Raw genomic sequence first — 57671 nt, 5'->3', positions numbered from 1 at the left:
TGCGGTTGGCGTGATCCATGATGGGAAAATTGTTTTTGCAAAAGGCTATGGCCGCAAGGCTGACGATGAAAAAAGCGGAAAGGTGGATGCTACCACCCTGTTTGCCATAGGCTCCAACAGCAAGGAATTTACCGCAACCGCCCTTGCCACCCTTGTGGATGAAGGCAAACTGAAATGGACCGATCGCGTCAGTGATGTGATGCCGGAATTTCGCGTGGCTGATCCATGGATCACGCGGGAATTTCGGGTGAGTGATCTGTTAACCCACCACAGCGGCATGGGGCTGGGTGCCGGAGATCTGATGCTGTTCTCTCACAGCACCTTCACGCGCAAGGATGTTCTGGCGGCTCTTCCCTACATGCCGTTTACGGGCCGCTTCCGTGCGGATTATGCCTACAACAACCTGCTGTATGTGGTGGCCGGTGCGCTGGTGGAAAAAATCTCCGGCCAGACGTGGGAGCAGTATGTGCAAACCCACCTGATTGATGCCGCCGCTCTTCCTGCATGCCAGAGCACGTTTCCCGTTAAAGGCCAGACAGATGTTGCGGCAGGGCAGGGGAGTGATGGTGTGCTGCCTGATCGCGCAGCCCGCAAATCGGTCGCCATGGCCCCTGCGGGCGGCGTGTGGTGCAGCGTGAACGGCATGAACCGCTGGGTGCAAACCCTGATGAATGGCGGCCAGACAGTGGATGGCCGGAAAATCATCAGTCTTGCTCAGCGGGATGCGCTATGGGCTCCTCATGCGCTGCTGCCTCTTCCTGATAGTGCGGCCAAAACACAAAGCCACTTCCGCGCTTATGGCTATGGCTGGTTCATGGAGGATTTTTTCGGCCTGAAGCGTGTCTGGCATACCGGCACAGTCAGCGGCATGGTCAGTTATGTTTCCATGTTGCCGGAAAAGAATACGGGCCTGGTCGTGCTCACCAATCATGATGATCACCACGCAACCTATTCCATCGCCCTGACCATGAGCTCCCTTATTGCCACCGGCAAAACTGAGGATTGGGTTTCTTACTGGCAGGATGACGCCAAAAAGGCGGAGGAGAAAGCCGCGAAAGAGGCATCCACAACCGGACCAGGCTCACCCGCGCGGCCCTTCATTTCCCTGCCGGTGTCAGACCTGAAAGACTATGTTGGCCTTTATCATGATGCCTGGCGGGGGGATATCCGTCTTTCCCTGAAAGACAACGCCCTTGTGATGAGTTTTAGTAAGGCCAATGGCCTGTCCGGCACATTGTCCGCTCTGCCTCATGATCTGTTCGTGGCCAAGTGGCAGGACCGCGCAAATGACGCGAGTGATGACAGCTACGTGCAGTTTGAGCGCGATACATCCGGCAAGGTCACAGGGTTCCACATGCAGGTGGTTGGGTCTGACTTCAGTTTTGATGCGCAGGATCTGCATCCCCTCAAGGTTTCCGATCAATGAAGGCCCATTGTCCCGCTCTTTCTCGCAGAAGGCTGCTGCAAGGGGCATCGCTCCTGTTGGCACAGGCGGGGCTTTCCGCTTGCCAGACGCCACGGGAAGCTGACCGATTTGCAAAGGCTGATGCGCTGCTTCAGCAGGCCATTAGCAAAGGGGAATGCCCCGGCGCAGTGTGGGGCGTGGGTCAGCACGGGCAACTCATTCATCGCGGTGTCTTCGGCGCGCGCAGTCTTGAGCCACAGCGCGAGGTCATGACGTGGGACACCGTGTTTGACATGGCGTCCCTCACCAAACCCATGATCACCGCGTTGGCTGTTATGCAGCTTGTGGAAAGGGGGCTGGTGAATGTTGATAGCCCGGTCGCCCTTTATCTTCCGCAGTTTGCGGCAGGCGGCAAGGCGCAGATCACGGTGCGTTTGCTGCTCACGCATTTTTCCGGCCTGCAACCGGATCTGCCCCGCATACCAGACTGGTGGGGCAAGGCGGCCGCTACGGATCGCATCATGCAGGCAGTTCCCAAAATACCGCCGGGTAGCGGCTTTATTTATAGTGATCTCAATTTCATTGCCCTTGGGCTGCTGGTTGAAAAAGTAACGTCTCAAACGCTTGATGTTTACGCACAGCAGAACATTCTGGCCCCCTTGGGCATGACGCAGTCGGGCTTTTTACCGCCCGCAGCCCAGCAGGCACGTATTGCGCCAACCCAGTATGATGAGCACGGCGCCATGCTGCGGGGTGTAGTGCATGATCCTACGGCCCGGCGCATGAACGGCGTGGCCGGGAATGCGGGCCTGTTCTCCACTGCCGAGGATGTGGCGCGTTATGCGCAGGCTCTGCTGGATAAACGTGCGGGCAGACCCAGCCTCTTTCCTCTCAGCCGTGCAACGCTGCTGCGCATGACAACACCGCAACAGCCAGCAGGCCAGAAAAGCCTACGCGGTTTTGGGTGGGATATTGCGTCTCCCTATGCGTCACCAAGGGGCGACCGTCTCTCCCACGCGTCCTTCGGGCACACTGGTTTTACCGGTACGTCCTTATGGATAGACCCTGATAATGACTGTTATGTTTTTATCCTGACCAACCGTGTTCACCCCAATGGGGGGCATAGCGTGGTGCATCTGCGGCATGATGTTGCAACAGCGGTAGGGGAGGCGCTGGGGCTGCCTCTTGCTGTGCCGTAAGGATGAGGTGTGCCGCCAGGGTTAACCTCAAGTTATGGGGGGGCGGCATTTTTTAAATGGTGTGGAGAAGAGTCTCTTTTTAGATTTTTCACTCAGGAACATCGGTGAACGTGTTGTTGTGTACATGGTTTGCCGGTGGGCACCATTTTAAAGGGGTTGGCGGTTTTTATGCCTGCAAAGCGGACAATTACGGTTGTAGGGGGTGGCGTTATTGGCCTGACAACCGCTTACGCCCTCATTCAGGCCGGACACGGCGTAACATTGGTGGAGCGGGACGACCACGTTGGCGAACAGGCCAGTTTTGGCAATGGTGGCCAGCTCAGCTATCGCTATGTGCGGCCTCTGGCAGATGCCGGAGTACCGCTGGAGGCGCTTTCATGGATGTTGCGGGCAGATTCTCCCATTTCCCTGAAATTACGGCTGGATTGGCATCAATGGCGCTGGCTGACAGATTTTCTGCGGGCCTGCAATGCCAGAACAAATCGTAACAATACGGCCCGGCTTCTGAAACTTGCCTTGCGTGGGCAACAGGCATTGCACCAGTGGCGGCAGGAAGGGCTGGACGATTTTCTGTGGCGGCGGCCGGGCAAACTGGTTGTGTATCGAAACGCACACAAATTTTCCAAATCGGCCAAGGCTGTCAGCAATCCGCAGCAGGAGCAGGTGCTGACCCCGGCAGAATGCGCACGGGTGGAACCGGCCTTTGCAGGGCTTGCGCCCGCGCTGGCGGGAGGCATCTTCTCCCCGGATGATGAAGTGGCAGATTGCTATCTGTTCTGTCAGGCGCTTCTGAAATCCTTGCAGAAGAGTGAGAATTTTCATCTTGTCAAAGGCGCGGCAACGCTTGAGGACGATGGGGCAGGGCAGTGCCGTGTGCGTATCAACGGCACACCGCAGCAGACAGATGTGATTGTGCTGGCCGCAGGGCTGGCCTCCCGCGCCATGGCGCAACCGCTTGGCCTTAACCTGCCTCTTTATGGGTTGAAGGGTTATAGCCTGACGGTGGAGGCCGATCCGGCCGTGCTGCCGGATGTCAGCGTCACGGATTATGATAACCGCGTGGTGTATGCGCGGTTGGGCCAGCGGCTGCGTATTGCCGCCATGGTGGATATCGGTGCGCTTGATGCCTCACTTGATCCGCGCCGTATTACCTCCCTGAAGCGTCTGGCAGAGGAAACCCTTCCGGCAGCCGGGCCCTACAGTTCTGCCGCTACGTGGGCAGGTATGCGGCCAGCAACCCCAACGGGGGTTCCCCTTGTGGGGCGAACACAATGGCGTAATCTGCTTCTGAATGTTGGCCACGGTGCGCTCGGGTTTACGCTCTCTGGTGGCTCCGCCCTGACCATTCAGGATCTTGTTGAAGGGATGCAATCGTAACATGACACACCGCGCCACCGCTCTTTCTCGTCGCCATGTGCTGCTGGGCGGTGTCGCCGCCAGCTTGGTAGGGGTCGGAACCCGGGCTCTGGCCCGTAAGGCTGCGTCTCCCCGCCTGCTGGGGCTGGAGGGGCTGGCGGCCCCGGTGGAGGTGTTTGAAGATCAGTGGGGTGTGCCACATGTGCGCGCCGCGTCCGTGCCGGATGCTTTTTTTGCCAACGGCTACCTGATCGCGCGGGACAGGCTGTGGCAGCTTGATTTTGACTATCGGCGGTCTACAGGCAGGCTGGCGGAAGTGTTCGGGCCTGATTTTGTGCCGTCTGATACCGCAAACAGGCTTTTTCTGTTCAGGGGGGATGCGCAGGCGGAATTTGCAGCACTTCCGCCCACGGTGCAGGCGTGTGCCCGCGCCTATGTGGCGGGTATCAACGCCTATCTTGAACAGGCCCGTGCCACTGACGAAAAACTGCCCCCGGAATTCACGATTTTTTCCTACCAGCCGTTGCAGTGGGATGTGCTTGATCTGGTGCGGATACGGGCAGAGGCCACTGGCAACACCAAGGCTGAAATTCGCCGCGCCCGTTTGGCGGCACAGGGTGCGCTGGATTACGATGCATTGATCATGCCTCTGCGCCCGGCCCATACGCTCCGGGTACCAGACGGGTTGGATGTCCATGCCGTAACAGAACAGGACCTTGGCCTGTTTGGCGTTTTGCAGGCCAGCCTGCCGCTTTCGGGCCTGCATGCGCCCCCGTCTGCTAGTGAGGATGATCACCGGCGCGCTAACGAGGGCAGCAATGCATGGGTGATTGCCCCCACCCGCACGGCAACAGGCCGCCCCATTCTGGCAAATGATCCACATCTCAGTTTCGGCTCACCAGGGCCTAGGCACGTTATTCACCTTACGGCACCGGGGCTGGATGTTATCGGGGGTGGGTCCGCAGGTATGCCGGGTGTCATGCAGGGGCATAACGCGCATTTTGCTTTTGGGCGCACCAACTTTCATATTGATCAGGAAGATCTGTTCATCCTGCGCACGCATCCTGCTCACCCTGACCGCTATTTCCATAATGGGCGCTGGGTGGAGATGGAACGGACGGAAACAACCATTGCCGTCCGGGGTGAAGCGGCACGCACGGTTACGCTCCGCTATGCGGCACAGGGGCCGGTTGTGTCCACAAATGCAGCGCGGAACAGGGCTGTGGCGGTTTCTGCAACATGGCTGTATCCGGGTGCCAATGGCATGCTGGCCAATATCGGCATCAATCTGGCGCAGGACTGGACCAGTTTCCGCGAAGCTTTGAAACTCCATACCAGCCCGACCAATTTCACCTATGCAGATACCGCGGGCAACATTGGCTGGCAGGCCGCCGGTGGCCTGCCAGAGCGCACAGGCGGTTATGATGGGCTGATGCCCGCCCCGGGTGATGGGCGGTATGACTGGAAAGGCCTTCAGCCGCTGGATGCGCTGCCGAACAGCTTCAACCCGGCACGCGGCTGGTTTGGAACATCCAATGAACTCAACCTGCCAGCGGATTATCCGTACGAGCAACGCTGCGTCAGCTACGAATGGAAAGACCCTTATCGGTACAACCGCGTTGCAGAGGTTCTTGCTGCGTCACCCCATGCCACGCTGGCGCAGAGTGTGGCTTTGCAACATGACACGCTTTCCCACCTTGCGCTTTCCGTTGTGAAGCTGCTGCCGGATGTGCCTGCTGATATCCGTGCAGAAGCGGATCTGCTGCGGCGGTGGGATGGCCGCGTAGAGGCCACAAGTGCCGCAGCGGCCTTGTATGAAGTGTGGTGGACACGGCTGAACACCCTGTTCTATCAGGCGCTGGTGCCGGAAAATCTGCGCGCACTTCTGCCACAACCGCTCAATGCGTCCGTGCTTCTGGCTTTCCTTCAGAAACCAGACGGCAGAGTTGGTGACAAACCGGAAGCCGCACGGGATGCGCTGCTGGTCAAGGCTTTTCAACAGGCTGTGGAAGAAGTGCGTGACCGTATGGGGCCAGTCACCGCCGCATGGCAATGGGGCACATTGCATACGCTGCAACTGCGGCACCCGCTTCATGCTGTGGAGGCTGTGGCAAAGGCGTTTCTGCCCATAGGCGGAGAAACAACCCATAGCGGGGGCGACCCCTACACCGTTATGGCCCGCTGGTATAATCCTGATCTTTCACAAAAAGCGCTGGCGCATGGGCAGAATCCGTATGCCGTAACAGGTGGGGCCAGTTATCTGATGGTGTGTGATGTCGGGGCGTGGGACCATTCCCTGTTCCTCAATTTTCCGGGCCAGTCTGCCTTGCCGGATAGCGGACATTATGAAGATTTCCTGCAACCATGGCTGAAGGGGGCCATGCAGCCTCTGGTGTTTTCTGCAAGTGCCGTGCAGGCAGCAGCCAGACACCATGCCGTGTTGTATCCAAAAGGAAAACACCATGAAATACGCTGTCTGTTCCGCTCTGGTGCTCGCACTTTCCACAACAGCAGCACTGGCGGAAAGCCTGACAGACAAAGCCATGGATGCCGTGCTGACACAGGCCGAAGCCCGGCCTCTGGCGGGGCTGGCGGCGGTCAGATTGCACAATGGTCAGCCTGTTTATCAGTATTATGGCGGGTTTGCGCGGCGTGATGGTGAACAGACTGTTCCGGTTGAGCAAGAAACCCTGTTCCGTATCGCGTCCATCTCCAAGGTGGTGACCACCATCGGGCTTATGGAACTGGTGGAGCAGGGCAAGATCAATCTGGATCATGATGCATCGGAGTATCTTGGTTTTCCCCTACGCAATCCGGATTTTCCCAATACGCCCATTACCGTGCGGATGCTGCTGAACCATACGTCATCCATTCGGGATGCAGATGTCTATGTTCTGCCACCCGATAAACCGGTAAGCAGTTTTTTTGATACAACGCACAAACCGGGCAGTCAGGACTATCATTTTTCCTACCATGACGGGCATGCGCCCGGCACGTATTTTACCTATTGCAACCTCTGCTACGGGCTTGTGGGCACTATTATGGAGCGGGCCAGCGGAGAACGGTTTGACCAGTATCAGAAACACCATGTGCTGGAACCGCTGAAAATTGATGGCGGCTACAACGTGGTGGAACTGGAACACCCGGAGCGTCTGGCCACAATTTATCAGCATTTGCCAACAGGCTATAAAGCCAAAGTGGACAGCCAGCCGCTCAAGGGTTGGAGTGCAGAGTCTCTTCAGGCTTACAAAATTGGAAGCAACGGCAGCATATTTTCTCCGCAGGGTGGCTTGCGTATTTCCGTGCAGGGCTTGACCCGTTTGGCGCAATTCATGATCCAGCGGGGCACGTTGGATGGTGTCAGGCTGCTTGCCCCGCAGAGCATTGAGGCCATGGAAACACCCACATGGCAGTTTGACGGCAAAAATGGCGAGTGCCCATATCCGTTAAGTGCCTACGGTTTGAGCCTGTTTCTGCTCACAGGTGCCAAAGACACCAACGGAAAGCCTGATAGCCCCTATCCCGGTTATAAGGGCGGATTACGTGGGCATCTGGGGGATGCATACGGACTGCATTCCGGTTTCTGGTATAACCCGCAAAATGGTGATGCCTATCTGTTCGCAGCTGATGGCTTTCCGGATTATGATCAGGTGCGCCCCGGCCAGTATTCGTCTTTTTCCAGAGTGGAAGAGAAAATTTTCACAGCATTGGTAGGAGTGCAGCCATGATGCGTCGTTTCCCTCTGGCTGTTGCCCTGCTTGCAGGCGCGCTTTGCAGCACCCACCCGGTGCAGGCTCGCCCTTTTGATGAAGCCGGAGCCCGCCAGCAGATCAAGGCACTTCTGGCGCTACCGTTTGCAACGGATCTGGTGGGGGCCAGCAAGGCTGATCGGTTTGCATGGGTCGAAAAACGCAACGGTGTGCGCAACATTCTGGCCGCAGATGCCACTGGCGCACCCAAGGCGCTGACCCATTTTACGCAGGATGATGGAACAGATTTATGGGGCCTGGCTCTTTCTCCTAACGGCAAAACGTTGGCCTATGTGGAAGGCGGAGACCCGGAATATCCGGATGATCCCTCTCCCAACCCCAATCTTTCCGCTTTTGGTACCCATCAAACCGTGCATCTGGTGTTGGACGGCGGCAAAGAAGTACAGGTGGGCGAGGGCTGGAACCCTACCTTCTCGCCAGATGGACAGATGCTGGCCTTCACACAGAAAGGGTCTCTCTTTCTGGCGCCTGTTGGTGGTGCGGCAAAGGAAGTCATGACTGTGCGCGGCAGTCTGACCTCTTTGCAATGGGCACCGGATGGTACGGCGCTGGCGTTCACACTTGACCGTGGCACACATGCGCTGGTGGGCGTGTGGCGTCTTAAACCCGCGACCATGGCGTTCCTTGCTCCCGCACTGGCGCAGGATAGCCTGCCAACGTTCTCTCCAGATGGCCGGTTTGTGGCGTTTGTGCGCGAGCACACGCCGCTTACATACCAGAGCCCGCCAAAAGCAGCCTTTTGGAACCTGCATGTTTATGATCTGGCCACCAATACAGATCATGTGGTGTGGACACCGCCTGCCGGGCATGGCGGACGGTTCTTTGCACCAGAAGGCAGTGGCCTGCTGTGGTCTGATAACACGCATCTGCTCTTCCCGTGGGAAGGCAGCGGATGGATGCGTGTCTGTCGTGTGGAAACAGCCACGGCGGCCGCACCACAGTGTCTGACGCCAGACAAAGCTGAAGTCTCATCCTATCGTTTGTCTTCTAATGGAAAAACGCTTTTCTATACCAGTAATGCGGGCAATGTTGATGCCTGGCATGCATGGCGGCAAACGCTGGATGGCGCCGCACCCCAGCGCCTGACGCAGGGTGAGGCGATGGAGACAGACCTCGCCCTTGCAGGCGGCAGCGTGGGCGTGATGGCAGCCAGTGCTACGCAAACCGCACATCCGGTTCTGTTGGCGCAGGGTCATACGGAGCATACGCCCGTTGTGCCAGAACTGCCTGCCAATACGCATTTTGTGACACCCCGCACCGTTATTTTCCGAAGCACGGATGGCGGAGAGGTGCACGGACAGTTGTTTGTGCCAGAGGGTGATGCCAAAACGCCCCGTGCTGCGTTGGTGTTTGTTCATGGTGGCCCGCACCGGCAGATGCTGCCTGCGTTCAATAGCATGGGCTATTATTCCAACGCCTATGCCATGAACCAGACATTGGCTGCGCAGGGCTATGTGGTGCTTTCCGTCAATTATCGCAGTGGCACCGGGTATGGAGAGGCATTTCGCAATGCACCAGGCATTGGCCGTCAGGGAGCCAGTGAATACAGGGATGTGCTTGCCGCCGCCACCTATCTCAAAACCCGGCCAGATGTTGATCCTGCCCGTATTGGCATATGGGGTGGAAGCTGGGGCGGTTATCTGACTGCGCTGGCGCTTGCCCGTAATAGTGATGTCTTTGCGGCCGGGGCGGATTTTCATGGCGTGCATGACATGACACGCCCCGATAAGTTCGGTCTTTCTCCCGCCCAGAACAAGGCGGCGCATGATCTTGAATGGCAGTCCTCCCCCGTGGCGGATATCGCCCATTGGCATGCGCCTGTCCTGCTGGTGCACGGCGATGATGATTACAACGTGGATTTTAAGGAATCCACCATGCTGGCAAACTTGTTGTCCGAACAGGGAGTTCCTTATGAGGAACATTCCTTTCCCAATGAACGCCACGCTTTTCTCCGCATGCAGGACTGGCTTGCGGCCTATGTGTGGATGGATACGTTCTTTGCGCGCACGCTCGGTCCGCACACACATTGAGAGCGCCCGGCGTGTTGAGGGTGAAGACGGAATAGAACGTACCACTAAGCCATAAGGCGCAGGGGTTGTGTGCATAACGCAGAAAGGCGGACCTATGTTTATGAAGAGCCTGAAAACATATGCTGTTCTGGCTGGCACTTTTCTTGCGGGGTCGTTTTTCCCGTTTGTATCCGCCCATGCCGCATCTGCTCCGGCTGAGGAGCCACTGGCGCAGAGCATCTCCAAAACCGTGAAGGCGCAACCCGGGCATTTTGCTGTTTATGCTGCCCTGAGTGGTCACTCTCCGGCAGTATGCCTGAACTGTGATGATCTGATCAACGCGGCCAGCACCATCAAATTGTTTGTGCTGGATGCAGCGTATGATGCCTTTACAAAGGGTACCCTGCATCCGCAGGATACCGTTACGATCCATAACCGCTTTCATTCTCTGGTGGGCACAGGAACCTTTGCGTTAGATCAGAAGGAGGATTCCTATGATCCTCTTTACGCGCAGGCAGGCAAGCCCGTGCCGGTTTCAGAACTGTTGCGGGTCATGATCCAGTACAGCAGCAATCTGGCCACCAATCTGATGGTAGAAAAACTGGGTGTAATGCCTATCCGTTCAGTTGTGAAAGCCCAAGGGCTGGACGGTATTGTTTTCGGCCGCATGATTGAAGATTTTGACGCGAACGATAAAGGCATCCGCAATCAGGTATCGGCACGAGGCTTGGGCGCGTTTTTGCAGAAGCTGGATAACGGGCAGATTGTGGGGAAGGCACAAAGTCAGAGCATGGTGCAGATCATGCTGGGTCAGAAGTTTAACGATATCATCCCACCCGGATTGCCCGCAGGAACACCCGTGGCCCATAAAACAGGGTGGGTCCATGGTGTGCGGAATGATGCAGCGATTGTCACCTTGCCCAATGGCAAACACTATATTCTGGTGGTGCTGACGTCTGACCTGCCGGATGAACAGGCAGGCATCAAGGTGCTCAACACTCTATCCCATCAGACCTATACATATTTTCAAAAACAAACAGCTTCTTCCCTCTGAGTGCAGTGAATTACATGATTTTTCACTGTCACTGTCACTGTCACTGTCACTGTCACTGTCACTGTCACTGTCAGGGAGGGGAGAGCCTTTTCTGAAGCCTCTCAGAAAATGGCACTGAAAGGATTTCGGCCGCTGGAAAGCGGGTTCCGAAGTCCTGTCTGGGAAGAGTAGGGGGCATCCCACTTTTTCCGGCGAGAGAGATGATTTTCCTATTTTGAAAGATAGTGAAGAAACAACATCTTATCTGGGATAAAAATAGCTGGAGGGTTCGGAAAACTCTCTTTGACTGGCCAAGTGACGATCGTAACGCATTCACATTTCAACAAGTGGAAAAATCTGAAAGAGGATTTTTCGAACGCTCCACCTGTTTCTCGTTGAAGCAATTGTGCAGGCAGGCAACTGTTGCTGTTGCTGTTGCTGTTGCTGTTGCTGTTGCTGTTGCTGTTGCTAGATCCTTGTGCTCCGTGTGAGCAACGAGCAACGAGCAACGAGCAACGAGCAACGAGCAACGAGCAACGAGCAACGAGCAACGAGCAACGAGCCACGAAATAAGGGGGCGGCGGCGCTGCTTTTACTGGGCCAGATAACCGCCATCTACCGGCAACACCGCGCCGGTGATGAAGGAGGCTTCATCTGATGCTAAAAACAGAATGGCGTTGGCGACTTCTTCCGGTTTTCCCATACGGCCCAGCGGGTGCATGCTGACAACCTTTTCAATACCATCCTTCCCCAATCCGGCTACGGCTGGGGTGTCAATCGTGCCGGGGGCTACGGCATTTACGCGCACACCGTGGCTGGCAAGGTCAATGGCCAGATGTTTCGTAAGGCCAGACGCTACAAATTTGGCAGGGCCATAAACAGCCTGCCCCTTCTGGCCCGCAAAGGCAGAAATGGAAGACAGGCAGACAATGGAACCTTTGCCCGCTTTGACCATTTCAGCAGCTGCGTATTTGCAGCTTAAAAACATACCCCGGCCATCAACCGCCATGGTGTGGTCCCACAAATCAACCGTGGCGGAGGCAAGATCAGCTTCCGGGATAATCCCTGCATTGGCCACAAGAATATCAATGCCGCCAAATGTGCTGACAGCTTCTTCCATAAGCCGTTTGATATCGGCCTCACTGGAGACATCGCCAGCCACCCCAATGGCTTGTGCGCCGATATTTTCAAGCTGCTGCACCAGATCATCCAGCGGGCCCTGGTCCTGATCGTTCAGAACCAGTTTTGCCCCTTCACGCGCAAAGCGTTCTGCAGTGGCACGGCCCATACCACGGGCTGCTCCGGTAATAACGGCAACCTTGCCCTGAACCCGGCCTTCTGTTGCGTTTGTCGGCATAATAATCAACTCATTCCTGATAATAAAATGGAGAATGCAAGACGCAGTTTGCACAATCTGGCAGGTTTGTTTCGGGGTGTCTTGTTAAGGCTGGTTGCGCGGGGCTTGTCTTGCAATAATCCATCATTGCACGAGCAAGTCCCTCTTTCCAGTCTCAAAAATTTACTGCCGTCTTCAACTGCGTATTTTACAAACCAGGGTTTGAAAATGTCGTCCTGTTATTCTTTCAGAAACGGGCGACCTTCGTGCGCAACCAACAGATCATGCATGTCTGTCGCATGCTCTTCTTCTTCGGCCAGAATCCGTTCCAGCATGATGCGGGTTGTGGGGTCCTTGTCACCAAAATAGCGGATCAGTTCACGGTAGTGCTCAATCACAAGGCGCTCGGCTACCAGATTCTGGCGCACCATTTCCACCAGATTGCCCCCTTTGCCGTATTCACTGGCGGAGCGTGTGGCCAGACCTTCCGGGTCAAAGTTCGGCGTGCCGCCAAGCTGGTCAATGCGGTTGGCTGCTGCCAGCATATGAGCCCGTTCTTCCTTGGCGTGCGTTGCGAATTCTGCGGCAACGCTTTCGCTGGTCAGCCCTTCAACAGAAATGGAATGCATGGTGTAGCGCAGCACGCACACAAGTTCGGTTGCCACTACGGTTTGCAAAAGATCAATGGCAGTCTGTACATCGCCTTCATAAGTGGGGGTGACGGCGCCTTTCTCAATGGATTTCTGGGCCCGTTCGCGCAGGGTCTGTACGTCTGTCAGAAACGTATTTTCTGTTGTTTGCGCCATGGAGCACTCTCCTGTCTAAAATAGATTTTAATCCCGCATTGCAGGACATTTCGCTTTTAACAACAGGCTCAAGCCGGAATGGTTGCAGAGTTTTTTTAACGCCCTTGTGACTAGCGCCTCAGGAACTCTCATGGCAGGGGCGTGCTCGGTGCTCGGTGCTCGGTGCTCGGTGCTCGGTGCTCGGTGCTCGGTGCTCGGTGCTGTGGCGTTGGCCGCCGTTTCTAAGGCACTGTCAGGTTATGTAACCATAAAGTTGCAGCCTGAATTGTAGCTGTTTCATCCTCTATGTGTTCGTCAGGTTCTACGCCGTGCTTGTAAATCACGCCCGTTCGGTCTGCTTCAAAACTGGTGGCTATAGGCATGATACCGCCATCCGGCAGCCTGAATGTACGGTTGCTGGATGTCAGGCCCGCCGTAGGGGTTCCAAAAAATCGAGTGTTGGGGCGCCCCTTGAAGGCGATGGCAACGGCCTCGCCTGAACTTGCGGTATGGGGACCAATCAGGACAGCAACGGGGATTGTGGAAAGGTCAGGCTGCGCCATGCCCTGATGGTCTATGGGCAGGGTCTCTTTCCATGGGCGCGATTTTTCGCCTGATATGGTCACGAAATATCCCAAGGGCGCATCACCCAGAAACGGTTTGAGACCGGCAAGCATAGGCCACATGTTGCCACCCTGATCTTTCCGCAGATCAAGCACCCACCCTTTGGCGGGGGCAAGGGACCGAATGGTGGAGAGAAGGGCGTCCCTGTAAGCGGACATCTCTTGCGGTGAGTGTGGGGTAAAGCCTGTCAGACCAATTGTATTTATGCCAGCGGAAAGGGTTTTGGCCTCAGGCGGAGCACGCCACATCTGTTCAAAGCCCGACGTTTTCCACGGAGGGATGACAAGGCTATGGTGATCATCAAGATTTTTAATAAGTGCTCTGAGGTTCGCATAAACATCGGCAAGGAGCGCTGTGTGGGAGAGGGCAAGCAGGCGCGGCGTTTCTGTTTTCCAGTCAATGTGTGACGCATTGACCGCATTTTCTTTAATATCAGACAGCGCTTTCTGCATGACAGCTTCCGGCAGGGGGGTGCCATCTGGCAGTTTTTCATCATCAAGCGCGGATAATGTCAGGGAACTGGCAGTTACTTTCCCCTTTCCCTTCAGCAATACGCCAAACACAAGTCTGGTCGCGTCATGCGGAATCAGAACCAATGTTGTGCGTGTCACATTCTGGCTGCTGGCGGGCACAGGGGCAGCTTGTGTGTTGGAAAAGGCAACCTGTTTTGTGCCTGCATAGGCGGCTATCCATAACGCTGCGCCGGTAGCGGTACTGTCTGTGGTTAAAATACCCTGTAGGCGAATGGCTTTTCCTTGTCGCCCCGTGGCGGGAGCGGCGTGGCTGGCAGCGGCAAAAGCATCCAGTGGGGCAGTGTCACTGTGCAGCGTTATGGTATCATCTGATGCGTCACCCTCGGGGCGGTGTGTGATGGTGAGGTCATAGCTGTTTGCAGTATCGGTTTTTTCCCACCCGGTCTGCTGTGCCCCTGCTGCCTGCGGCATCTGAACGCAGGCCAAAAGAGCAGAAACACAGGCGATGTTTTTGACCGAGCGAGGCATTAGAGCGCTTCCCTGTTCAGTATTCAGAAAGATGATGCACCAGAAATGCTGTTTGGCATCACCTGTTCTGTGTTGTCATGAAAAAATAATCTCTCTTCGGCTGGTAAGGTATTATGTGCGGCTGCTTTGCAAAGCCTGTTCCATCCAGGCCGCAAGTGGAAAAAGATGGGTGTCCTGATTGTGCAGGGCCATGGCCATCAGACCAACGGGGGCCGTGCCTGCCGGATGGCATGGCAGGCTGATGGCACATCCATCCAGAAAATTGGTCACAGTCGGGTTGCGCAGCAGCAGCAGGTTTGTGCGTGTGTAGATGTCATCCTCGGCAAGGTCCGCCATGCGGGGGGCAATAATCGGCACGGTCGGCATCAGAATGGCATCATACCCCCCCAGAACTTGCGCTGCCTTGGCAATCAGGGCGTTCCGGTTGCGGATAAGGGTGATGTAATCAACAGCACTCTGTTCCCTGCCGCGTAAAATCCGTTTCAGCACAAAGGGATCATACAGATCAGCTTTATGGGCAATAAGGTCTGCATGCCATGTCAGGGATTCCGGGGCAGGGAACCCGCCCAGCCGGTTCAGTTCCGGCAGCGTGGCAAGGTCTGGAAAATGCACATCGTCCAGCACAGCTCCGGCCTGTTCCAGTCTGCGCAGGGCAGCATGATAGGCGGTGGAGACCGGTTCATCCATGCCGTCCAGCACGTAAGTCTGCAACACGCCCAATCGTGGGGCGGAGAGAGCATCAGGTGCAGGGGCGTGGGCTGCCGTCACCTCCTGCCCGGAAAGGGCGCGGTCTGCCGCCCAGCAGCAGGACACGGTATGGCCAAGGCTGCCAATGGAATCCAGCGTGAAGGATAGCGGCACCGTGCCTTGGGTAGAAATGCGGCTGGCGGTGGGTTTGTAACCCACAAGGCCCGTCAGGGCGGCGGGAATACGGCAGGAGCCCCCGGTGTCACTGCCAATGCCAATGGCGGCCATGCCATCTGTGACGGAAATGGCCGCACCGGAAGAAGAGCCACCCGGAATACGGCGGTTGGGGCGGTCCCACGGGTTGGCGGGCGTGCCGGTGTGTGGGTTGATACCCACGCCGGAGAACGCAAATTCTGTCATGCTGGTGCGGCCAATGGAGATCAGCCCGGCCTTCTTCAGGTTGGCAATGGCGGGCGCATCCTGCTGCGCGGGTGCGGCATCAGCCAACACGCGGGACCCTGCAGTGGTGATACTCCCTTCCTCATTAAACAGATCTTTCACAGACGCAGGGATACCTGCCAGAAGCGGCAGGGCATTTCCCGCCTTGCGGTGTGCATCATAGGCATCAGCCGTGGCGCGTGCCTGTTCTGCATGTACTTCCGTAAAGGTGCGTGTGCCCTCGCCCGCAGGGTCAGTGATACGGGCCAGTGCCTGTTCCACCAGCGCCCGGCTGCTGGTGTCGCCCACCGCCAGGGCGCGGGCTGTGTGCAGAAGAGAAGCTGAGGGCTCAGGCATAAAAGGGCTCCATCATGTAAGCCGCGCAGTGGGCGGGAGATACACCCAATAAAAGCGTGTTTACAAAAAAAATCACAACCCCCGCAGGCATAGAACGTTGTGGTGATGAGACGTCATAAAAAGAAAAAATGGAGGTCCACTGTGCAGGGAACAAACTGTTCTGAACTGAACAGGAGTAATGAAGAAAAAACAGAAGACAATAACAGTAACAATGCCGGTCCATGGTTGGGGCAGGCCTCGCTCTTCGCTCTGGCCGCAGGGCTGGCCGGATTGATGTTTGGGTTGGATACCGGTGTTATTGCCGGGGCCCTGCATTTTATTGGGCTGGAATTTCATACCACAACCGTTACGGATGAATGGATTGTCTCCACCTTGATGCTGGGGGCAGCCTTTGGTGCGCTGCTGGCCTCCTTTCTGGCGCGGGAGTGGGGGCGGCGTGTCACGCTTTCCTGTGCGGCCGTGCTGTTTCTGGCAGGCACGGCGGCGTGCTGCTTTGCCCATTCCGTGCCCGTGCTGATGGCAGGCCGTGTGGTGCTGGGTCTGGGCGTTGGGCTGGCTGCTTTTGCCGCACCCCTCTATATTTCTGAAATTACCGCCCAAAAAGACCGTGGGCGTATGATTTCCCTGTATCAGATGGCCATTACCATCGGCATGCTGATGGCCTATTTTTCAGACAGTCTGCTGGCTGGCGGCGGTCATTGGCGCTGGATGCTGGGCATTCCCGCCATCCCGGCCGTATTCTTTCTGCTTAGCACGCTGGTGGTGCCTTATTCTCCGCGTTGGCTTGTCACACAGGGGCGGCACAAGGAGGCTTCCCGCGTGCTGCACATGCTGCGCGACAGTAGCGAGAAAGCCAAGCGTGAACTTACGCGTATCCGCCAGCAGGTGAACAAGGAAAACGTGAGCGGGTTTGAACTGTTCAAAACCAGCGCCCCCTTCCGCCGCAGCTTCTTTCTGGGGCTTTCCCTTCAGGCGTTGCAACAGCTTACGGGCATTAACGTGCTGCTGTATTACGCGCCCAAAGTGCTGGAACGCGCCCATTTTGGCAGCGCAGCCGCCATCTGGGCCACAACATTGCTGGGCGTGGCCAATCTGGCGGCCACCGTTGCCGCCCTGTTTCTGATTGACCGCTGGGGGCGTCGTCCGCTGCTGGTAACAAGCTGCATTATTGCCAGCCTCAGCCTGGTTCTGTTCGGGTTTGTGCTGCAACTGCATGTGGAAGGCATGTTGGGCGCTGTGCTGATCATTGGCACGCTGGTCGCGTTTATTCTGGGCTACGCCTTGGGGGAAGGGCCCCTGCCATGGACCCTGTGCTCGGAAATTCAGCCGCTGAAGGGGCGTAGCCTCGCCATTGGGTGCTCCACTTTTGTCAACTGGATAACCAACTGGCTGATCAGCACCGTCTTCCTGTCCTGCATGACCGTGCTGGGAGATTCCGTCACGTTCTGGATGCTGGCCGGGTTCAACATGCTGTTTCTGGTGGTGGCGCTGCTGTTTGTGCCGGAAACCAAAGGCACATCACTGGAAGATATTGAAGATAACCTGATGCGCGGTGAACGCCTGCGCGATATTGGCGGTCCCGCCACCCCGCAGGAAGCAGGGACTCAGGCCGTAGCCTGAGCCTTGTCCCGCAAGGTAACAATCAGTGGCACATGGTCGGACGGGCGTTCCATCGCCCGTTCATCCCGGTCCGGCCAGGCGGTTTCAAGCCGTTCCGCCACACGGGGGGAGAGCAGGGCGTGGTCAATCCGCAGCCCGCAATCCCGGCCCCAGGCTCCGGCCTGATAATCCCAGAACGTATAGGCCGGGCCAGAGGGATGCAGCGCACGCAGGCCGTCTGTCAGGCCCAGCCACAACAGGCGGCGGTAGGCCGCGCGGCTTTGCGGGCGCACCAGTGCGTCATCGGGGCCGAGGGCACCGGGGGCGCAGTCTTCCGGTGTCGGGCAGACATTGTAGTCGCCAGCCAGAATGAAATCCGTATCCGTTTGCAAAAATGCACGGGCGCGGGCTGTCAGGGCATCAAAAAACGCCAGTTTTGTTGCGTAACCATCCTCCCCGCCGGAATTGCCGTTGGGCAGATACAAATTGCCCAGTGTCAGCCCTTGCGTGCGCACTTCCACATAACGGGCCACTGGATGGTCAAACCCCGGCAGATGATCTGTGGTGATCTCCATCCCGCTTTTAACCAGCGTAGCCACCCCGTTATAGGATTTCTGGCCCACAACGGCACAATCATACCCGGCTTTCTGAAAGGCTTCGGCAGGAAACTGCGCGGTCTCGCACTTGATTTCCTGCATCATCAGCACGTCAGGCTGTTCGCGCTCCAGCCAGTCCAGAATCAGGTGCTGGCGCTGGCGAACGGAATTAACGTTCCAGGTCGCTATTTTCATGCGACGGAAAAGCTCGTGCCACACCCGCAGGAGGACGCGGCATTGGGGTTGTTCACCGCAAAATGCGCCCCCATCAGCTTGTCCGTAAAATCCAGTTCCGCCCCGGTCAGCAGATCAAGGCTGGCGGGGTCCACCACCACCAGCGCACCACCTTTTTCAATGTGCGTATCATCCGGGGCAATCGCCTCTGGCCCGATCAGCGTGAACTGATACTGGAAGCCATTGCAGCCTCCGGCTTCCACCGCCACGCGCAGCGCGGCTGGCGGGGGTGCGCCCTCCGGGGTGGCAGTGGCCTTGCGTTTGGCAATAACCGAGGCAATCCGCGTGGCGGCGGCCTCAGACACGGTAAAGGGCTGGGGCTGGGTCATACTCCACTAGATAGCGCGGGGGGAGGGCAGTTTGAAGGGGCATGGGGGCAGAGATGGTCAATTTTCAAGTAATGGCTTAGGGTGCGGCGCATCTTATGTGGTGGAACCTGCCTGAAACGCAGTTTTGCCGCACCAGCGGGGCAGCCTACGCCCGCCCCGGAACACCGTGACGGAGCAGGATTACACACCCATGCCAGCACAGGCCGCAGCCCATCTGTTTCTTGCCCCTTATGCAGTGCAGCCGGGCGAAGGCCGTGGCCGCCGCCTGCATGCGGAGGATGAATCTCCCACCCGTTCCCCCTGGCAGCGGGACAGGGACCGCGTTGTGCATTCCTCAGGCTTCCGCCGCCTGCAATATAAAACGCAGGTGTTCATCAACCATGAGGGTGATTTTTTCCGCACCCGTCTGACCCATTCGCTGGAAGTGGCGCAGGTCGCGCGCTCCATGGCCCGCTTTCTGCAACTGGATGAAGACCTGACAGAAGCCGTGGCTCTGGCGCATGATCTGGGCCACACGCCCTTCGGCCATGCGGGGGAGGATGCGCTGGCCGCCCAGATGCAGCCGTGGGAGGGGTTTGACCACAACACGCAGGCGCTCCGGCAGGTGACGCTGCTGGAACGCCGCTATCTGGCCTTTGATGGCCTGAACCTGACATGGGAAACACTGGAAGGTCTGGCCAAACATAATGGGCCGGTCAAAAAGCCCGCGCCGTGGCTGCGTGAGTTTGATGCCCAGTGGCCGCTGGACTTGCACACCTATGCCTCGGCAGAGGCGCAGGTGGCGGCGCTGGCGGATGATATCGCCTATCATGGGCATGATCTGGATGATGGTGTGAAATCCGGCCTGCTGACGCTGGAAGACCTGAAAGACGTGCCGCTGGTGGGGAATGCGCTGGCGCAGGCTCAGGCGCTGGCGGCGGATCTGCCAGCAGATATGCCCCAGAAAAACCAGCGTATCCGGCATGAAATGGTGCGCCGTGTGATTCATGCGCTGGCCACGGATGTGCTGGTGTGCACCCGCAAGAACCTTCAGGACCTTGCGCCGCGCAGTGTGGAAGATATCCGCGCCGCATCCGCGCCGGTGGTGGCGTTCAGCCCCGCCATGGCGGAGGCCAACAAGGGGATCCGCAAGTTCCTGTTCGCCAAATTGTACCGGCACTGGCGCGTCAACCGCATGACGTACAAGGCCCGGCATGTCACGGCGGAACTGTTCACCATTCTGGTGGAGTCGCCCAAGCTGTTGCCAGACCGCTGGCGTGAAACTGCATTGGCGGGTAATGACGCCACCATACGCCGTACAGTGGCGGATTACGTGGCTTCCATGACGGATCGCTACGCCATGGAAGAACATCGCCGGTTGACTGATCTGTCAGTACCGGGCTGAAAACGCGGCTCGATCGCTTTTGTAGTGGGAATTTTGTCGGCATGTCTGAGTGTTTGTTCCAGCTTTATCGTCACCATGTCCTGGCCGCCGTGCGAGGGCTGCTGCCCGACGTGCCGGAAGAAACACTGGCCCGTGTTGAAGTAACCCCCACGCGCGACCCCGCGCATGGGGATATGGCGACCAACGCCGCCCTGTTGCTGGCCAAGGCGGCCCGCCGCAAACCGGCCGATATTGCGGCAGATCTGGTTGCCGCCCTGCAAAAGGTGGATGGCGTGGCCAAGGTGGCCGCTGCTGGCCCCGGCTTTGTGAACATCACACTGGCCCCGGATGTGCTGCGTTCCGTTCTGCCTGCCGTGCTCAAGGCGGGTGAACGGTATGGCGATTCGCAATCTGGCAAAGGCGTGCGGGTGAATGTGGAATATGTGTCCGCCAACCCCACCGGCCCCATGCATGTGGGCCATTGCCGTGGTGCCGTGGTGGGGGATGCGCTGGCCAACCTGCTGGCCAAGGCCGGGTTTGATGTCACCAAGGAATTCTACATCAATGATGCCGGCGCACAGGTAAAGGCGCTGGCCTGGGCCACCTACTGGCGTTATTTGCAGGCGCTGGGCACCACCCTGACGGAAGATGCGTTTTCAGACCTCACACCCGGCGGGCTGCAATATAAGGGTGAATACCTTATTCCCGTAGCCGCTGAACTGGTGGCCGAATATGGGGACAAACTGGCCGAAGACGGCGCACGCCCGGCCCCTGAAAAAACATGGCTTGAAACCGTACGCGGCTTTGCCGTGGCGCATATGCTGACGGCCATCAAGGAAGATCTGGCCGCCCTTGGCGTGCATCATGATGTCTTCACGTCTGAAGCTCAGGTGCTGCGCGATGGTGTGGTGGATGCCGCCATCACCCGGCTGGACAAGGAAGGCCTGCTGTATGAAGGCGTGCTGGAACCGCCCAAAGGCAAGCTGCCGGATGACTGGGAAGAACGTGAACAGCTTCTGTTCCGCTCCACCCAGTTCGGGGATGATGTTGACCGCCCGCTGAAGAAGTCTGACGGCACAAACACCTACTTCGCCAATGATATCGGTTGCCATGCGGATAAGGTGGCCCGTGGCGCGCAGGTGCTGATTGACGTGTGGGGCGCGGACCATGGTGGGTACGTCAAACGCATGAAAGCCGCCGTGCGTGCCGTTACGGATGATACCGTGCCGCTGGAAGTGGTGCTGTGCCAGATTGTGCACATCCTGCGGGATGGTCAGCCGGTTAAAATGTCCAAACGCGCAGGCACCTTTGTCACCCTGCGGGACCTGATTGATGAAGTGGGCAAGGATGCCGTGCGCTTCACCATGCTCACCCGCAAGAGCGATGCCCAGATGGAGTTTGATCTTGATCTGGTGGTGGCGCAGCAGCGGGATAACCCGATCTTTTATGTGCAGTATGCTCACGCCCGCTGCCGCTCCGTTCTGCGCATGGCGCAGGAAGATGGCAGCTACGGCCCCGTAACGGCAGAGGCACTGGCACAGGTGTCCCTGACCACGCTGGAAGCCGATGCGGAAATGGCGCTGCTGCGCCGTCTGGCGGAATGGCCGCGCCTGATTGAGTCCGCAGCCCTTGCGCGGGAGGCCCATCGCGTGGCCTTCTATCTGGCAGACGTAGCGAGTGACTTCCATGCCCTGTGGAACCGTGGCCGGGATGATGCATCCCTGCGCTTCCTTCAGCCGGATGCGCCAGAGGCAACCCGTGCGCGGCTGGCGCTTGTTGCCGCCACCGCCACGGTTATCCGGTCTGGTCTGGCTGTAATGGGCGTGGAACCCGTAGAGGAAATGCGCTGATGAGTGACGATAACAAGGATTTTTCGTCAGATAACCGGATCAGCCGCGCGCGTGAGCGCATGAGCACGGATTATGATGACACCCTGCCTCCCCGTCGGCCCACAGGGCCAGCAGGCAAGGGGGGTGTTGCGTCCAGTGTTCTCACCCAGTTTCTGAGCAGTGATGCCGGAACCCGCAAGCTGGTCTATGGCGCTGCGGGCCTTGGGGGGCTGCTGGTGCTGGGTATTGGCGGCTGGGCGCTGCTGGGCCACCACCAGAGCGGTATTCCCGTCATGGGGCCACCGCCTGTTGCCATGCGCACCAAGCCGGTTGATCCGGGTGGCATGCAGCTTGATGGCGTGGCCATGCCCGATACGCCGGATGACGGGCAGGCTCATCCGGTGCCCGCGCCTGAAAAACCCAACCCCACCGCGCTGGCCCAGCAATACGGGCAGCAGGCCGCCAGCACGGAGGCCGCAGACAACGCGAAAAAAGCGGCAGATGCCCCGGGGGATGATCCGGACATCAAGGAAGCGGGACCCAAAGGGGCTGATGCTGGTGCCCAGGGCACAGATCAGCCTCAGGCAGGCGGGGCTACCGGTGCGCAGCCAACAGCGGAAGATCAGCAGCCCACCAGCCTGCCCGATTCTTCCAACGGCACAACGGATGAATCCGCTGCCGGTGATGCCGCAGCAGCCTCCGGCGCGGCTACTGGCAAGGCTGCCCAGCCGCAGACTACTCCGGCAGCGCCTGCAACTCCGGCCCGCAAAGCGGCTTCCGATTCCGCAGCACCGCCAGCCGCCCGCAAGGTGGAACAGGCTCCCGCCGCTGCGCCGCTCCCGGCCTCTTCCGGTGGCAAATATCGCGTGCAGCTTGCGGCGTTGCAGTCTGAAGCGCAGGCACAGCAGGAATGGAGCCGCCTGAAAACGCGGTATCCCACTCTGTTTGCAGACCGCACGCCCATGGTGGAAAAAGTGCAGCGTGATAACGCAGTGTTCTATCGTCTGCGGGTGGCGGGCTTTGCCTCCACTGCGGAGACACGGACCTTCTGCAACGCGGTGCGGGAACGTGGGCTGGCCTGTGCGCAGGTGCACCAGTAACCGCTGCGCGGCAACCGGTCCGCATGTGCTAAAGGCCAAGCTTCTTACGGGGCGCTCGGCTCTTCCCGGCGTAAAAGCCGGGGTGCTTGCATGAAAGACCATGCGGTGCTGTCACAAAAGCGGGCTATGCCGTCCCGGATGCTCGCTTCCGGGGGCAACGCTTTTTTCAGCCGGTATTGGTCTGGGCGTTTCGGTTCTGGGGGTGTCAGCCCGTGCGTGATGCGGTTGCTGCGGGCCCAGTTCGGATGGCCAGCCAAACAGGCCGCCTGAGTAAAGAGCACCTTACCCCATGTTTGTAAGCCACAGATAAGGCAAGACCTGACAGATGGACGCCGATCAGCGGCCTGCACTTCACCCTGATGCCCCGGCCCCGGACGAGACGCTGGCAACTGGCGCTTCTCCGGCCCCTCAGGAAACAGCGTCTCCTGAAGCGGGAGCGGAGCAGCCCGGCGCTGCCAGTGCAAGCACGGAAGAGGCCGTGCCCCGCGTACCCGTGCTGCATCTGGATGGGTTTGAAGGCCCGCTGGATCTGCTGCTGGATCTGGCACGGGCGCAAAAGGTTGATTTAAGCCGCATTTCCATTCTGCAACTGGTGGAACAGTATCTGGCCGTGGTGGAATCCGCCCGCAAGGTGCGGCTGGAACTGGCGGCGGATTGGCTGGTGATGGCCGCTTGGCTGGCGTGGCTGAAATCCCGCCTGTTGCTGCCCGCCGAAGATGATCTGGCCATGGAGGGCGAGGAAGCCGCCGAACTGTTGCAAGAACGGCTGATTGAACTGGCCTGCATGGGGGAACTGGCCCGCTGGCTGGATGCCCGCCCCCGGCTGGGGCGCGATGTCTGGGCGCGCGGCGAGAGTGAAACCCTGATAGAAATTGATCGCTCCGGTCTGGCGCTGGATATGCCGCAGCTTATGCGGGCCTATATGGCCGCCATGCGCCGCACGGCCCGCAAGCGCATCTATGCCCCGCGCACCATCCGGTTCTGGACTGTGCAGGATGCGCTTTCCCGCCTGACCCGCCTGTTGGGAGAAACGCCGCCGGGCTGGAACAGTCTTGACGCCTTCCTGCCAGACGCCCTGCCAGAGGCCGCTGTGGGGGAGGATGCCATCCGCCAGCGCCGCGCCGCCATGGCAGGCACGCTGATTGCGGGGCTGGAACTGGCCAAAAGTGGCAGGCTTGAACTGCGTCAGGACGAAACTTTCGGCCAGATCCTGCTTCGCCCCCATGAAGGACCAATTGACCCTGTGGAGGATGAGGAAACACCTCCCGCTCCAGACGCAGCCGCCGAGGATAGTCTGGCGGAGGGAGAGCAGGGCACCGATGCAGCAGTGCAGGCAGCATCAGACCAGCAGCTGTCAAAGCGGCGTAAAGGCAAGCGGGGGAGACACAACACATGACCACCACCAACCCGGATGTTCCCCCTATGCCGCAGCCCCCGCAGCAGAACACCCCATCCACCCCGGATCAGCCCGATATGGCGGATAACACGCAGGCCGCGTCCACCCACGCGGCATTGAAAGACCCTGCGCAACCGGCAGAAGGGGACGCCGAAAAAAGAGTGGCCCCTACCTCATCTTCGCTTGACGCCCCAACCCAAACCAGCACGGCTTTAGAAGCAGAAGCAGAAGCAGAAGCAGAAGCAGAAGCAGAAGCAGAAGCAGAAGCAGAAGCAGAAGCAGAAGCAGAAGCAGAAGCAGAAGCAGAAGCAGAAGCAGAAGCAGAAGCAGAAGCAGAAGCAGAAGCAGAAGCAGAAGCAGAAGCAGAAAAATTACCCGACCCGATGCTGGAGCCATCCGTCACGGTGCCGGACGATGCCGTAAGGCTGGCGGAGGCGCTGATCTTTGCCGGAACCGAGCCAGTCAGCACCCGTCGGGTGGCGGAGTTGCTGGAAGCCCGGCAGCTTATTCCTGATGGGGTGGACAATCTGGCTGCGTTTGTGAACGCCGTGCTGGCTGCCCTTGTGGCCCGGTATGAAGGCCGGGGCGTTGCACCCGTTGAAGTGGCGGGGGGCTGGCAGTTCCGCACCGCGCCAGATCTGGCCCCGGCGCTTACCCGTGTGCTGGAACGCCCGCGCCGCCTGCCGCGTGCGGTGATGGAGACACTGGCCATCATCGCCTATCATCAGCCCTGCACCCGTGTAGAAATTGAAGAAATTCGTGGTGTCAGCCTTGGGCAGAACGTGCTGGATACGCTGATCGAGGCCTCATTGATCGCGCCGCGTGGCCGTAAGGAAGTGCCGGGCCGCCCGGTGCTGTGGGGCACCACGCCCGATTTCCTGCGTCATTTTGGTCTGCGTGCCCTTTCGGACCTTCCCCGGCGTGAAGAATTGCTGGTGGATGTGCCCAATCTGGAAGCAGACCCGCGCCTGCCGTCCGCTGATGCGCCCGCCTCCGCTCCGGACAGGGAGGAAGACGCTCAGGCGGCCGCTCAGCAGGATGGGACACCCTCAGGCGACCAGCAGGAGGATGCGCCCGAGGCGGAGGGACAGACTTCAGATACAGGTGGTCCAGACTTCGCAGCGGCGACGGTCTCACCGGAATCCCCCGAGCCCTCCGGTGCAACAGGTGCCGCCGTCGGAACAGAGGCAACGGAAGCAGCCATGGGCGAGCCGGACGCAGAAGGCGCCGACCATCCGCAAGCGCGCGATGAGGATGACGTTTCTACCGATCAGTCCGATACCTCCGCGCCGCAGGCGGGAGACCCTGTGGAGATAGACCCGGACCTGAGCGCGGCCGACGAAAACACGGTGGAGGACGATGCGTTCTCCGCCTTTGAAGAGCCGGATAGCCCGCGTGAGGCCCCCGATGGTGGCGCCAGTGGTCCCGCCGATGCCGGGCAGGAGGGGAGTGTGCAGGATACGCCTGCGGAGGGAACGGTTTTCCCGCCGGAGCGGTCGTGATAGACCAACGGCATCTGTGTGTCAGACCCACCAGCACCCGGCAGGGTGGGGTGGGCTGTTGCATGTGTGAAAACAAGAGCCCTGCCTGTGGGAAGAAACTCCCTTCTTCCGGCGTTATGCTGCTGAGTGGTCCTGCCGATGTTTGATTTTGCCTGGTCCGAGATTGCCCTGATCGGTGCGGTTGCTCTTGTGGTGATCGGCCCGAAGGATCTGCCGGTGGCTATTCGCGGGCTGGCGAAGGCGGTCAAGAAAGCCCGTAATCTGGCGGGAGAATTTCAGTCCCATGTTGATGAAATGGTGCGCGAGGCCGATCTGGGCGAGGTGCGGGAGCACATGCGGGACCTGCGCAACCTGAACGTGCGCGGGCGGATCATGAAGGCCATTGATTCCGATGGCTCGCTGAAACGCACATTTGAATCCTCCCCGCTTGATGGGCCAGTGATGCGTGCACCGGCTGGCCCGCGCGCGCTGGATGCAGCGCCTGCGCACACATCGGGAGCTCCTGCGGGCTCTTCCGCCATGCTGGAGGAACGCAGCGTCGGGCTGCCCAGCCTGCCGCCCGTGCCCGGTGGCCAGAGTACGCTTTACGACTATGATAGCCCTTCCGTGCTGGAAGAGCTGGAAGATGCGCCGCCAGAGCTGCCACCCGGTATTGTGCGCCGCATTGTGCGGGAGCGGGAGCGACTGTTTCCGCCCGCCATTCTGCCGCCCGTGCGTGTGCTGCATGGTGGCCGCAGCGTAGCGCCCGGCCCGGGTGGCCCCGCGGCAGGGGATCATACGGGTTCAGATGCCGCCGTTGCGCAGGCCGCAAGCGGTTCTGCCCCTATGGCCACTTCTACCGAAGTGGAGGAAAAACCCGCTTACATGCCGCCAGAAGCCCACGCCGCCATGCACGCCACCCCCACCGCACATGGAGCGGACGCCAGCCCAAGCGCCCAGCCGGATAGTCAGTCATGACGGAGAACGAGACCCTGCACGACGATCCGATTCACGATCAGCCCATGCCGCTGATTGACCATCTTCTTGAACTACGCCGCAGGCTGCTGTGGTCCGGGGCTGCGTTTCTGGTGTGCTTTGCCCTGTGCTACCATTATGCGGGCGATATCTACCTGTTTCTGGCCCGCCCTCTGGGTGAGATCATGCGCCAGCAGGGCGAGCAGCCGCATCTGATCTACACCGCCCTGTATGAGGCCTTCTTTACCTACATCCGGGTGGCGTTCTTCGGGGCGGCGTTTCTGTCCTTTCCGGTTATTGCCATTCAGGCATGGATCTTTATTGCCCCCGGCCTTTATCGCTCGGAAAAACGCGCTTTTGCACCGTTTCTGGTGGCCACACCGGTGTTGTTCTTCCTTGGGGCCGCGTTGGCCTATTACTTTATTTTCCCATTGGCGTGGCGGTTTTTCCTGTCTTTTCAGACACCGGGCAGCAGCGGTGGGGTGCAGATCGAACTTCAGGCCAAGGTGTCTGAATATCTCTCACTCGTCATGAAGCTCATCATGGCGTTTGGCGTGGCGTTTGAACTGCCGGTGGTGCTTACGCTGCTGGCTCGGGCGGGCATTGTTTCGGCTGACATGCTGCGGCGCTTCCGCCGGTACGCCATTGTGGGGGCGTTTGTCATTGCCGCCATTATCATGCCGCCCGATGTCATCACGATGGTAGGGCTGGCCGTGCCGCTCGTTCTCCTTTACGAGATTTCCATTCTGTCTGCTTGGCTTGTGGAGCCCAAACGCCCGCTGGATGCTTCACAGCCGGAGCAGGACTGAAGCAAGACGCAACCAACTCACCAAGGGGCTTTCTGACCCATGCATGATATCCGCGCCCTGCGCGCAGACCCTGCCGCTTTTGATGCCGACCTGGCCCGCCGTGGGCTGGAACCCGTAGCGCAGAAACTGCTCTCGTGGGATGAGGAACGGCGGCAGGCCCAGACCGCGTTGCAGGAAAAGCAGGCCCGCCGCAAGGCGCTGGCGCGTGAGATCGGCACCCTCAAACGCACGGGTGGAGATAGCGCCGCGCTTGAGGCGGAAGGCACCACCCTGCGTGAGAGCATGGAAGAGCTGGAACGCCGCGTAACCGATCTGGAAGGCCAGACCGCGACCCTTCTGGCGACGCTGCCCAACCGGCTTGACCCCACCGTGCCCGATGGCCCGGATGAGAGCGCAAACGTGGTGCAGCATGTGTGGGGCACACAGCCGGACTTCGCCTTCACCGCCCGCCAGCATTTTGAACTGGGTGAAGCGCTGGGGCAGATGGATTTTGCCACTGCTGGCAAGCTCTCTGGCGCGCGCTTTGTGGTGCTGCGTGGCGCGTTGGCGCGGCTGGCCCGTGCACTCGGCCAGTTCATGCTGGACCTGCATGTGGACCATCACGGCTACACGGAAACACAGGTGCCCGTGCTGGTGAATGATGCCGCCATGTATGGCACGGACAAACTGCCCAAATTTGCCGATCAGTCCTTCCGCACGGAAGATGGCCGCTGGCTGATCCCCACAGCGGAAGTGCCGCTGACGGCCTCCGTGAGCGGAGATATTCTGGACGGCAAGACGCTCCCCCTGCGCATGACGGCGCTGAGCCAGTGTTTCCGTAGCGAGGCCGGGTCTGCCGGGCGCGATGTGCGCGGCATGCTGCGCCAGCACCAGTTTGAAAAAGTGGAAATGGTGTCCGTCACCACCCCGGAAGACAGTGACGCCGAGCACGAACGCATGACGCGCTGTGCCGAAACCGTTCTGGAAAAGCTGGGTATTCCCTACCGCCGTGTGCTGCTGTGCGCGGGAGACACCGGCTTTGGGGCAGCCAAGACGTTTGATCTTGAAGCGTGGCTGCCGGGGCAGGGCGCGTGGCGTGAAATCTCCTCCTGCTCCAACACGCGGGATTTTCAGGCCCGCCGTATGAACGCCCGCTTCCGTCCGCAGCAGGGTGAAGCTCCGGTGTTTGTGCACACGCTCAACGGTTCCGGTCTGGCCGTGGGCCGCACACTGATTGCGGTTATGGAAAACGGCCAGAACGAGGATGGCTCCATCACCGTGCCAGAGGTGCTGCGTCCTTATATGGGTGGTCTGGAACGCATCAGCGCCTGAGGCAAAGTGTCCGGCGAGGCCAAAATGGGCTGAACCGGCGCTCCTCTTTCCGCACGGGCGTGGCAGGTGTTGCTTGCCCGCAGTGCGGAAGATGGCCTGAAACTTCGTTGCAGTGGGGAGCGTGGAGAAACCCGCTCCAAACGGGCCGAAAAGCGTGCGAGGCAGAAAAGGTACGGACGTTTGGCGCGCCGCACTGCCAGCAACCCAGTTCAGCAAGACCGTCAGATCAGTTTGGTTACGTTGTGCTAAAAAGGGCGATCTTTTCCACCCAGATGTCCCGTCCTGGGCATCGCCTGAGTCTTTTCAGTCCTCCATTGTTCCCGCCAGCCTTGCACCGCTGAGAGGCCACGTCGCCTTCATCAAGAAAGAACGCCAGATATGATGTTGCTTCCCCCACATTCCGCAAACCATGCTCTTGCTCGTAAACGGGTGCGGTCCCGTTCCGCGTGGCGGCTGTGCAGTGCGCTTCTGGGGGCGGTGGCGTTGGGTGCTGTATCTGGCACGGCGCTGGCGGAAGACACCACGGTGCATGGCTGGAACACCACCGGCAACCTGATCGTGGCAGACCGGTTTGCGGATGAACAGGCGTCCGGCATTGCACGCCTGCCAGATGGGCGGATTGTGCTGTCCTTCCCCACCAGCGCGCAGCGGCATAAAGGCCCGGTTCTGGCCACATGGAGACCGGGCCAGCTTGCACCGTTCCCCGGCGCGAAGGCGCAAGGCAAGCTCATTTCCCCGCTAGGCATGACGGTGGATGGCAACGGCCAGCTCTGGCTGCTGGATGAAGGCGTGCGCGCAGGCAGCAAGGCCAAGGCAAAACCCGCCCTGCTGCATATTGACCCCACCACCAACACCATTGTGCGCCGTTATGCGCTGACCGCGCCCGCCGTGCGGGCAGACAGCCACGTGAATGATGTGCGGATTGACCTCACCCACGGCAGCGCAGGTACGGCGTTTATCAGTGATACCTCGCAGACCACTCACCCGGCCCTGATTGTGGTTGATCTGGCCAGCGGGCAGGCGCGGCGTATTCTGGCTGATACGGTTTCCGTCAGCCCCGTGCCCGGTTTTGTGATGGAGGCCGATGGGCGTCTTGGCCGTTTTGATGCAGACCACCCCACTGTGCCGCAGGGCGGGGTGGATGGCGTGGCCCTGAGCACGGATTCCACACGCCTCTACTGGTCTCCGCTGTCCTCCCGCCGCCTCTATAGTGCTCCTACCGCTGTGCTGGCGGACAGCGCGGCCTCGGACGCCACGCTTGAAGGCGCGGTCAAGGATGAAGGTGAAGTGGGCATCATGGATGGCATGGCCACCGCCCCGGATGGCAGCCTGTATATGACAGACATTGAACGCCACGCCATTGTCCGCCGCGCGCCAGATGGCACGCTTTCTCTCGTGGCGCAGGACGCCCGTCTGATCGCGCCAGACAGCATGGCGTTTGATGGCAATTCCATCCTGCTGACGGTGGGCCAATGGGCCCGCCTGCCTGCCTTCCATAATGGCAAGGACATGCAGGAACGTCCCTACATTCTGGTGCGCATTACGCCGCCAGCACCCGAGGCCCAATAACAGCGCCAGATAACGGACGAAAAGGGTGAAGTGAGCCCTCCTTCAGGCAGGTCCGCGCCGTTTTGCGCCTGCCGTCGGAAGGGGGCTCTGATGTTTCCTCATCAAGGCTTCACATCTCCCTTTTTCCAGTCAAAAGTTTTCAGTTTTCAGTTTTCAGTTTTCAGTTTTCAGTTTTCAGTTTTCAGTTTTCAGTTTTCAGTTTTCAGTTTTCAGTTGCCAGTTGCCAGTTGCCAGTTGCCAGTTGCCAGTTGCCAGTTGCCAGTTGCCAGTTGCCACGGCACACGGCACACGGCACACGGCACACGGCACATGGTTCTTGGTTCTTGGTTCTTGGTTCTTGGTTCTTGGTTCTTGGTTCTCGGTCATGGGGCATGGGGCATGGGCTGCGCAGGCAGCTTTCTGACCACGAGACAGTATTCCCACTCACACAGGAATGCCGCCATGCGCTGCAAGAGCGTTCTGTCAGCAGCGTGACGCCTTTTCAGGCGACGTCTCCGCCGCCTTTCTGTCGCTGCTGCCGTTCTGATGAAGGAAAGCTGTGTGGAACTGATCTACGCCGCATCCTGCGGGAAAATCAGTTGCACCATAAAGCCGTCTTTCTGCCCCGGTATGGGGGAGGCAAGCTGCATCGGCACGTTCATATGTCTGGCGATGGTGCGGGCAATGGCCAGCCCAAGCCCGCTGCCTTCGGCCTGAGAGCCGCCCCGCACAAACGGGTCTGTCAGTTTGCTGAGTGTCGCGTCCGGCAAAGCGGGCGAGGCATTCTCTACAGTCAGGATAACAGCGTCTGCCATCTCCGGCTGCTGCCGTAATGCCGCCAAGCCGGAACCCGTCGCGCCCTCAGCCTGCGTGCGAGAGATAATGTCTTTTCCCATAGGTGAGTCCGCCAAAGCGAGACTGACGCGCACGGGGGAATCCGGCGGACTATGGCGCAAGGCGTTCTCCAGCACGTTGCGCAGCAGGATTCCGGTAGCATCCATGTCCCCCCGCACGCTCAGATGGGTGCAGCAGCCGGTTTCCAGCATCAGGCGCGGGTTATCGCTGTTCTGGGGGCGGTCCAGTTCATCCGCCATCACGTGCAACACGGGCAGCAGATCAAACTTGTCCCGCCGAAACCCCGTTCCAGCCACCGCGCGGGAGAGTTGCAGCAGTTTTTCCACAATGCGGCTCAGGCGCTGAATCTGGCTGATCATGGCGTCCAGCCGGTATGTTGCGTCCTCCACGGCGGTTTGCTCTGCTTTTTCGCTTGCAGACAACGCAGTTTGCGGCATCACGCCAGTGCCAGTGCCAGTGCCAGTGCCAGTGCCAGTGCCAGTGCCAGTGCCAGTGCCAGTGCCAGTGCCAGTGCCAGTGCCAGTGCCAGTGCCTGCAGGAGAGAGTGCGTCAGCGGGCAAGGTGGCAGGCGCGATTTGTCCCATTGTGTTCGCAGGCAGGGGAAGCGGGACGGTGCTCGCCTGTCGCGCCAACTGACCACGGAGCATCTGTGCCTGCGCCAGCAGGGCGGCTATGGGGTTGCGCAGTTCATGCGCGGCGTTGCCGGCAAAGGCGCGCTCGGCGGCCAGTGCCTTGTGCAGCCGTTCCAGCAGAAGGTTGACGGCGGCCTGAATGGTGGAAAGCTCCACCGGCAGATCCAGTTGCGGCACGGGGTTGAGGTTGCCGCCGCCTCGTTCCTGAATTTCACCCTGTAGCCGCACCAGCGGGCGCAGGCTGCGGCGCACAATCCACACCACCAGCAGCCAGATGCACGGTATGGCGCCCAGAATGGGCAGAACCGCAATCAGAATGGCGTGGTGCGTGGCCTGTGCCCGGTGCACGCGGGGCTCCCCCACCATAATGAAGCGGTCAGGCTGGGCTGCCGGGGTGACATAGACCCTAAACCGATGCTGCATGAAAAAACCGGCCTGCGGCGGCGTGACAAATCCGCTCTCCGGCGCGTTGGAGGAGCGCAGCAGCACATGGCCCTGCGCATCCGTAATCTGATACGCCAGAGAAGTCGGCATGATGTTGGAAAGATGGGCGACATCATGCCCGCTGCCCTGCTGGTTGAGCACCAGAACGGCAAACTGCAATCGTTCCGCCACTTCCTGAAGGGAGTCATCCAGCCGCTCGGTAATCTCGAATTTTGTAAAAGCCCCGGTCAGAAGCACAACAATGGCAAGGCAGCCAATCACCACACCAATAACGCCACGCACCAGCCGGGTTGAAAGCCGCCACTGGCGCACGGAGGCTGGCGTGGTGGCGGCAGAGGAAGGGGGCATGGCGTGCGTCATGCTGTTTGTGATGGTTCAAGGCAGTAGCCGCGTCCGCGCACGGTGCGGATCAGGTCCGCCCCCAGTTTTTTGCGCACCCGGCTGACAAATACTTCGATGGTGTTGCTGCCCACTTCTTCTTCCAGACTGTACAGCGCATCTTCTATCCGCTCGCGGGAGCAGATGGCCCCCGGCCTGCGGGCCAGCAGTTCCAGCAGGGCCCATTCCCGTGCGGTCAGATCTATGGTCTGGCCAGAGCGGGTCAAGCGTTTGCGGTCCAGATCAATCTCAATGTCTCCCACTGCCAGCCGGTTATCCACCAATGGCCGGTATCGCCGCGCCACGGCGGCAATGCGCGCCACCAGTTCTTCCAGATCATACGGTTTGGCCAGATAATCATCCGCCCCTTCTGAAAGCCCGGCAATCCGCTCACTGATCTGGTCTTCGGCCGTGGTGATCAGAATGGCCATGGGGGAGGGCGTGTTGCGGATTTCGCGCAGCAGGGTGCGGCCGCTGCCGTCTGGCAGGCCCAGATCCAGCAGCAGGCAGTCATACCGTACGGCGGCAAGGGCGGCGCGTGCGTCATCCAGTGTGGTAAACCAGTCCACCGTATGGCCTGCCTGCCGCACGCGCTCCTGCACGGCAGCGCCCAGATGGGGTTCGTCTTCCACAATCAGAATACGCATGGCGATGGTCTCCGTACGGTCCGGGCATATTGTGCCCTGTGTGCCAGCAGGCAAGGCGGCATCAGGGCAGAAAAGGGTGAGGGTGGGTTTCATCCCACGCCTTGATGACCCAAGCCTGTATCTGTGGCTGCGGGCTATACTGAAACGTCTGTATCAGCCTGTCCAATGTGGCGCTTGCCGCGGCAGGTTTGCCCAGCGTTTGTAACAACCGGGCTTTGCGGTAGAGCACCCGCGCCATGGTGCGGGGCACCGGGCTGTCACGCATGGACCAGAAGCGCGTTACCAGTATGTCATATGTCGCCAGAGCCTGCTCCGGCTGTTTCAATGCCTGCTGGGCATCGGCCATATTGTCCAGAACCGAGGCAAGATAGCGGAGGTCTGGAGAGAACCGTACGGGCTGCATTTGGCGCAGAACCTCCTGCCCAAGCGCGACAGAGTCCTGCGGCCTGTGCAGATGGTTGAGCGCATCCATCTTGTTGCTGGCGGCCAGAAGATAATCGGAGCGCGCAAAAGGCTTCTGTGCCTCCCGCTCCATCAGCAGATCAAGAGGCGGTATGACCTTTTCCCATTGCTTTTCTTTTGAATACAAAAAGGATTTTGCAAGCAGAATTTTGTTTGCCGCCACTCTAAGCTCTGGGGTTCCCAGCAAGGCGGGGTCAGCCAGAGCCTGATCATAAACGGCCATGGCGGCATCGTTCCTGTTCTGGTGTGCCAGAATAACGCCCTGCCTGTGCAGGGCAAGATAGGGCAAAATCTGGCTGAACTGGTCAGGCTGCGCCCTGAACGTGGTTATAAAGCTGCCAAACTGCTGAAAGGCATCCGCTTTTCTGTTGCAAAAATAGGAAAGTAACGCTCTGGCATAGAGCATTTGCAGAAAAAGCGTATGGCGCGTTGGCGCGGTATCCTGTTCGCCTTGTGCCAGAAGATCATCAAACAGGGCTTGGGCCATGTTACAGTTATCGGTGCCAGATGCGGTCTCGTAAATATCCTTCAGCGTCCAGAGAAGCGTGACATTGATGCGGGTGGGAAAGCGGTTGTAAAAGGTGCGCAGAAGGTCGATCTTCTGATAAAAAGCCTCGGTGTTTCGGCCAAGTTCCCGCAGGTTTTCCGTTTTTTCATACGCGAAGGAAACCTGCTTTTCTCTATCCTCCGGTGCTTCCCCGTGGGCCATCAGGTCCAAGCCATAATTGAGTAGGTCCAGCGTCCTTTGTGTATGGCCTAGCGCATGTTCAGACCACGCCGCAGCATCCACCGCCGCCAGCCGTGTCTGTTGCACAAATGGCTGGGTGTTCTGCCCCATGGTGCGATCAAAAACGGAGAAAGTCTTTATGGCAGCCTGATATTTCCCGGCATTTCTCAGGAGGGAAATTTTTCGGCCATATGCGTCTGCCACGGCGTTCTGGAGAGCAGGGTCCGGATTGCTGGCAAAAATGGTGATGAGGGTATCAAGAGCAGCCACTGCTTGTTCGGGTTTTTTCTCCAGAACAAGCAGTGAGGCTTTTGTGCCCAGTGCAAAAGCAAGCGTATGCTGTATGGCCAGATCCTGCGTGTGCAGGAAGGTGGTCAGTAGCGTATCAAGCGTGGTCAAAGCCTGCGTGCCTGCCGCCTGTTCCGCCGGAGCATCGGTATGGGCGCGATGCAGCAGGGCAACCTGTCTGGCCAGAAAAACGGCTTTGTAATACAGCGCAATGGCATAACGTTCCTGCGCGGTATCATCCTCGGCAGGGTGCGGGGCGGCAATCACGCGGTCACACGCTGCGCTACCTGCTGCCGTGTTGTTCTGTGCCAGAAAAACGCGCATCTGGCCTTCAAAGGCTTCCACCCACAGGGTCTTTTCCGCCGGGTCTTGCGGAAACGGCACATCAAGCAACTGGCTGAAGAGGCGTTGCGCCTGTTCCATCTGGCCAGTCTGGGTAAGGAGAGATGCCTTGCGCAGCCGTGTGGCCTGCACAATCCGTTCTCCTGCAAGAGACTTTGCCGGTATGGTCGTTTTCAGAATGGCGTCATAACTGGCGAGTGCAGCCTCCGGTGTGCCTGCTTGAGTTTGTCTGCTGGCCAGAAAGGTAAGGGCGCGTAATTTGCACAGAAGCAGATCTTCGTTGGCCGGGTGCACCAGTTTTTGAACAAAGGACGTATAGAAAAAAATCTGGTTATTAGGCGGTAGCTGGTCAGAAATCTGCCGGAGCATGGCCTGACAGCTTTCCGGGTGCTGCCGCGCAAACACCATGATGGCGGCTTCATTCAGCGGATGTCCCGTTGTAAAGTATGGCGCCATCTTCGGCAGGATGACTGTATCATCCGGAACCAGAGAAGCCAGCGCCACCCCCGGCGCACTGATAACCAGACACAACGCTGCGGCAAACAGTTTTTTCAGGCGGGGGCGGGGCATTGATCCGGTGCAGCATGGAAAGAGGAACTGGGCCAACGGAGTATAGAATATTCCGCCTTTCCGTAAAGCTGGTGGCCGCTTATTCCCCTTCCTGCTTCCGGGCTGCATGTGTCGTCTCACCGGTATCTTCACATCGGTTTTCCGCAGCCTTGTCATGTCGTCTTGGCGGCCTTTCGGGTTATCCTATGCCAACGTGGAAGCTTATCTGATACCGCGACAAAAAAGCTTCCATGCTCCGCCCCAGTTTTACGAACTTCTCTTTTGCATAAAACCGGAAACGTATTTGAAGCAACGTCAGACAGTATCGACAGAATATCCTTCTTCCGCTCTCGTTTTCTCTGCCGCAGGACCAAACCGGGCATAAAGCAGAGGCAGCACCAGCAGGGTCAGCATTGTGGAGGAAACCAACCCGCCAATAACCACGCTGGCTAGTGGACGCTCCACCTCCGCTCCGGCGGAGGCAGAAAACGCCATGGGGAAAAAGCCAAGGCTCGCCACAAGGGCGGTGGCCATAACCGGGCGGAAACGTTCATGCGCAGCGGTCAGGGCCGCGCGGGCAGGGCCGACACCCCGGCGGCGAATGGCCTCCGCCGTGCTGATCAGCACCACACCATTCAGCACCGCCACGCCAAACAGCGCAATAAAGCCAATGCCTGCGGAAATACTGAACGGCAGGCCCCGCAGCACCAGCGCAAAAATACCGCCAGAGGCAGCCACGGGCAGGTTGCAGAACACCAGCGCCGCCAAGCGGGCGGAACCAAGGGCCGCCACCAGAAGAATGAAGATCAGCGCCAGAGAAATGGGCACCACCACCGCCAGCCGTCTGGAGGCCGATTCCAGATTTCTGAACTGGCCATTCCATTCAATGGTGTAACCGCGCGGCAGGGGCACAGCACGTTTGACCGTAGCCTGCGCCTCCGCAACAAAGGAGGCTAGGTCCCGCCCGCGCACATTGGCTTCCACCACCATGCGGCGATGAATGGCGTCACGGCTGATGCGCGGTGGTCCGTCCTTTTGCGTGATATCCGCAACCTGTGAGAGCAGAACAGCCCCTTTTCCGTCAGCACGCCGCAACCGTAATGCCTTTATCGCATCCAGTGAACCAGTGGAGGCAGAGGCCAGCCGCACCTGCGTGGCAATCATGGCGCTGCCCTGTGTTACCGGGCGGCCTATATGCCCGCCTATGGCTTCCACCATGTCCAGAATGTCCTGCTCACGCACATTCAGGCGGGCGGCGTTTTCCCGGTTAACAAGGATCTGCACAAACGGAACGCTGCCATCATCCCCGGCCATAACGTCCGCAGCACCCCGGACGCCCTGCATGGCTTTGACAACCTGCCCGCTTAATTGGGAGAGCATGTGCAGATCTTCGCCGTAAATGGAAACGGCAATCTGTGTGCGCACGCCAGAGAGCAGATCATCCATGCGCATCTGCACCGGCTGCGTCCAGGAGTACAGGGCATCTGGCAGGTCATGTTGCAGGCGGCTGTTCATGGCGGTTACCAGCGCGCTCTGGCTCCGGCCAGAAAAATGCTCTTTCAGCAGGATAAAGGTATCAGTCTCGTTCTGGCCCATGGGGTCTGTCGGGATGGCGGCTGTCCCCGTATTGCTGATAATGGTCTCCACTTCCGGAAAGCTTTTTAAAATCCGCTCTTCCTGCTGCACGCTTTCCAATGTGGCAGAAAGGGAGAGGCTGGGCAGGCGCATGGTGTGCACCACCAGCGCGCCTTCTTCCAACTGGGGCACAAATTCGCTGCCCAGATGCCACGCCAGAACAGCGGCCACGCCACAGGTGCCCAGCATGACCCCCGCCACAAGCCGGGGCCTGCGCATGCAGCGGCGCAAAAGGGGTTCATACCGCACCCGCATGCGGCGGATGATCCCCGTTTCTGCGGGCACATGAATGCGGGCCAAAACCAGTGCGCTCAGAAGCGGCACCCATACCAGGCAGTACAGCAGGGAGGCCCCAAGCGCCATGATCACCGTTTGCGCCATGGGGCGGAACATGTGGCCTTCAATATCTTCCAGCGTCAGCACCGGCAGATAGACCATGATGATCACCAGAATGGCAAAGCTGACCGGCCGCACCACCTGCCGGGTGGCGGACACCACAAGATCAGCAAACGGAACATGCCCCTCGCGCTGGCGGCGGCTGAGAATATGTTCCACCACCACAAGCGAGCTATCCACAATCATGCCGAAATCAATAGCGCCCAGACTGAGCAGATTGGCCGAAATGCCAAACAGCCGCATGCCTGTCATGGCGCACAGCAGCGCAAATGGAATGACTGAGGCAATCAGCAGCGCCACCCGCAGGTTGCCCAATACCGCCAGCAGCACAATCACCACCAGCGCTGCCCCCAGAACCAGATTTTCCTTTACGGTGGCAATGGTGCGGTGGGTGAGGGAGGCGCGGCTGTAAAACGGTTCCAGTGTCACCCCGGCGGGCAGGGAGTGGAGAATACCCGGCAGCGCCGCCTTCAGCGCGGCCAGCGTTGCGCCGGAACTCGCGCCGCGTTCCATCATCACAACGCCCGTTACAACCTCGCCTTTTCCATCACGGGTTACAGCGCCCAGCCGGGTGCGGGGCTGCGGGCTGATCTGCCCCAGATCACGCAGGCGGATGGCCGTGCCGCCCACATTGGTCTTGACGGCAATGGCCCCAAAATCATCCAGCGTGCGCAAAAGCCCGCGCCCCACCACAATCTGTTGTTCGGCATGGTGTTCAATCCACCCGCCGCCAGAGGCCGCGTTGCTGCCTTCAACAGCCTTGTACACATCACCCACGGAAAGCCCGTAGGCCAGCAGGCGGGCGGGGTCCAGCGTTACGGCCCATGTTTCCTCCGCACCGCCGCCAATGTTTACATCCACCACGCCGGGCACAAGTTTGATCTGGGGGGCCACCGTCCATGTGAGAATACGGTTGAGGTCCATCAGGGAATAACCCCGGCCTTTCAGTTCAAACTGAAAGATCTCGCCAAGCCCGGTGCTCAGCGGCCCCATGTTCAGGGTTACGTTGGGCACACTCAGCTGTGCGCGTGCCTGCGCCATGCGCTCGCTTACGCGGGTGCGGTCCAGATTGATATCCGTGCTGTCTTCAAACTGCACATACACAACGGATACGCCAGAGCGGGAAACAGAGCGCAGATCCTTGATACCCGGAAGCCCCGCCATGCTGCTTTCCACAGGGAAGGTAATCAGTTTTTCAACTTCTTCCGTCGCAAGGCCGGGGGCGATGGACGTCACCAGAACCTGTTGGGGGGAAATATCCGGCACGGCTTCAACCGGCAGGCCGAGTGTCGCGCCAATGCCGCCGGCCAGAATCAGAAACAGCAGGCTCAGCAGCAGAAAACGGGCTTTTAAAAATGTATGAAACAGGGCTTCCACAGTATCAGTCCGCATCCATGCCAGCCAGAACCACCATGCCTTTCAGGGCAATGCTGCCGTGGGTGACCACCTGATCCCCCGCCTTCAGGCCGGAGCGTATAAGGGCCTGCCCGTTTTCTTCCATGCCAAGCGTTACCAGCGTGGGGCGAAAAGTCCCTTCGGCTGTTTTGACAAAAACCGTGTCCTGACCATCAAGGGTCTGTACGGCCTCGGCCGGGATAACAAGCCCGCTGGCCTGCTGGGTGGTTTGCAGCAGGCTGTTCAGCACCATGCCGGGACGCAGCGTTGTGCCGTTGTTCTGCACACGGCTGAGCACCTGCACCAGCCCGGTTGCGGGGTCTGTCCCGGTATCAATGGTTTCCATGTGGGAGGTCAGGGCAGGCGGGGGTGGCCCGTTGCCCTGCGCGGGCAGAAGGGTCTGCTGCATGCCCCCTGCGGCCAGAAGGGCTGCATCCTGTGGGGCCACATCTGATACAATCCATACATGCTGGGTGTCACTCACCGTTATCAGCACAAGGGCCGGGTCCACATCGGCGGCAATGGCGGTGGTCAGGCTGGTGACAGTGCCATCAAAAGGGGCAATCAGGGTGGAGGTTTCATCCTGCGCGGCATGTTCTTCCGTAGCGGAAGTATATTCTTCCTGAAACCTGTGTTCCAGCACACCAAGTTCCGCCTGCCGTGCCGCCACGTTCTCCCGCGCCAGTTGCAGGGCGGCCAGCCGTCTCTGGGCTTCCCCGGCTGAAACTGTTGTGCCCGCCAGCGCACGGGCGCGGCCATAGGCTTCTCCCGCTTCCTTCTGCGCCGCCAGCGCGGCGGCCAGTGCCGTGCGGGTCTGTGTTTCCTGCAAACGCGCAATATGGAGCGCGTGATTCTGATACTGGAGCAACATTTGCCCCTTGCGCACGGACTGCCCCGGCAACACCGCAATGGAGAGAATTTTGCCCGTGCCTGCTGGATGAATGGCAACCGTATGCGTGGTATCTGGCACTACCCGCGCCATGGCAGGTAGCATATGGGCCAATGTGCCGGGCACTGCGGCCACACAGCGTATCCCCTCATTCCGGACAGCCTCGGCAGAGAGTGTCAGCGGTTTTTGGGCGGCATCTTCCGCCGCAGCGGGTGCGTTGGGCATGGCTTGGCTCCCGCCTGATGCGGTGGGAGCATCTTCAGCATGGGCAGGCACGGGGGCGATAAGCCACACTGTGGCGCATAGGGCGGCGGCCCAAACGGAACGCATCCAGCCTGTTCCGTCTGTTGGGTCTGGCTTTCTTTCCGGCAACACGCTTCCCCGCAGTAGGGTGTTCCGTAAGGAGAGCAGGCGTGCAAGACGCAAGACGCCAACGCGCACGGGTTGAACAACGTCAGGGGTGCGTCCTTCTGACAGTCTGCCCGTTGCTCCGCTTCGGAAAAGTGGAAAAATACCGAGGGGAAAAGCACACATCAGAAAAACCCGTGTCCATGGAAAAAGCGCGGAACCGTGCGGCAGCAGGTTGGCGTTGGCGAAAAGATGAGAACTGGCGTGCCGCACACCGTGCCGAACCGGTTGGGCGTTGTCAGACGGGAATCACTCATGGGGCGGCGGCATCATCAGGCTGCGGCGTGTCCAGAGAAGCGGGAATACGCAGCCCACCGTTGCGCTGGGTGGCGCTGCCCGCAGCATCCGTCACGCCACTTGCGTTTTCCGCACCGTAGAGATCATTTTCACCAGCACCAGCACCAGCACCAGCACCAGCACCAGCAGTTTGAGCGGACCAACCCGCCTGCTGTGGCATGGCACCGCCAATGGTCGAAAGGTGGTGCTGTGTGGCGCTTGCGTATGCCAACCCCGGCAGATCACCCGTGGCAATCAGGGCGCGGACAATGGCGGCGTGCCAGAGAATTTCTGCTCTATTCCGCGCCATGGCGGCGGTATAAGCAGCCTGCCGGGCACGGATGGCGTCATCCAGCGGGGTTTCTTTCAGCCGCCAGGAGCGTTCCAGCAGGGTGGCCCGGTTTTCCAGCGCCTGCGCGGCGGCACGAGCGCTTTTCAGGCCAGCGAGCGTGGCTTGCAGGCGGGCGCGGGCCTGCGCCACTTCCTGCCGCACCATCCGGCGGGCCAGAATATCCTGCCTGTCCGCCGCTGCCTGCCGGTTGCGTGCCGCCGCCAGCAACGGCGCGCTATGCACGGCGCTGGGCAGGGGCATGGTAAAGTTCACGCCCACGCGGTTATCCCACGGGCTGCCGTACTGTTTTTCATGAATACCCCCAATCCCCAGTTCCGGGTTGGGCATGAAGGAGCGGCGGGCAAGCTGCATGGCGGCGCGGGCGGCATCCCGCTCCTTGGTGGCTGCCTGCACGCGGGGGTCATTTTCTTCTACGGCGTTGGTGTTGGCCAGCCGTAGGGCTGCACTTTCCGTTGCGGTGTAGGCCAGAATGTCCGGTATTTCCGGGGTGCCCAGCAGGGCTTCAAGGGCTGCGGCCGCGTTCTGGGCTTCTTCCTGCGCCATGGCGTAATCGGTCCGTGCGGTGTCCCGTGTGGCATCCGCCATCTGCTGGTCTGCCTGCGTCATTTCTCCCAGGCGGGCGGCATGCGCCACATCGGCGCTGATCCGGCTGGCGGCGGTATGGAAGGCGGCGGTGGTGGCCACGCGTTTCTGGGCCAGCAGGGCGGCAGCCGTGGCGTCCAGCAGGCGCACGGCCAGCGCCATATGGGCCACGGAGGCCTGTTTTTCCGCCCCCTCAGCTTCCGCCTGCGCCACGGATCGCGTGGCGCTGCCTTGCCCCGGCAGCCAGAGCGGCACGCTCACTTCCCCCTGATAGGTCGTGTAGCCTTCATTGCTGCCAATAAAATGGTCATCAAAGTAGGAGCCAGACACAATCGGCCCCCCCGCAAACCATGACCCTGCTGCTTTGGCGCGGGATTCCGCCGTTCTGCGGTTTACGGTCAGTTCATTACGGTTGGGGTCCAGCCGCCATGCCAGCGCCAGTGCGGAGGGAAAAGGCAAAGCCCCACCAGCATGTCCGCTCACTTCCGTCAGCGCAGGCTCAGCGTTGGTTGTGTTGAACGCATGTGTGGTATGCGCCTGCCAGCTTGTGTGGGAAGGAGCCTGCGCCCGCCCCTTCTGCAAGGGCACACACACCAGCGGCACGGAGACCATAAGGGCAGAGCAACAGGCAGAAAGCCTCATGTCCGGGTTGAACCTCACTCAGCAGATGCAGCCTTCCCGCCATTGTGGCGGGTTAAGCAACAGGGCAGGCATACCCCGCCAACCTGACAGGAAGCTGAACAGCCCCCGTCCTTCTGCGTTAAGACAGGCAAGGCAAAGTGCAGTAGAGTACCGCCGGGCACAGGCAGCGGTAGGGATAAGAGTGGCGGCAGACAGACATTTCGGGCGTACGGGTAAGGCGGGCTGCAAATCGGTTGTGGGTGTCTGCCTGTTGGGAAGTACGCTGTTTGTCTCGGTCCCACAGGCGCTGGCGCAGCCGGTTGATCCGTCTCAGGTTCAGCTTGATCAGGAATGGCTGGGGGATTCCGGGCCCATGGTGCAGCGCATTGGGCCAGCTTCCACCCGCATGCGCCGCCAGCCCGGCGCGCAGCGTGGTGTGGGTATGGCGCCCGGCAAGGCCACGCACCCGCGTATTGGCCGGGGCAAGCATGCCGTGCCCACGCCGCCGCCCACGCCGCCCGATACGGATAATGATCAGATTACCGACACGGATTCCGATATGGATGATAACCTGCTGGGCCGGATGGGCGGGCTGCGCCCCTGGCTGGCCCGGTATGGTGTCACATTCGATCTGCAGGAAGTGGATGAATTGTGGGGCAACCTGACAGGCGGCGTGCCCGGCGCAGGGCAACGTGGCCCCGGCACCGGCCCATCCTTCAATGGTGTGACCATGCCCACCCTTACGGTTGATCTGGAGAAGATGATCGGCCTGAAGGATGCTGTGTTCAACGTCAGCGCGTTGCAGATCCATGGGCGTTCCATCACGCAGGATCACCTGAACACCTATAATCCCGTAAGCGGCATCGAGGCTGACCGCTCCACCCGTCTGTTTGAACTGTGGTATGAGCAGGCCTTCTGGGATGACACGCTGGATATCAAGATCGGCCAGCAGGATCTGGATACCGAGTTTCTTATCACCACCTATGGCGCATTGTATCTGAACGCCAATTTCAGTTGGCCCATGGGGCCTTCATCCAACCTGTATGCCGGGGGGCCATCCTGGCCTCTGGCCTCGCCCGCCATAAGGCTGCGCTATCGGCCAGCGGAAAACGTGACGCTGATGTTTGCCGCAGCGGATGATAACCCGCCGGGAAACCAGTGGAACTCCTTTACCGTGCAGAATCAGGGGCAGGGCAACATGCATGACGCCACCAGCCAGACCACCAATGATGCCTGCGGCTGCCGCTTCAATATGGATACCGGCGCTTTGCTGATTGGTGAGGTGCAATACGCCCTGAACCCGGAACCGGATGAGGACCACCCCAACCGGAAACGCAGCGGCCACGGCCTGCCCGGTGTGTACAAACTGGGCGGTTATTATGATACCGCCCGCTTTCCCGACTGGCGGCATGATGTGCAGGGTCAGTCTCTGGGCGCAGCCTATGCGCGGGGTGAGGTCACACAGCCGCGCATGGTGCGGGGCAACTGGCTGCTGTACGGCATTGTGGACCAGATGGTCTGGCGCCCTTACCGTAAATCACCCACCTCGCTGGGCGTTTTTGCCCGTGCCACCGGCAATGGGGGAGATCGCAACATGATCAGTTACGCGGTGGATGCCGGGGTGAACCTCAAAGCACCTTTTGCAGGCAGGGAGAATGATACTCTGGGGCTTGGCTGGGGGCTTGGCCGTGCCAGCTCCGGCGCGCGGGCCTATTACCGCGCACTGGGCCAGCATGCGCCCGGAACGGAAAACCATATGGAACTCACCTATCAGGCCGAGGTCCAGCCATGGTTCGTGCTCCAGCCGGATTTCCAGTATGTTTTCAACCCCTCCGGCGGGCTGGAAAGCCAGAAATGGCCGGGCCATAAAGTGGCGGATGAACTGGTGTTCGGCCTGCATTCCCGCATATCGTTCTGAAAAATGCCGGGCGTGTCTGGCGGGTGTCTCAACAGCTCTGTATGGAAGCATAAGGCCGAAGCGAGGGCGCGTGCGTGATTGATAAATCTTACCTGTATCTGATGGGCGCCATTGTGTGCGAGGTGTTTGCCACATCCTGCCTCAAGGCGTGTGATGGCTTTACCCGCTGGGTTCCGGCGGCCCTGAGCATTGCGGGCTATTGCTGCGCCTTTTACCTGCTCTCCCAAACCATGCGGACCATTCCCACCGGGCTGGTTTATGCCATCTGGTCTGGCGTGGGCATTGTGCTGATTTCAGCCATAGGCTTTGTTTTTTTCAAGCAGTCGCTCGATCTGCCCGCCATTATCGGCATCGCTCTGATCATGCTGGGCGTGCTGGTGATCAATCTGTTTTCCAGATCAACACAGATCTGATCACGCCCCCGCCTGCCGTGCGCATCAGGCAGGTTTTTATTCTGGCGGACACAAAAAAAGGGAAGAGGGCAACGCCCCCCTCCCTTTTTTGCTGTCAGGTCTATCAGCCGCCAATACCCTGATGGGTCTGGATCTGTGAATCCGCAAGGGAGTGGTGCCAAACAACCTGATCCGTGAAAATGATGGAAAGTGTCTTGGCTTTCCCATGTGTTCCGGAGGAGAATGCACCGTAATAGGGAATGAAATTGGTGCCGTTCGCGCGGGTTTTGGCAAAAACGTATTTCCAGACTTCGTGCCCGCTATCCGTGAAACTGGTTTCAAGCGGGTCGCCGTACATGGCTTTGACTTCCTGCTTGGTCGTCACGCCGTCCTTAATTTTCTGATCAACCGTCGTGGAAGTTTCGTTCTTGATGGACTCATTGCCAGAAGAAGCGCACGCGGAAAGTAGCAGGAGTGCGGAAAGGCAACCTGCAACAGGAAACATCTTCATTTTAGAAGCAAAATCCTTACGAAAAAGTAATACATTACGCTTATTATAAAAAATGTCTTTTTTGTAAAGATATTATTTTCTGGATGTTAACTGCGCCAAACGGCCTTCTCTCAGGCCCGCAGGAGGCGTGTGCTGTTACGCCCTCCTGCGGGTGTCATTCCCCTCAGAAAGAGAGGTCTTCCTCGCTCTGTTCTGGGGTTTTATCGGCAGGGTGAGCCGGCTTGGACTGAAGCAGGGCGTCCGGCGGCCCTTTGGGCATGGACACGGTGCCAACGCCATCGATCTGCTTGCTGAAGGACATCGGCACCTTTGTCAGCTTGACCGAGCCTGCGCCGTCGATGGTGATTTTCGCCAGTCCGGTCGCGCCGCCCTTGACGGAACCAGCCCCGTCCATGGCCACGTCGAGGTTGGTAATGTCCATATCCGCCAGATTGACGGAGGCCGCGCCATCAATGGTCAGCTTTACATTTTCTGCCCGGCCATGGGCTTTAACACTGGCCGCACCGTTGATGATCAGATCAAGCGTTTTCTGATCATACCCCTGCCAGTCCACGGAGCCAAAACCATTGAGTGTCAGTTTGGTCAGATCTGGCGCGGTGATGGTCAGCCTCACCTTGGCGTCACGCAATCTGTAGTGATGGTTGGGGGTGTTCTCATCCGTATCCAGCGTGCTGCCGTTCAGCACGATATGGTTGACCATATGTTCAGACCCGCTGAGGGTAATCCCGGCTTTGGGGCCCTGCTGGATGATGATGCTGGCAGGCAGATTGATGGTCAGTTCAGGCCCGCCCTTCCACGCAAGCGTGCGGGAGGTCTGCGGGCCGGTGGGCGCAGTGTCCGCCCATTCAATATCAGAGAAGGAAAAGCTTGTCGGCCCGCGGGAGGCGGCAACGCCAAAGCAGAGTGCTGAAACAACGGCTCCGCCAACGGCAATCATGGTAAGGCCACGGATCATGGGAGACTGTCCTTGGAAAAGGGGGTGTCAGGCAGTGTAGGTGGGGGCAATCAGGCGGTAATGGGCGCGGCCATAGCCCACCAGCAGATTGACAATGCCAATGGTCAGCAACACGCAGAACGCCACAACAGACGCGCCCCCCGTGGCCAGCCCAAGGCTGAGCAGAACGCCCTGTAACCAGTCCGCGTTAGGAAAGGGGTTCACATCGACCAAGGAAAAAGGCAGCAGCAGGCTACCAGCCAGGCACACGGCGGCCCCCGCAATGACAAACGCAAACACGCAGGAACCAACAGCCAGCAGAACCGGCAGCACCACCAGCAGATCAAGGGCTGCAAGCCCCATAATGCCCAGAATAGCCCCCAGCGCGTTGCTCAGGCTGCGTTCATCTTCCCACCGGCGCACGCCCGCTTCCGCCCGTAATTCCCGCGCAAGGCGGGCGGGGTCTCCAAGGCGGCTGGCAATATCGGCTTCCGTGCGGCCTGCGGCGCGTCCGGCTTCAAAATGGGCTTCATAATCAGCAACAGTTTCTTCAATCACGGAGCGCGGCAGGCCTTTCAGCCCGGCCCGTAGCTGGTCAAGGAACAACTGTTTGCTTGTGGGTGCCTTTATCATGGCTGGGTGTTCCTGAATGGTTTCTGTACGGTAAGGGGGCTGTGCCCGGTTGTGTCTGTTGTGGTGGCTGCTGCGTTCCGGGTGCCGGTCCTGTCCTTTGCGTGCGGTGGGGTGTCCCCTTTGGCAACAGGGGCCAGAATGGTGGAAACAGCCTGTGTAAACGTCACCCATGCCGTGCGCTGGGCCTCCAGACTGCGGCGGCCGGTTTCTGTCAAAGTGTAATATTTACGCGGTGGACCGGAAGACGATTCAACAAAATATGTTGAAACAAGACCATCTTTCTGCATGCGCCGCATCAGGGGGTAAATGGTGCCTTCCCCCATGTCTATGGCGTCTGAAAGGCGGCTGGCAATGTCATAGCCGTAAGAGTCCGTGCGTGAGAGCAGGGCCAGCACGCACAGTTCCAATACGCCTTTCTTGAATTGAACAAGGTTGGGTTCCACGGCTTTTCCTGTCAGGCGCCGCGCGTCTGGCGAGCGTGCGACTCTTATTGAGTGTCCAGCAACAGGTACTGAATACACACCAGAACCATGCAATGCAAGGTAGCTGTTTTTAAATTTACACTAAATGGAATCATTAACAAAATATGAATGAAACAAGGGAAAACCCTTTGAAAATTAAGAATTTTCTTACAAAATGACCCCCCGCTGAAAAACTTTTCCATTCTGGGCAAGAAAAGATTTTTCTCCCCAAAAAGGGGTGATACGCAGGTCCTATGACTGCCAGGCAAAGAGAGAAGAGGGCGATCCCGGCCCGTATCTTTGCGTTTTGATACAGGGAGCCTGTCATTGCAGACCGTGCCAGAAACCCGCTTGCCTCTGACAACAGCCCAGCGCGGCGTATGGATGGGAACCTTGCTGCGCACGCAGGGCGGCACGTTCAACATTGCGGAAGCAGTGGAAATTCTTGGCCCCGTTGATCCCGCCCTGTTCCGTGCCGCTCTTGTTCAGGTAGCGGGGGAGGCGGAAACCACGCGGGTAAGCATCCGCATGGGGGCGGATGGCCCCTATCAGGTCATTCTGCCCACACTGCGCTGCCCCTTGCCGTTTGTGGATTTCTCCACCCGGCCAGATGCCGCAGCGCAGGCACAACACTGGATGATGGCGCGCATCAGTCAGCCGGTTGATCTGGCGGAAGATCCGTTATGGACCTGTGCGCTGATCAAGCTTTCTGCTGACAGTTTCATCTGGTTTCATTGTTGTCACCATATCGCGCTTGATGGTTTTTCCGGTGGCCTGATTGTGGCGCGCGTGGCCGAACTGTACAATGCCATGGTGGAAGGGCGCGAACCCGCACCCTGCACGTTCCTGCCCCTTGAACGGCTTGTTGCGCAGGAAGCTGCTTATCGCACCAGCCCCCGGCGCGAGAAAGATCACGCTTACTGGCAACACCAGCTTGCCGCCCCGCCCGAGGCAGTCACACTGGCCTCTCCTCTGCCGCCCAGTGTGCCGGAAGCACCTTTGCAGCGGCTGGGGTTTGTGGAACGCAATGTGCTTGTGCCGCCCGCCATGGTGGGCCAGATGCAGGGGCTGGCACAGCAGGCTGGCGTTACGCTGCCGCAAATGCTCACGGCCCTGCTGAGCACCTACATCTTCCGCATGACAGGGCAGGAAGACCTTACGCTCGGCATGCCCGTTACCGGCCGCACAGACCGGGAGATGCGGCGTGTGCCCGGCATGGCGGCAAACGCCGTGGTGTTGCGTTTTGCCATGGCGTACACTCTGGGTTTTTCAGAAATCCTGCTTCAGGCGCGTCGCGCCCTGCACGGGGCACTCCGGCATCAGGCTTTCCGGTACGAGGATCTGCGGCGCGTTCTGGGGTTTCATGATACACAGCAGCATCTCTCACGCATCGGCATTAATATAGAGCCGTTTGATTACCATCTCTCCTTTGGTGGCAGCCCGGCACGCAACCGGAACCTGAGCAATGGGGTGATGGAAGATCTGACATTTTTTGTATTTGACCGTCAGGACGGGCAGGGGTTGGCGCTGTGCCTTTACGCCAACCCGACCCTGTATGATGGCCCGGCGCTGGAGCGCCATCTGCGCCACGTGATGCGTTTGATAAAGGCCATTCTGGCAGATCCTGCCCAGCCCATCGGCGCTTATCCGCTTCTTGACGCTGCCGAAGGCAAGGCTTTTCTGGCGGATGAAACCGCAACGGCCTGCAACTGGGGCCCACGCGCTCTTGTGGCTGATCTGGCGCGGCATGCCGCCTACGCCCCCACGGCAACGGCGGTGACGGATGGGCGAGGCCCTGTGTCCTACGCGGCACTTCTCCATGCAGCGCAAGGTCTGGCGGAGCATCTGATGGCGTGCGGCATCGGTCCCGGGGATGTTGTCGGCCTGATGCTGCCCAGAGACAGACGGCAGGTGATCGGCATGTTGGCCACCATGGCCACCGGGGCGGCGTGGCTCTCGCTGGACAGATGCGGCCCGCGTGAGCGCAATGCCGCCATTATCGCCAATGCCCGGCCCGCCCTGTTTCTGACAGAAGACACCTTGCCAACTGGCCTGCCAGATGGTTCGGCCGTTCTGGGGCTTGCGGAAGATGGCACGCCCGCAACAGTGTTTTCCAACCCGGATGCCCAGCGTGCGCCAGTGGTGCCGCAGGGTACGGCCTATGTCATCTATACTTCCGGCACCACCGGCACACCCAAAGGCGTGGTCGTGCCATGGTCCGCCCTGACCAACCTTTTGTGCACCATGCAGGATAAACTGGCGTTGGGCGCACAGGAATGCTGGTTATCCGTTACGTCTGTCACTTTTGATATTTCCATTCTGGAACTGCTGTTGCCGCTTCAGGCCGGTGCGCATCTGGTGCTTGCCAGACGTGAAACCGTGACAGACCCCACCCTGCTGTCCGCCATCGTGCAACACTACGGTGTCACCCTCATGCAGGCCACGCCAACCTTGTGGCAGATGCTGGTGGGGGCCGGGCAGGGCCGGTGTCTGGCGCAGGTTCGCGTGCTTTCTGGCGGGGAGCCCCTGCCAGTACCCCTAGCGCGGACGCTTCAGAAACATGCCCGCGCTGTCTATAATGTTTATGGCCCGACCGAGACCACAATCTGGTCCACCTTCCATGCCGTCATTGCGGAAGATGGTTCACGCGGCCAGCCCATCCCGGCGGGGCGGCCATTGGCCAATACTCAATGTTATGTTCTGGACCCCGCAGGTGGCCTGCTGCCCGTGGGTACACCGGGGCAACTGGCTATTGCGGGCGCTGGCGTTGCCACGGGCTATCTGGACCGCCCAGATCTGACACAGGCGGTTTTCCGGCCAGACCCATTCAGCAAAATACCGCATGCGCGCCTGTATCTTACCGGAGATCGCGCCGTCCGGCAGCCTGATGGTACCATCACCGTTCTTGGCCGCACGGATGCGCAGATCAAGATAAAAGGCGTGCGGGCAGAACCGGCGGAAATTGAAGCCGCATTGCTTACTCTGCCCGGCATTGTACAGGCCGCGGTGCGGGTGTGGCCAAAGGCGCAGGGGCCGGTGCTGGTGGCGTATCTGGTGCCTGCTGCTGCCGCACAGGCGGAGACCATCACGCCAGAGGAAGAAGCGCAGAATTTTGCGTTGTTCCGCACCCATTTGCAGGGGCTTCTGCCAGCCCAGATGGTGCCCTCCCGCTTTGTGGTGCTGGCTGCCCTGCCGCTGACGGCATCGGGCAAACTGAATAGAAAAATGCTGCCAGAGCCGGAGGACGCCGAGCACACCCCCCAGTATGAAAGCCCGCAAACAGCGCAGGAGCAGCTTTTGTTTGCCCTGTGGTCTGATATTCTGGAGAGAAAAGATTTTGGCATAAACGAGAATTTTTTCGATCTTGGCGGAGACAGCCTCGCTGCCGTGCAGGTTGCCACAGCCCTGACTGAACAGGGTTATGAACTCCCCGTCGCCTCCCTGTTTGGTGCGCCCACCATCGCCCGGCTGGCCCCGCTCTTGCAGCACCAGCATGCCGTGCCAGATATGTTTGAGGAAACGGTTGTGCCCCTGCGCGCCAAGGGCACGGGCCAGCCAATTTTCTGTTTTCCGCCCATTCTGGGGGTGTCTCTCGGTTTTACGGCGCTACTGCCGCATCTTCCGGTAGAACGGCCTGTTTATGGTTTGCAGGATATTGGGCTGCTACACGGCCCTCAGCGACCCCAGACCATTCAGCAACTGGCAGAACTCTATCTGGAGCAGATCCGTGCGCTTCAGCCGCATGGGCCGTACAGTTTTGTCGGCTGGTCCATGGGCGGGTTGGTGGCCCATGCTGTGGCGGCCCGTCTGATGGCGGAAGGTGAGCCTCTTTCCGCACTGGTCATGCTGGATACATACCCGATGCATGATCCGGCAGCGCTGGAGGCTGGTCAGGATCTGGCCCGGATGGATGATACGTGGCTGGTGAAAAACGCTATTGCCATGCTGGGGATCGATTTTTCTGAAAATATACCAGAAACACTGGATGATCTGGCTGATCGGATTGTAGAGATCATGCTGCCGGAAGCACAGGATTTTGTGCAGGATGAAGCCGCCTTTTCAACCCTTTTGCAAACCATACGGCAGGGTGTCAGCCATAATCTGGAAATGATGCGGAACTGGCAACCGCAGCGCGTGCAGGCAGACCTGCTCTTTCTGCGCGCCACACAGCGGGGCACGGAAGATGTGGGGGATAACCCTGCTTTCTGGCAGAATTACATAACGGGCAAGCTGATGGTAACAGATATCAACTGCACCCATATGGAAATGCTGGACCCAGAAAATGCACCCGTTATTGCAGACCGGTTTATGGCATTTGAGCGCAGGAAACCTGACAGACTCAAAGGCTGCCTGAACAGCCAGCAGTAGAAAAACAGCGGGGCAGCGGAGCGACGCCTGAGGGCAGAAGCAGGTCACAGGACGATATGACCTGTTCTCTCAAACACTGTGCAGATCAATCAGGTATTTCTTTTTACGCTTGAAAGCGTTGCCTTTTCGCCCCTTCCTATCGCACCCGCACCCGCACCCGCACCCGCACCCGCACCCGCACCCGCACCTGCACAGCATCGCATCAGCGGCGACGGGCCGTTTTGTCTGTCATGGAATATCCGGCCAGCCTCATACGTCCACAGTGCTAAAACAGGCTTTTCAGAAGAAGCCTGCCTCTTTTCAGCGTGTGACTACGCGGCTGGAAATCTTGGGCGTTCAAGCTTGTCTGTGCAGAAGCCCCCAGCGTTCAAGTTGTGTTATGGCGTTTGTCACGCCATCTTCCGCCCGGACCAAGCTGCCCAGCCGGTCCGCATTGGCCACCATATGCGGGGATGTCGCCTGAAGCATGGCATCGCCCAGTGTCTGTGCGGTTAAGGTGCGCAGGCTCTGTGTGGGTGTGGCAACACCAATGCGGTGCAACTGCCAACCCCAGAAATACTGGTCTCCCACAAAGGGCACCGGCACGGTGGGTATCCCGGCGCGCACGGCAGCAGCAGCGGTGCCCGCGCCACAATGGTGCACCGCCAGCCGCATTTTTGAAAAAAGCCATTCATGCGGCACATGATCCACCACATGAATGCGCGCGGAACTGGGCAGAAACTGCCCAAGCTTGGACCACCCACTTCCCACAACGGCACGCAGGCCCGCACGCTGCACGGCTGCCTGCACTGTGGCGGCCAGTGCTTCGGCTTCTCCGCTCACCATGCTGCCAAAGCCGATATAGGCTGGCTTGTCTCCCGCCTGCAAAAAGTGGGCCAGATCAGCATCCGGTGTGTAGTCCGCATTTTTTGCAGACACAAAATAGCCCGGCATGGCAATGCGTGCGGGCCATTCCGGCTGGCGGGGCACCACATGCTGGCTGAACCCAAACAGAATATGGCCGCCTGTTGCCTTGGGGTTATGCCACGGCCCCTTTAAAGGATAGGGCGGTAAATCCAGCGCGCGGCGCATGCGGTTTGCCGTGTCCCGCATCAGCAGCCATGCTGTCTGGCGCAGGGTGCGATGGAGCGCAAAATTGACAGATGCAGGCAACGGGCGGGGTCTGAACCATACGGGCGGCAGCGCATGGCTGGCTTCAAGCGGTTGCAACTGGGTCTGCACAAACGGCACCTGCAACCGCTCTGCCAGACTGGCTGCCAATAACGAGACATTGCCAGACCCGATCAGCAATGTTGCGCCTTCTGCCGCTTTCAGCCCCTGTGCGGGCCAGTCCTGCGCCATGCGGCGTGTTTCCGCCACCACCACGCGGGCCGCCGCCATGCCGCTGCGGCCATCCAGCGCCTGCGGGTTGTGGCGCATCATTCCGGCAAAATCAGCGGTTAGAGGAGAAAATTCCAGTCCGGCTCTGGTAATGGCGGTTTCAAAACCGGGGTCTGCCGCCAGTCTTACTGCGTGCCCTCGGGCCAGAAGCCCTTCACCAAGGGCAATGTGGGGGCGCACATCCCCTTCCGTGCCAACGGTCATGATAACAATTGTCATATGTCTGCGTTGCACCTGGTTGTTATGGTCAGAATGGATTGGGTCCCAAAGCGTCTTAAAGCGTATTTGAAAACTCTGTCAGCGCGGTCTGACGGAGCATTTTCGTGCTGAATGCGTTGGGTTTTCGGTCCAATGGGCCTGTTCCGATAACCCCGCATCGTGCCGTCCAATCCGCCGCTTCAGACTGATAAGTGCCTCGTTCGTTCGCATCTGCTGAGTTTTCAACAAGTCTCCGGAAGTCCGTTCCGGTTTTTACCAGCATCTGGCGCACAAGATAAGGGCGTGCAACCCAGAACAGAGCGCGGAAGGGGCTGACTGTCTCAAAACTTTCACATAGGGGTAGGGAACAAATCCTGTAAAATTGTTTGCCAATACGCCTCCTTAAGTTTGACAGACGGTTTTCAGGAACGGATGGCTGAGGGCAGGCAAGGATTGAGAGACGTGGAAACGGCTGGTTCTGAGGCCCGATGCAGGACCAACAGCCGAGCCACAGGAGAGGATGCGCGGTTTTGAGAACAGGAAACGGACAGTCAGCCCCCATGCCGATGAGGCAGACTCTTTTGGCATCGGTTCTGGGGGGTGGCCTTGGCGCTGCGGTTCTCATGCTCCCTCTGGCTCTTTCCTGCCCGTTGGCCACAGCCAGCGCTGCGCCTTTGCAGATAGCTCAGGCTCAATCACAGCCGCAGATAGCGGCGCAACAACAGCAAACGGGCCAATCTGCTCAGTCTCAAACACACAGCCAAACGGAAGCGCCCACGCAAGGGCAGCCTGTGTCCCCCACCACGGCGCAGACGCCCAAACAGGCTGCGCGCGGGCAGGCAAATTCTGCTGGGCAGGACGGGCATGGGGCTGCACATTCACAGCCGCAGGCTTCCCGTGGGTCACCCTATCTTACGCCAGATATGCAGCCCGACCCCACCCAGTATCTGCCGCCGCCGCCCCAACCCGGCAGCCTGCGGCACCAGACGGACGATAAAGCTTTTGCCGTAACCCGTGGCTGGAAAAATGATGCCCGCTGGGCGCTGGCAACATCTGATGCAAAACTGCATATTCCTGATCTGCTCAACAGTTTTTCCTGCGCGGCAGGGTTTGTGATTGATGCCGCCAAAGCGCCGCATCTGGTCGCGCTGCTGCGGAACATGGGCAATACGGAAGTGCCCGATATGTGGAAAGGCAAGGATTACTGGCGGCGCACCCGCCCCTTTGTGGGCACGGATAACGCCATCTGCACGGAAGAGGATCGGGAAGATATTGCCAAGACCGGCGCTTATCCTTCCGGCCATACCATGCTGGGGTGGAGCCTTGCCCTTGTGTTGACCGAACTGCTGCCAGACCGCAGCACCGCCATTCTGCAACGCGGCCGCGTATTTGGTGAAAGCCGCATTGTGTGCGGTGTGCATTGGGAGAGCGATGTGCAGGAAGGCTATCTGGCAGGGGCCGCCGAGGTTGCGGCCATGCACGGTAGCGCTGCCTTCCGCGCGGATATGGATGCCGCGCGTGCTGAACTGGCCGCCCTGCGCACAACGGCCCCCAAACCAGACGCAAAACAGTGCGAGATCGAGCACGAAGCCGCCATTCACTCTCCACTGTAAAGGCGTGCGCGTGCGGGAAAGCGGCTATAAACGGACATCAGGTGCAGCGGAAAGCTGCGCCTGAAGGCTGTCGAACGGGAGGTCAAACGGGATGGGGCTTTGCAGGCGAAGCATGAGGAATGGCATATACCGCCTTAGGGTGTGAAAGCCCCGCCTCCAACACGTATAAGACCACTCAGGCGCCACCGGACAGTGCCTTCAAAGAACATTCTCGTTGAGGGATATGACCCTTTGCAGGATGTGTGTTCTGTTTCATCCAGAAAGCACGCATAAAAAAACCGCCCGGAAAAATCTCTCCGGGCGGTTCTAACGGTCTGTTCAGAACAGGTCGTTTTTTACGTCACACTCGGGCTCAGCCGACTTTGTGCACCCAGCCATGCGGGTCTGGCGCACGGCCAAACTGAATATCACACAGCGTCTTGCGCAGATCCGCCGTCACATCGCCCGTCTGACCGTTGATCACATGCGTGCCTTCGGCGCTTTTCAGCGTGCCGATGGGCGTGACCACGGCTGCGGTGCCGCAGGCAAACAGTTCACGCAGGCGGCCAGATTTGGCATCCGCGTAAAGCTGGTCAATGGCGTAGGGTTCTTCCTTCACCGTCAGCCCCTTGTCCCGTGCCAGTGTCAGGAGGGAATCACGGGTGATGCCGGGCAGAATGGTGCCTTCCAGCGGCGGGGTCTGCAGGGTGCCATCATCCAGAACGGCCATGATATTCATGCCGCCCATTTCTTCAATCCACTTGCGTTCCGCTGCATCCAGAAACAGCACCTGATGGCAGCCGTGTTCCTTGGCTTCCTGCTGGGCGGTCAGGCTGGCAGCATAGTTGCCACCACATTTGGCTTCACCCGTGCCGCCACGAGAGGCGCGCACAGTGCGTTCTTCCACCCACACGCTTACCGGCCCTGCATCTTTGGAGAAATATTCCCCAGCAGCGCAGGCAATCACAATAAACTTGTATTCAGAAGCGGGCTTCACACCCAGCGCGGCTTCCGTGGCAATCATGAAGGGGCGCAGATACAGCGTGCCCACTTCCGGGTCCGGAATCCAGCCAGCATCAATTTTTACAAGCTGGTTTACGGCGTCCAGAAACAGTTCTTCCGGCACTTCCGCCATGGCCATGCGCTCGGCAGATTTGCGGAAGCGGCGGGCGTTGGCGTCCGGGCGGAACAGTTGCGCATCCCCGTTGGGGGCGCGGTAGGCCTTCATACCCTCAAAAATTTCCTGCGCGTAGTGCAGCACAGAAGCGGCGGGGTCCAGCACCAGCGGCTGGCGGGGCAGAATCTGCGGCGTGTGCCAGCCCTTGCCCTCGGTGTAGGTCACAACGGCCATATGGTCAGAAAAGACACGACCAAAGCCGGGGTTCGCCAGCAGGGCAGCGCGTTCTTCCGGGCTGACAGCATCGGTCTTGGGGGTGATCTGGAAGACTGTCTCTCTCGTCGTGCTCATAAGTTCTGGCGTCTCCGCGGCCTTGGTGTGCTGGACAATAAGGTGTCCGTGTGGGTCTGTCGTGCAGAGCAGTTGCTTACGGGCAAAAACGGGCGGGTAAGAAACGGACCTGCGCGGCTGCGTTCAAAGAGGGCCTTTACCTATCATGTTCGCACAGACAGGGCCAGAGCAGGCCCTTGGGGCGTAGGCTCTGCGGGGGAATATCAGCCATGGGAGGATACACAGTGTCACCCCCGCTCAAATGCAGGCTGGGCGTTTTTTGAGAAACTCTGTCAGTTCAACCGGTAGGAGTTTGTGGCGATTGAAGACATCGGGTTTTCGGTCTGATCCTCACGCATCGCTCTTTCAGACCATCCTTTCCGCGCCAGAAACCCTTGGCCCGTCCTTGGTCGCTGACGTTCTAACGTTTTCTCATAGAGGAGAGCTCAGTCGGAATCGCCCCATCGCCAGCGCCAGCCTCCTTCCGTGTGGGTGTAGCAGACCCAGCCGAAGGCCACTGTTGTCCCCAGATTGAGGACCATCACCCCAGCCGCAGCATAGAGCGGATGCCGGAAATGGAAGAACGGCAGAATAGACGAGGCAGCAAGCGTCACGGCAAGAAAAAGGCATAGGCTAACCCATCCCTGCCATGTAATGGGCAGGCCAGCGCCATAGCCAAAGCGGCGGGCTGCAAACCACATTGTTGGTGGCTGTTCATTCTCATCGCATTTATGTGCCATAGCGTCATGTTTATACCACAATGTGGTCCATCACTCTAACGGAACACCGGGCCGATCGCCCGTCTGACTGAATTTTTACCACTTTGACTATTGTGACTGGAAATTGGGGAAGCCCGCCTGAACTGTAACCTCTTGCGGGCCGGAACAGGGGCAATCATCACGCCAGATCAGACAGACGTTTTATCCCTGTGTTTCCTTTTTGCTGGTGATAGGTTTTGCACCGGGGAACAAGAGCAGGGGAGGACCTTCCTGAATATCTGCGTGGCCTGTCTGCTTTAGCCGGATGATGTGGCCACCATGGCAGGAAGAACGGTACCGTCTGGTTCTTCTGTAAGATGACGAAAACAGTGCTTTGATAATATTAGGACTTTCTCGTGCAGCCTGCCTCTACTGATATCGCTTCTGCCTACACGCCCTGGGCCCGTATTCTGGTTTTTGTCGGCCTTATTCTGACCATGGTCATGGCGGCGCTTGATCAAAGCATTGTCTCAACCGCACTGCCCACCGTTGTCAGTGATCTCGGGGGGCTGGCGCATATGTCGTGGGTGGTCACGGCCTTCATGCTGACCTCCACCATCGCTACCCCTCTCTACGGCAAGCTGTCAGACATGTTCGGCAGAAGGCCGTTGCTTGGCTTTAGCATTGGCGC

41 protein-coding genes and 2 pseudogenes (2 of these 43 running past the window's edge) are annotated in these 57671 nt (G+C 59.3%); 22 read left to right on the top strand and 21 right to left on the bottom strand.

Going from position 1 to position 57671, the window contains the following annotated elements:
• From ASN_RS04610 to ASN_RS04580, 7 genes and pseudogenes are all read left to right on the top strand, one after another.
• A protein-coding gene (locus ASN_RS04610) for a serine hydrolase (RefSeq protein WP_082666790.1) crosses the window boundary here: on the top strand, positions 1-1426 show its 3' portion. It extends 215 nt beyond the left edge of the window; the window shows 1426 of its 1641 coding nt (coding positions 216-1641); its start codon lies beyond the left edge, outside the window; its stop codon occupies positions 1424-1426.
• Positions 1423-2604 (top strand): serine hydrolase domain-containing protein, encoded by a 1182-nt coding sequence (locus ASN_RS04605; protein ID WP_058987360.1) that lies wholly within the window; start codon positions 1423-1425, stop codon positions 2602-2604. The genes ASN_RS04610 and ASN_RS04605 overlap by 4 nt, the downstream gene beginning before the upstream one ends.
• A gap of 168 nt (positions 2605-2772) precedes the next feature.
• Positions 2773-3981: a D-amino acid dehydrogenase gene (locus ASN_RS04600; RefSeq protein ID WP_058989122.1), complete on the top strand. Its 1209-nt coding sequence runs from the start codon at positions 2773-2775 to the stop codon at positions 3979-3981.
• Between the two features lies 1 nt (position 3982).
• A pseudogene (locus tag ASN_RS04595) lies at positions 3983-6319 on the top strand (penicillin acylase family protein); the annotation flags it as partial.
• Between the two features lie 103 nt (positions 6320-6422).
• Positions 6423-7688, top strand: a complete 1266-nt coding sequence (locus tag ASN_RS04590) for a serine hydrolase domain-containing protein (RefSeq protein WP_082666575.1) — start codon at positions 6423-6425, stop codon at positions 7686-7688.
• The gene (locus tag ASN_RS04585; protein WP_058987358.1) at positions 7685-9760 is read left to right on the top strand and encodes a S9 family peptidase; all 2076 of its coding nucleotides are present in this window, start codon (positions 7685-7687) and stop codon (positions 9758-9760) included. The genes ASN_RS04590 and ASN_RS04585 overlap by 4 nt, the downstream gene beginning before the upstream one ends.
• A gap of 100 nt (positions 9761-9860) precedes the next feature.
• The gene (locus ASN_RS04580) at positions 9861-10793 is read left to right on the top strand and encodes a serine hydrolase (protein ID WP_231948383.1); all 933 of its coding nucleotides are present in this window, start codon (positions 9861-9863) and stop codon (positions 10791-10793) included.
• Between the two features lie 571 nt (positions 10794-11364).
• On the opposite strand, the gene ASN_RS04575 is transcribed toward ASN_RS04580, so the two are convergent.
• The 4 genes from ASN_RS04575 to ASN_RS04560 form a co-directional block, all read right to left on the bottom strand.
• On the bottom strand, positions 11365-12129 hold the full coding sequence (locus tag ASN_RS04575) for an SDR family NAD(P)-dependent oxidoreductase (RefSeq protein ID WP_006560457.1): 765 nt from the start codon (positions 12127-12129) through the stop codon (positions 11365-11367).
• A gap of 218 nt (positions 12130-12347) precedes the next feature.
• Entirely contained in the window at positions 12348-12914 is a 567-nt protein-coding gene (locus tag ASN_RS04570) for a ferritin-like domain-containing protein (RefSeq protein WP_006560456.1), read from the bottom strand.
• A gap of 221 nt (positions 12915-13135) precedes the next feature.
• A complete protein-coding gene (locus ASN_RS04565; RefSeq protein WP_058987356.1) occupies positions 13136-14518 on the bottom strand; it encodes a S41 family peptidase in 1383 nt (460 codons plus the stop codon).
• A 111-nt stretch (positions 14519-14629) separates the two neighbouring features.
• Entirely contained in the window at positions 14630-16000 is a 1371-nt protein-coding gene (locus ASN_RS04560; RefSeq protein WP_058987355.1) for an amidase, read from the bottom strand.
• Positions 16001-16141: 141 nt separating this feature from the next.
• Here ASN_RS04560 and ASN_RS04555 point away from each other — a divergent pair, with 141 nt between their 5' ends.
• Positions 16142-17620, top strand: coding sequence for a sugar porter family MFS transporter (locus tag ASN_RS04555; RefSeq protein WP_197603333.1), 1479 nt, complete (start codon positions 16142-16144; stop codon positions 17618-17620).
• Here ASN_RS04555 and ASN_RS04550 read toward each other — a convergent pair.
• Together ASN_RS04550 and ASN_RS04545 are read right to left on the bottom strand one after the other, a co-directional pair.
• Positions 17605-18390, bottom strand: a complete 786-nt coding sequence (locus tag ASN_RS04550; RefSeq protein ID WP_058987354.1) for an exodeoxyribonuclease III — start codon at positions 18388-18390, stop codon at positions 17605-17607. The two genes, ASN_RS04555 and ASN_RS04550, sit on opposite strands and share 16 nt — an antisense overlap.
• The gene (locus tag ASN_RS04545; protein ID WP_035381260.1) at positions 18387-18758 is read right to left on the bottom strand and encodes a HesB/IscA family protein; all 372 of its coding nucleotides are present in this window, start codon (positions 18756-18758) and stop codon (positions 18387-18389) included. The genes ASN_RS04550 and ASN_RS04545 overlap by 4 nt, the downstream gene beginning before the upstream one ends.
• Before the next feature lie 190 nt (positions 18759-18948).
• On the opposite strand from ASN_RS04545, the gene ASN_RS04540 reads away from it, so the two are divergent.
• Genes ASN_RS04540 through ASN_RS04530 form a run of 3 tightly spaced genes read left to right on the top strand, consistent with a single transcriptional unit; the run spans position 18949 to position 23050 of the window.
• Positions 18949-20142, top strand: a complete 1194-nt coding sequence (locus ASN_RS04540; protein WP_058987353.1) for a deoxyguanosinetriphosphate triphosphohydrolase — start codon at positions 18949-18951, stop codon at positions 20140-20142.
• A gap of 41 nt (positions 20143-20183) precedes the next feature.
• Positions 20184-21971: an arginine--tRNA ligase gene (argS, locus tag ASN_RS04535; RefSeq protein ID WP_058987352.1), complete on the top strand. Its 1788-nt coding sequence runs from the start codon at positions 20184-20186 to the stop codon at positions 21969-21971.
• On the top strand, positions 21971-23050 hold the full coding sequence (locus tag ASN_RS04530) for an SPOR domain-containing protein (protein WP_058987351.1): 1080 nt from the start codon (positions 21971-21973) through the stop codon (positions 23048-23050). The genes argS and ASN_RS04530 overlap by 1 nt, the downstream gene beginning before the upstream one ends.
• Positions 23051-23094: 44 nt before the next feature.
• Here ASN_RS04530 and ASN_RS19540 read toward each other — a convergent pair whose 3' ends face one another.
• Positions 23095-23307: a hypothetical protein gene (locus ASN_RS19540; protein WP_157765113.1), complete on the bottom strand. Its 213-nt coding sequence runs from the start codon at positions 23305-23307 to the stop codon at positions 23095-23097.
• Positions 23308-23375: 68 nt separating this feature from the next.
• Between ASN_RS19540 and ASN_RS04520 the strand changes: the two genes are divergently transcribed.
• The 6 genes and pseudogenes from ASN_RS04520 (at position 23376) to ASN_RS04495 (ending at position 30591) form a co-directional block, all read left to right on the top strand.
• Entirely contained in the window at positions 23376-24446 is a 1071-nt protein-coding gene (locus ASN_RS04520) for a segregation and condensation protein A (protein ID WP_058987349.1), read from the top strand.
• 383 nt (positions 24447-24829) lie between these two features.
• A pseudogene (gene scpB, locus ASN_RS04515) lies at positions 24830-25469 on the top strand (SMC-Scp complex subunit ScpB); the annotation flags it as partial.
• Positions 25470-26086: 617 nt separating this feature from the next.
• Positions 26087-26905, top strand: coding sequence for a Sec-independent protein translocase protein TatB (gene tatB, locus ASN_RS04510; protein WP_082666788.1), 819 nt, complete (start codon positions 26087-26089; stop codon positions 26903-26905).
• The gene (tatC, locus tag ASN_RS04505; RefSeq protein WP_006560118.1) at positions 26902-27711 is read left to right on the top strand and encodes a twin-arginine translocase subunit TatC; all 810 of its coding nucleotides are present in this window, start codon (positions 26902-26904) and stop codon (positions 27709-27711) included. Before tatB ends, tatC begins: the two co-directional genes overlap by 4 nt.
• Before the next feature lie 39 nt (positions 27712-27750).
• Positions 27751-29022 carry a serine--tRNA ligase gene (serS, locus tag ASN_RS04500; RefSeq protein ID WP_006560117.1) on the top strand — a complete coding sequence of 424 codons (1272 nt, stop codon included), beginning with the start codon at positions 27751-27753 and terminating at the stop codon, positions 29020-29022.
• A 378-nt stretch (positions 29023-29400) separates the two neighbouring features.
• Positions 29401-30591, top strand: a complete 1191-nt coding sequence (locus tag ASN_RS04495) for a major royal jelly family protein (protein ID WP_231948382.1) — start codon at positions 29401-29403, stop codon at positions 30589-30591.
• Between the two features lie 551 nt (positions 30592-31142).
• Here the strand turns inward: ASN_RS04495 and ASN_RS19535 are convergent.
• The 7 genes from ASN_RS19535 to ASN_RS04465 form a co-directional block, all read right to left on the bottom strand.
• Positions 31143-32849, bottom strand: coding sequence for a sensor histidine kinase (locus tag ASN_RS19535; RefSeq protein WP_167541290.1), 1707 nt, complete (start codon positions 32847-32849; stop codon positions 31143-31145).
• 8 nt (positions 32850-32857) lie between these two features.
• Positions 32858-33526: a response regulator transcription factor gene (locus ASN_RS04485; RefSeq protein WP_058989119.1), complete on the bottom strand. Its 669-nt coding sequence runs from the start codon at positions 33524-33526 to the stop codon at positions 32858-32860.
• 61 nt (positions 33527-33587) lie between these two features.
• Positions 33588-35915 carry a tetratricopeptide repeat protein gene (locus tag ASN_RS04480; RefSeq protein WP_058987347.1) on the bottom strand — a complete coding sequence of 776 codons (2328 nt, stop codon included), beginning with the start codon at positions 35913-35915 and terminating at the stop codon, positions 33588-33590.
• Between the two features lie 294 nt (positions 35916-36209).
• Complete coding sequence (locus ASN_RS04475) at positions 36210-39317, bottom strand: efflux RND transporter permease subunit (RefSeq protein ID WP_058987346.1); 3108 nt, start codon at positions 39315-39317, stop codon at positions 36210-36212.
• Positions 39307-40743: an efflux RND transporter periplasmic adaptor subunit gene (locus ASN_RS04470; RefSeq protein WP_167541289.1), complete on the bottom strand. Its 1437-nt coding sequence runs from the start codon at positions 40741-40743 to the stop codon at positions 39307-39309. The genes ASN_RS04475 and ASN_RS04470 overlap by 11 nt, the downstream gene beginning before the upstream one ends.
• Positions 40743-40874: a hypothetical protein gene (locus tag ASN_RS20405; protein WP_269148868.1), complete on the bottom strand. Its 132-nt coding sequence runs from the start codon at positions 40872-40874 to the stop codon at positions 40743-40745. Before ASN_RS20405 ends, ASN_RS04470 begins: the two co-directional genes overlap by 1 nt.
• Complete coding sequence (locus ASN_RS04465) at positions 40871-42469, bottom strand: TolC family protein (protein WP_231948380.1); 1599 nt, start codon at positions 42467-42469, stop codon at positions 40871-40873. Before ASN_RS04465 ends, ASN_RS20405 begins: the two co-directional genes overlap by 4 nt.
• Here ASN_RS04465 and ASN_RS04460 point away from each other — a divergent pair.
• Together ASN_RS04460 and ASN_RS04455 are read left to right on the top strand one after the other, a co-directional pair.
• Positions 42468-44366 carry a carbohydrate porin gene (locus ASN_RS04460; RefSeq protein WP_231948379.1) on the top strand — a complete coding sequence of 633 codons (1899 nt, stop codon included), beginning with the start codon at positions 42468-42470 and terminating at the stop codon, positions 44364-44366. The two genes, ASN_RS04465 and ASN_RS04460, sit on opposite strands and share 2 nt — an antisense overlap.
• 101 nt (positions 44367-44467) lie before the next feature.
• Complete coding sequence (locus tag ASN_RS04455; protein ID WP_035379053.1) at positions 44468-44779, top strand: DMT family transporter; 312 nt, start codon at positions 44468-44470, stop codon at positions 44777-44779.
• Positions 44780-44882: 103 nt separating this feature from the next.
• Here the strand turns inward: ASN_RS04455 and ASN_RS04450 are convergent, their stop codons facing one another.
• From ASN_RS04450 to ASN_RS04435, 4 genes are all read right to left on the bottom strand, one after another.
• Positions 44883-45269 carry an outer membrane protein assembly factor BamE gene (locus ASN_RS04450; protein ID WP_006559703.1) on the bottom strand — a complete coding sequence of 129 codons (387 nt, stop codon included), beginning with the start codon at positions 45267-45269 and terminating at the stop codon, positions 44883-44885.
• Positions 45270-45432: 163 nt separating this feature from the next.
• Complete coding sequence (locus tag ASN_RS04445; protein WP_058987344.1) at positions 45433-46224, bottom strand: GIN domain-containing protein; 792 nt, start codon at positions 46222-46224, stop codon at positions 45433-45435.
• A gap of 27 nt (positions 46225-46251) precedes the next feature.
• Complete coding sequence (locus ASN_RS04440) at positions 46252-46836, bottom strand: DUF1700 domain-containing protein (RefSeq protein ID WP_006559701.1); 585 nt, start codon at positions 46834-46836, stop codon at positions 46252-46254.
• Positions 46833-47279 carry a PadR family transcriptional regulator gene (locus tag ASN_RS04435; protein WP_006559700.1) on the bottom strand — a complete coding sequence of 149 codons (447 nt, stop codon included), beginning with the start codon at positions 47277-47279 and terminating at the stop codon, positions 46833-46835. Before ASN_RS04435 ends, ASN_RS04440 begins: the two co-directional genes overlap by 4 nt.
• Positions 47280-47633: 354 nt before the next feature.
• Between ASN_RS04435 and ASN_RS04430 the strand changes: the two genes are divergently transcribed.
• Positions 47634-51665 (top strand): non-ribosomal peptide synthetase, encoded by a 4032-nt coding sequence (locus ASN_RS04430; protein ID WP_231948488.1) that lies wholly within the window; start codon positions 47634-47636, stop codon positions 51663-51665.
• A gap of 336 nt (positions 51666-52001) precedes the next feature.
• Here the strand turns inward: ASN_RS04430 and ASN_RS04425 are convergent, their stop codons facing one another.
• Positions 52002-53264 carry a glycosyltransferase gene (locus ASN_RS04425; RefSeq protein WP_082666573.1) on the bottom strand — a complete coding sequence of 421 codons (1263 nt, stop codon included), beginning with the start codon at positions 53262-53264 and terminating at the stop codon, positions 52002-52004.
• A gap of 539 nt (positions 53265-53803) precedes the next feature.
• Between ASN_RS04425 and ASN_RS04415 the strand changes: the two genes are divergently transcribed.
• On the top strand, positions 53804-54856 hold the full coding sequence (locus tag ASN_RS04415) for an acid phosphatase (RefSeq protein ID WP_231948378.1): 1053 nt from the start codon (positions 53804-53806) through the stop codon (positions 54854-54856).
• Between the two features lie 352 nt (positions 54857-55208).
• On the opposite strand, the gene ASN_RS04410 is transcribed toward ASN_RS04415, so the two are convergent.
• Complete coding sequence (locus ASN_RS04410) at positions 55209-56303, bottom strand: branched-chain amino acid aminotransferase (RefSeq protein WP_006558853.1); 1095 nt, start codon at positions 56301-56303, stop codon at positions 55209-55211.
• Between the two features lie 425 nt (positions 56304-56728).
• On the bottom strand, positions 56729-57022 hold the full coding sequence (locus ASN_RS04405) for a hypothetical protein (protein ID WP_231948377.1): 294 nt from the start codon (positions 57020-57022) through the stop codon (positions 56729-56731).
• Between the two features lie 374 nt (positions 57023-57396).
• Here ASN_RS04405 and ASN_RS04400 point away from each other — a divergent pair, with 374 nt between their 5' ends.
• Positions 57397-57671 carry the start of an MDR family MFS transporter gene (locus ASN_RS04400; RefSeq protein ID WP_058987341.1) on the top strand. It continues 1240 nt past the right edge of the window, so 275 of the gene's 1515 nt are visible here — the first part of the coding sequence; its start codon is at positions 57397-57399; its stop codon lies off the right edge, out of view.

Source organism: Acetobacter senegalensis (assembly GCF_001499615.1).
GTDB classification, from domain to species: Bacteria; Pseudomonadota; Alphaproteobacteria; order Acetobacterales; family Acetobacteraceae; genus Acetobacter; species Acetobacter senegalensis.
The sequence above is the reverse complement of the archived record's forward strand: the minus strand, read 5'-3'. Positions and strand labels throughout refer to the sequence as shown.

Excerpts from the sequence above, each read along its gene's own strand:
- ASN_RS04605 (WP_058987360.1), top strand. The coding sequence starts at position 1,423 with ATGAAGGCCCATTGTCCCGCTCTTTCTCGCAGAAGGCTGCTGCAAGGG.
- ASN_RS04600 (WP_058989122.1), top strand. The coding sequence starts at position 2,773 with ATGCCTGCAAAGCGGACAATTACGGTTGTAGGGGGTGGCGTTATTGGC.
- ASN_RS04590 (WP_082666575.1), top strand. The coding sequence starts at position 6,423 with ATGAAATACGCTGTCTGTTCCGCTCTGGTGCTCGCACTTTCCACAACA.
- ASN_RS04585 (WP_058987358.1), top strand. The coding sequence starts at position 7,685 with ATGATGCGTCGTTTCCCTCTGGCTGTTGCCCTGCTTGCAGGCGCGCTT.
- ASN_RS04580 (WP_231948383.1), top strand. The coding sequence starts at position 9,861 with ATGAAGAGCCTGAAAACATATGCTGTTCTGGCTGGCACTTTTCTTGCG.
- ASN_RS04575 (WP_006560457.1), bottom strand. The coding sequence starts at position 12,129 with ATGCCGACAAACGCAACAGAAGGCCGGGTTCAGGGCAAGGTTGCCGTT.
- ASN_RS04570 (WP_006560456.1), bottom strand. The coding sequence starts at position 12,914 with ATGGCGCAAACAACAGAAAATACGTTTCTGACAGACGTACAGACCCTG.
- ASN_RS04565 (WP_058987356.1), bottom strand. The coding sequence starts at position 14,518 with ATGCCTCGCTCGGTCAAAAACATCGCCTGTGTTTCTGCTCTTTTGGCC.
- ASN_RS04560 (WP_058987355.1), bottom strand. The coding sequence starts at position 16,000 with ATGCCTGAGCCCTCAGCTTCTCTTCTGCACACAGCCCGCGCCCTGGCG.
- ASN_RS04550 (WP_058987354.1), bottom strand. The coding sequence starts at position 18,390 with ATGAAAATAGCGACCTGGAACGTTAATTCCGTTCGCCAGCGCCAGCAC.
- ASN_RS04545 (WP_035381260.1), bottom strand. The coding sequence starts at position 18,758 with ATGACCCAGCCCCAGCCCTTTACCGTGTCTGAGGCCGCCGCCACGCGG.
- ASN_RS04540 (WP_058987353.1), top strand. The coding sequence starts at position 18,949 with ATGCCAGCACAGGCCGCAGCCCATCTGTTTCTTGCCCCTTATGCAGTG.
- argS (WP_058987352.1), top strand. The coding sequence starts at position 20,184 with ATGTCTGAGTGTTTGTTCCAGCTTTATCGTCACCATGTCCTGGCCGCC.
- ASN_RS04530 (WP_058987351.1), top strand. The coding sequence starts at position 21,971 with ATGAGTGACGATAACAAGGATTTTTCGTCAGATAACCGGATCAGCCGC.
- ASN_RS04520 (WP_058987349.1), top strand. The coding sequence starts at position 23,376 with ATGGACGCCGATCAGCGGCCTGCACTTCACCCTGATGCCCCGGCCCCG.
- tatB (WP_082666788.1), top strand. The coding sequence starts at position 26,087 with ATGTTTGATTTTGCCTGGTCCGAGATTGCCCTGATCGGTGCGGTTGCT.
- tatC (WP_006560118.1), top strand. The coding sequence starts at position 26,902 with ATGACGGAGAACGAGACCCTGCACGACGATCCGATTCACGATCAGCCC.
- serS (WP_006560117.1), top strand. The coding sequence starts at position 27,751 with ATGCATGATATCCGCGCCCTGCGCGCAGACCCTGCCGCTTTTGATGCC.
- ASN_RS04495 (WP_231948382.1), top strand. The coding sequence starts at position 29,401 with ATGATGTTGCTTCCCCCACATTCCGCAAACCATGCTCTTGCTCGTAAA.
- ASN_RS19535 (WP_167541290.1), bottom strand. The coding sequence starts at position 32,849 with ATGCCCCCTTCCTCTGCCGCCACCACGCCAGCCTCCGTGCGCCAGTGG.
- ASN_RS04485 (WP_058989119.1), bottom strand. The coding sequence starts at position 33,526 with ATGCGTATTCTGATTGTGGAAGACGAACCCCATCTGGGCGCTGCCGTG.
- ASN_RS04480 (WP_058987347.1), bottom strand. The coding sequence starts at position 35,915 with ATGCCCCGCCCCCGCCTGAAAAAACTGTTTGCCGCAGCGTTGTGTCTG.
- ASN_RS04475 (WP_058987346.1), bottom strand. The coding sequence starts at position 39,317 with ATGCGGACTGATACTGTGGAAGCCCTGTTTCATACATTTTTAAAAGCC.
- ASN_RS04470 (WP_167541289.1), bottom strand. The coding sequence starts at position 40,743 with ATGTGTGCTTTTCCCCTCGGTATTTTTCCACTTTTCCGAAGCGGAGCA.
- ASN_RS20405 (WP_269148868.1), bottom strand. The coding sequence starts at position 40,874 with ATGAGTGATTCCCGTCTGACAACGCCCAACCGGTTCGGCACGGTGTGC.
- ASN_RS04460 (WP_231948379.1), top strand. The coding sequence starts at position 42,468 with ATGTCCGGGTTGAACCTCACTCAGCAGATGCAGCCTTCCCGCCATTGT.
- ASN_RS04465 (WP_231948380.1), bottom strand. The coding sequence starts at position 42,469 with ATGAGGCTTTCTGCCTGTTGCTCTGCCCTTATGGTCTCCGTGCCGCTG.
- ASN_RS04455 (WP_035379053.1), top strand. The coding sequence starts at position 44,468 with ATGGGCGCCATTGTGTGCGAGGTGTTTGCCACATCCTGCCTCAAGGCG.
- ASN_RS04450 (WP_006559703.1), bottom strand. The coding sequence starts at position 45,269 with ATGAAGATGTTTCCTGTTGCAGGTTGCCTTTCCGCACTCCTGCTACTT.
- ASN_RS04445 (WP_058987344.1), bottom strand. The coding sequence starts at position 46,224 with ATGATCCGTGGCCTTACCATGATTGCCGTTGGCGGAGCCGTTGTTTCA.
- ASN_RS04440 (WP_006559701.1), bottom strand. The coding sequence starts at position 46,836 with ATGATAAAGGCACCCACAAGCAAACAGTTGTTCCTTGACCAGCTACGG.
- ASN_RS04425 (WP_082666573.1), bottom strand. The coding sequence starts at position 53,264 with ATGACAATTGTTATCATGACCGTTGGCACGGAAGGGGATGTGCGCCCC.
- ASN_RS04415 (WP_231948378.1), top strand. The coding sequence starts at position 53,804 with ATGCCGATGAGGCAGACTCTTTTGGCATCGGTTCTGGGGGGTGGCCTT.
- ASN_RS04410 (WP_006558853.1), bottom strand. The coding sequence starts at position 56,303 with ATGAGCACGACGAGAGAGACAGTCTTCCAGATCACCCCCAAGACCGAT.
- ASN_RS04405 (WP_231948377.1), bottom strand. The coding sequence starts at position 57,022 with ATGGCACATAAATGCGATGAGAATGAACAGCCACCAACAATGTGGTTT.